The organism is Rhodococcus sp. 06-1474-1B, assembly GCF_002258885.1.
GTDB classification, from domain to species: Bacteria; Actinomycetota; Actinomycetes; order Mycobacteriales; family Mycobacteriaceae; genus Rhodococcoides; species Rhodococcoides fascians.
Map to the genome: position 1 here is coordinate 115,343 of NZ_NOYR01000028.1, position 56,104 is coordinate 171,446.

Genomic DNA, 56,104 nt, shown 5'->3' on the forward strand with positions numbered 1-56,104 from the left:
CAACCGTCGGCGAGGTCGGCAATGCCGAGCAGTCGAACATCAACTGGGGCAAGGCCGGCCGCATGCGCTGGAAGGGCAAGCGCCCGACCGTTCGTGGTGTCGTGATGAACCCGGTCGACCACCCGCACGGTGGCGGCGAGGGCAAGACCTCCGGTGGACGCCACCCGGTCAGCCCCTGGGGACAGCCTGAAGGCCGTACCCGCAAGAACAAGGCGAGCGACAAGCTCATCGTCCGTCGTCGTCGTACCGGCAAGAACAAGCGCTAGGAGGGAGTTCAGAATGCCACGCAGCCTGAAGAAAGGCCCGTTCGTAGACGATCACCTCCTCGCGAAGGTTGACGTCCAGAACGACAAGGGAACCAAGCAGGTCATCAAGACCTGGTCCCGTCGATCGACAATCCTCCCCGACTTCATCGGTCACACTTTCGCCGTCCACGACGGTCGCAAGCACGTACCGGTGTTCGTGTCCGACTCGATGGTCGGCCACAAGCTCGGAGAGTTCGCACCGACCCGCACGTTCAAGGGTCACATCAAGGACGACCGGAAGGCGAAGAGGCGATGACCAACTTCACCCCCACCGCCAATCCGACTGCCAAGGCCGTAGCGAAGCACGTTCGCGTCACGCCGATGAAGGCACGTCGCGTCGTGGATCTGGTTCGTGGGCGCTCCGTCGAGGACGCGCTCAACATCCTCAAGTTCGCGCCGCAGGCAGCGAGCGAGCCGGTCGCCAAGGTGATCGCGTCCGCAGCCGCCAACGCCGAGAACAACCTGGATCTCGATCCCAGCACGCTGATCGTCGCCACTGCATTCGTCGACGAGGGCACCACCCTCAAGCGATTCCAGCCGCGTGCTCAGGGCCGGGCATTCCGGATCCGCAAGCGCACCAGCCACATCACGGTGATCGTCGAAAGCCTGCCCAAGACCGGCGGAACGTCTCGTAACCGTCGTAAGGGCCAGGCGTCCAAGGAAGGGGCTCAGTAGTGGGTCAGAAAATCAACCCGCACGGCTTCCGCTTGGGTATCACCACTGACTGGAAGTCGCGTTGGTACGCAGACAAGCAGTACTCGGAGTACGTCAAGGAAGACGTCGAGATCCGCAAGCTCCTCGCCACCGGCATGGAGCGCGCGGGTATCGCCAAGGTCGAGATCGAGCGCACTCGTGACCGTGTTCGCGTGGACATCCACACGGCACGTCCGGGCATCGTCATCGGTCGCCGTGGTGCCGAGGCCGACCGCATCCGCGGAGCGCTCGAGAAGCTGACCGGCAAGCAGGTTCAGCTCAACATCCTCGAGGTCAAGAACGCCGAGTCCGAAGCTCAGCTCGTGGCCCAGGGTGTTGCCGAGCAGCTCAGCAACCGCGTCGCATTCCGTCGCGCGATGCGTAAGGCCATCCAGTCGGCCATGCGTCAGCCGAACGTCAAGGGCATTCGTGTTCAGTGCTCCGGCCGTCTCGGTGGCGCTGAAATGTCTCGCTCGGAGTTCTACCGCGAGGGACGCGTTCCCCTGCACACGCTTCGTGCCGACATCGACTACGGGCTGTACGAGGCCAAGACCACCTTCGGCCGCATCGGCGTCAAGGTCTGGATCTACAAGGGCGACATCGTCGGCGGACGGCGTGAACTCGCTGCCGCTGCGGCTCCGGCCGCCGGTGCAGACCGTCCCCGTCGTGAGCGTCCCACTCGTCCGCGTCGCAGCGGTGCCTCGGGCACCACGGCGACCAGCACCGAGGCCGGCCGCGCGGCATCCGCAACCGAGGCTCCGGCCTCGACCGAGCCCACTCAGGAGGGCTGACGCATGTTGATCCCCCGCCGGGTCAAGCACCGCAAGCAGCACCACCCGAAGCGTTCGGGTGCCGCCAAGGGCGGAACTCAGGTGACATTCGGTGACTACGGCATTCAGGCTCTCGAGCCCGCCTACATCACCAACCGTCAGATCGAGTCCGCTCGTATCGCGATCACTCGCCACATCAAGCGTGGCGGCAAGGTCTGGATCAACATCTTCCCGGACCGCCCGCTCACCAAGAAGCCTGCCGAGACCCGCATGGGTTCCGGTAAGGGTTCGCCCGAGTGGTGGATCGCGAACGTCAAGCCGGGTCGCGTGCTCTTCGAGCTGTCGTACCCCGACGAGACCATTGCGCGTGAGGCACTGACTCGCGCCATCCACAAGCTGCCCATCAAGGCACGCATCATCACCAGGGAGGAGCAGTTCTGATGGCTACCGGAACCCCAGCCGCAGAGCTCCGCGAGCTCACCGGTGAAGAGCTGGTCACCAAGCTGCGTGAGTCGAAGGAAGAGCTGTTCAACCTTCGTTTCCAGATGGCTACCGGCCAGTTGGACAACAACCGTCGACTGCGCACCGTCCGTCACGAGATCGCGCGCATCTACACCGTCCTGCGCGAGCGTGAGCTCGGCTTGGCATCTGGTCCTTCCGAGGACACTGCAGGTGACGCGGCATGAGCGAGGAAAAGACTGTGACTGAAGAGCGCAACAACCGCAAGACTCGGATCGGCTACGTCGTATCCGACAAGATGGAGAAGACGATCGTCGTCGAGCTCGAGGACAGGGTCAAGCACCCCCTCTACAGCAAGATCATTCGTCGCACCACCAAGGTCAAGGCACATGACGAGAAGGGCGACGCCGGCGTAGGCGATCGCGTTCAGCTCATGGAGACCCGTCCGCTGTCCGCCACGAAGCACTGGCGACTGGTCGAGGTTCTCGAAAAGGCCAAGTAGTACCTGCACAAAAATGCCCGCTCCCTTCCCGGGGGCGGGCATTTGTGCTTTCCGAAGCATGCGGCCTACCTGCCCAGCAAGCCGCCCAGCGCTCCGCCGACGCCTGCTTGCTCACCGCCACCGGTACCGCCGACCAGTCCACCCGGCGGCTGTTCCGACGGCTGCACCACCACGAACCCCTGGCCGGAAAATTCCAGCGTGAACCTCTCTCCGGTCGAGCGGCCGATCAACGTGCCGAGCCCGAACGAGTCGTTCTTCTTCACTCTCGTCTGCAGAGACGACGACCACGCAACTGCGGCCTGCGGGTCGGCGAACGTCGGCTGGTCGACGTTCAGGACGACCGGCACTCCGTCGGTGGTGATGGCGATACGGCCTCGACCGGTGAACACACAGTTGAAGAACCCCGCGTTTCCACCCGCAGCGGCACCCTGGACACGCTTGATGTCGTAACTCAGCGAGGAGTCGAACGCGAGAACGTTGGCCCCGTTGATGGTGAGCCCGTCCGTACCGTCGAGATCGATCAGATGAACGTCCTGTGCTGCGTTGGCGAGGAACAGGTCGCCCTGGCCCGTGACCTTCATCAGGGGGACGCCTTCGCCGGACAGGGCTTGTTTGAGGGCTCGACCTATACCCCCGGAGCCCTTGGCCTCGAACTGCAGAGTGCCCTGGTACGCGACCATCGAGCCGGCCCGAGCCATGATCTCGCCGTTCATGCCGACCCGGCACATCTTGCTGCCCTGTTTCTGAATCCCCGATCCGGGAACTTCGGCGTGGGCGGGCGCGAACAGTTCACTTCTCATGGCCAGGACTCCTTGTGGGACAGGTGAATTCACGATCGCATCGCTTCGGTGCGAGGGCGGTGCCGTCGGTGCCTCGGATGTGGGCGGATCGTCGTCCTCGACGCTGATACCGAACGCGGTGGCCAGGCCCGCCAACCCATCGGCGTACCCCTGGCCCACCGCGCGAATTTTCCATTGCTGGTTGCGGCGATAGAACTCCAGGATGACGAGAGCACTCTCGTCGCCGAGTGCGTCGGCGGTGAATCCGACAATCGCACCGCCCGACGCGTCGGAGACGGTCACCGATGTCGGGCGGGCGGCAGCGAACGTTGCCGGACCGGTACCGTCCAGCGATGCCGCGATGGCAACGGTCTCGATATCGGCTGGAATCGCGGAGGGATCGATCAGGACGAGATGGCCGGACGGCCCGCGCTGGTACTCGAGCCCCGCGCCCTCGGGTTGGTTGTAGAACACCAGATCCGCGTCCGAACGCACCCGTCCGTCCGGCCCCAACAGCAGCGCGGACACGTCGACCGACGTCGAGGCGGCAAGTGTCACCGTCAGCCGGCCGGTCGGAGCGGGGCAGTTCTCCCCGCGAGCGAGGTTTTTCATCGGATCAAGTGTGCCAGTGTCGACGCGTGCTGTCAGGAACGCGCGAGTTCGATGACTTCTTCCTCGGTCGGCGGGCTCTTCGGGTGGTAGGACAGGCACAGGGGAGTGGCGGTTCGCCGGAACTCTGCGCCCTCGACGGCAGCGTAGAACTGCCCCGCGGGCAAACGGCCGACATCGGGTACCGAGCCGCCTTTGACGCGGGCCATCTCCTTGGCCGCCTCGACCTGGGACGGGCTGTTGAGCAGTCCGTAGAACTGCGTCGACGCGTTTCCGGCGATGCGGTTGTGCAACCCCTTCGGTGCCTGCGTGGCAAACACGAGACCGAGACCGTACTTACGCGCCTGCGACGCCAGCGCAAGTGTGCTGTGTGTCGCTGCGGTCGTGCGATCGGAGGGGGCGAAGTTCTGCGCCTCGTCCATCACGAACAGTCCGCCGAGCGGCCGGTCACCCGCCGGGTTCTTCTTGATCCAGGAGAACAGGCCCATCTGCAGCTGATTGACGAAGCTCTGCTTCTGCTCGTCGGTGGTCAGGCCCGCCAGATTGATCACCGATACTCGAGCCTTCTTTCCGTCGGCCGGAGTCAGCAGCACTGCCGGGTCGACCGGGGTGCCCGCCCCTGCGAACATGGGGTCGTTGGCCACGGCAGCCTTCAGATTTTCGGCCAGTCCCTGCGCGATCCGTACGGCATCGCGCAGGTCGCTGGTGTCCTCGGGCAATTCTTCGAGCAGGTCGATGAAGTCCGCCAGCGTGCCGCCCTGTGGGCGTCGACCGAAGAGATCGAGCGCCGACTTCAGCACTGCGCGGCCGTGTTTCGCCTTCTGGGAAGTACCCAGGACGCCGGCGGCGGGCTCGAGCGACGCCAATGCGGATTCGACGGAGGAATCGAACTCGTCGGCATCACCGAGAACGCTGACGAAATCGGGCAGTGGCTGAAAGCTCAGCGGTCGGCCCGCCGACTTGCGGGGCGTCCACACCACGACGTCGGTGTCGCGTAGATACGCCGCCGCCTTGGCCTCGTCGCCCGGCGGCCACGTCCGTTCGTCCTCGGGCCACGCGGTGCCGAGGCGAGCCAGGTCGTTGTTGACGTCCAACACGATCGCCGAAACACCTTGCAGCGCACATTCTTCCACCAGTCGGCGAATCAGTACCGTCTTCCCTGATCCGGAACCCGCGAAGATCGCTGTGTGCTTACGGAGCGCCTCGAGTTGGATTGCGACGTCCGCACCGGTGCTCACTTCCGACCCGGCGACGATCGACGGCCGGCGGCTCGCAATCGGTTCGGCCGCGACGGTGTTCTCGGGTTCGATCAATGCGGTGTCGTCGTCGACGACGCTGACTGCAGGCAACACGGAGGAGAACAGTTCGACCTCGTGTGCGGGCTTGCGTGCGAGCAACCACGACGTGAGTGCGGGGGAGTTCTCGGCGAGCAGGACCGACAGAGCCGCCAAGGCCCTGCGGTCCTCGTCGCCGAACGGAACGACAATGCCGCCGGCACGTCGCAGAGCGGCGACGGTCTGCTCGGTCTTCGCGCCATTGGGCCACGGGTCGTTTCTGATGAGGATCAGTCGCCGTTTCGGCATGTCTGCCCTGAGGCCGGCCGTGGTCACTGCACGCTCCACACGGGCCAACGCGGCCCTGGCGTTGCCGGAGGTGACCGCGCGGAAGCACCAGTGCTCCTCGTCGTCCGTATCGGTGTCGACGGTATGTCGCAGCCTGGCATGCAGGGCAGGCTTGCCGCTCGGAGGTGGGTCCTGGGCAAGGCTGTCGTCCGAGGACTGATGCTCGTGTATCCACGCGGTCAGGCCCGCAGACAGGAGTGCGGGGACGATCGAGTCCTCACTGTCGGGCTTCAGCGGAATGGAGACGTCGACCTGTTTGCGCAGTTCTGCGTAGCGATCGTCGAGTATGTCGAGTTCGTCGACCCGTGCTTTGGGGAGGTCCTGCGCATCCGCGGGCCCGGACTTGTCCGTGAAACTCTCCAACTCCGACGCGACGCCGGTGTCGAGGCAGTGCCTGATGTGACGGTCGACCGCGATCAGCAGCTGCCGCGGAGTGAAGTCCGGGGCCTGCTCGAATGCGTCGGGTGCCACCGGCCACGTCGGATGCGGCGGGGTGAAGCCGGCCTCGAGAAAGCACGCCGCCAGACGTCGTCCCAGTAACAGGCGTCCGATGTCGGACGACGGAATCGGCTTGAGAGGCTGCGTCACTCGGAAGCGGTCGCGCATCGGTGCCACGCCGCGGGCAGCGATCAACTCCCACGCGCTCGACAGAGCCGAGAGTACCGACGCGGTGCGAGGAAGCGTTTCGCGCAGCGACATCAGACCGTGCGCCAGTTGCTCGACGACCTTGTCTTCCTGTGCGTCGGCGAACTCCTGATCCGATCCCGTTCGGGATTGCGCGACCAACGTGTCGATCTGGTCTATCGCAAGAATTGTCGGACCGGTGATGGCCAGCAGCCGTGAGATGTTCTCGGCAATGCCTTGGTGACCGAGCTCGGCCCGGCGGATACCCCAGGGCGAGAATTCTTCGGCATCGACGTCGTCGATCGACTGCAGGTATGCGTCACCGAGATCCTGGACGGCCGAATCGGGGGCGATGGACAGCACCAAGGCGCGCAGAGTGTGCTGCGAGGTGCGCCGATGTCGGGGGTGAACCTTGTATACGGCGGTGACGAAGTCGTTGAGCGTCTCGGCGTCGATCATGTTCTCGCCCATGATCTTTGCGCGTTGTTCGTCGGGAATGTCGCCGATCGTGCACAAGCGACGCAGCAGAAGTGCGAGTTGGCTGTCGGATCCTTGGCCGGAGGGCCGCATCAGGTCGTCGAGCATCCCCATGAGAGTCGACCGCCAGAAGCCCGCGGCGTCGAGCAGCCTGATCAGGAAGAAGTACCCGCCCTTCTGCTGCACCTCCTCGCGCACCTGCCCCAGCAGATGCGTCTTGCCGGATCCGGCAGGCCCGCGTACGACGACTCCGAGCGGACTGGCGTCATCCGACGTCTCCGCGTCGTCGTAGGCGTTCATCACCTCGAGGAACACCCGCTCGTGCATACCGGGAACGTGCACGTTGGACTGCGAACGCCACACGTCGTCGGGGGTCGGGGCCCAGCTCAGTCGTACCGATTCCAGAGCCCGGATCTGCTCGTTGTCCGTCATCGTGGAGTTCACGCCCATCATGATTCGATCGAGAGAAGGTGGTTCTGCTGATTACCGACGACGACGGCCGCAGCGCGTTCCTCGTCGGTCAGCGTCTTCTGGTTTTCCTCGGGTATCAGCGAGACGTCCGCGGCGCGGCGCAGCCGTGCGAGTGCATCGTCGAGATCGGCACGAGGTATGTCTCGCAACTCGTTTCGCAAGCGAGACAGCCGAACGGTGCTACCGGGTTCACGTGCGAGCGACGCGTACGCGGTGCGAATCGAGGCCTCGATGTCGACGGTCTTGTCGGCCTTCTCGGAGCTGTCGAGGGGGGCGGTCTCGTCCCCGCGGGGCGAGAACACATCGGCCGGACGGCTGTCGGTGCGATCCAGCCAGCGACGTAACCCTGCCAACACGGTGAACATGGCCTTGCCTGCGCCTGTCGACCGAGCCGGTGGTTCACCGCCCATGAGCTCACCGCAGGTGCGCCACCCTTTGTCGGTCAGCTCCAGGGTCATCGGGCGCACCGAAGAATCGACCTCGATCAATCCCGCATTCTTCAGTTTGTCGCGGGAAGCCTTAGGTAGTTCGGGGCCGAGTCCCTTGAGGACGCTGTTCTTCACCGGACTCGCTTCGGCCATCAGAACGAGCAGTACTGCTGCTTCGGTGCCGTTCAGGTCTTCGGTACTCATCGAGGATCCCCCTTCGATCGTCTTCTCGATACTGCCTCGCGGATGGTAGCCACAGCGCGGTGCGGGTCGTCGATCACCTGAGCGTTGGTGAACCGCAACACCATGTACCCGTGTGTCTGCAGCTGGTTGTCGCGCACGCGGTCCTCGGCGAAGCGCTGGGCGGCACGGTGCTCGTCGCCGTCGATTTCCACGATGACTCTCTCGGTGCGCCACAGTACGTCGACTGTGAACGGACGGCTGAGTTCGCCGAGCCGAATCGAGCGATTGTGCTCTCGACCGGTGGCCCATTCGTGCTGGTCCAGCGCTCTGTACAGGCGCTTCTCCGGATCGCTCGCCGGGTGTGGGTGTCCGGCGATCGGCGGATAGCTCAACGGCCGGAAGCGATCGAGGACAGTGCTGACGCCGGCAGGCACTTCGGGTGCGCGCACCGACACGGACGGGAATCTGTCCATCCTCGACGACCCACCGCCGGTGAGCCACACGCCCGCCCGTGCGTGAGCACACAGCCATTCCGCTGCGGTCGACACGAAGTCGGCGTCCACGGCGTCGGGTACGACCAGCACGAGAGCGACAACGTCGCGGCCGTGAGCTGCCGCGAGAGCTCGCGCCGAACCTGCCGCGCGGGTCTCGACGGTGAACACCGGCCGGCGTATCGGCCGCCCCGAGGAGGCCGACTCGGCCAGAGCCGCTATGTAGGGGCCGAAGTGTGCCGAGTCGGCAGCCAGGCGAACGGCGGACGTGCGAGCGGCACGCCGCTCCAACGTGGAGGTCCCTGCGTTGTGCTCGAACTCGGGGAGCCACAGCGCGGTCGAGTCGACCGCTGCGGTCTCCAGCGACGTGACCACCATCTCGACCAGGTCTGCCGAACGATGAGATGCCGACTCGTCGACAGTGAAGAAGACGATCGCAGGTGCATCGGCGGGGAGCGGGTTCGCGGATTCGGCGAGCTCGCGTTCGGACGCCCCGCGAAGTCGAGTCACTCGATCTGCGGGAAGACTCGACCACCAGCCTGCGGTCTCACCGTTCCCGGTCACAGCTGCTCCCCGCCCACCCCTGTTGCCCCATCTCCGAACCGTACCGACAAGGTCCGACACGTAGGGGCGAGCACGTCTCCGTGACGGCGATTTGGCTCTGGCATCGGCGTTCCCCTACACTTGACCGGTTGCCTGTGGCAGCGGTGTGTCTTCGTGCGCCCGCTCTCGGCAGCCGACCGCGCGTGTCGGGACGGAAATCCGGCACGTACGTACATCCAGGTCAAGGAGAAGTTAGTGATTCAGCAGGAGTCGCGAGTACGCGTCGCTGATAACACGGGCGCGAAGGAAATCCTTTGCATCCGCGTTCTCGGTGGTTCGTCACGTCGCTACGCCGGAATCGGCGACATCATCGTAGCTACGGTGAAAGACGCCATTCCCGGTGGAAACATCAAGAAGGGTGAGGTCGTCAAGGCCGTCATCGTCCGCACCGTCAAGGAGCGTCGCCGTCCGGATGGCTCGTACATCCGTTTCGACGAGAACGCTGCGGTGCTGATCAAGCCGGACCACGACCCCCGTGGAACCCGCATCTTCGGCCCGGTCGGCCGCGAGCTGCGTGAGAAAAAGTTCATGAAGATCGTCTCGCTCGCCCCGGAGGTGCTGTAAATGAAGGTGCACAAGGGCGACACCGTTCTCGTGATCGCAGGCAAGGACAAGGGTGCCAAGGGCAAGGTCATTCAGGCCTACCCCGCTGACTCCAAGGTTCTGGTCGAAGGCGTGAACCGCATCAAGAAGCACACCGCGGTCTCTGCCAACCAGCGCGGCGCATCCTCGGGTGGCATCGTCACTCAGGAAGCCCCGATCCACGTATCGAACGTCGCAGTTGTCGACTCGGACGGAAACCCCACTCGCGTGGGCTACCGGACCGACGAAGAATCCGGCAAGCGCGTTCGTGTTTCCCGCAAGAACGGGAAGGACATCTGAGATGACTACCACCGAGAACATCGCGGGCGAACAGCCCCGCCTCAAGGCGCGCTACCGCGCCGAGATCAAAGACGCCCTGAACACCGAGTTTGCATACGAGAACGTCATGCAGATCCCCGGCATCGTCAAGGTCGTCGTCAACATGGGTGTCGGCGACGCCGCCCGTGACGCCAAGCTGATCAACGGCGCAGTTGCAGACCTCGCTGCCATCACCGGCCAGAAGCCGGAGATCCGCAAGGCGCGCAAGTCCATCGCACAGTTCAAGCTGCGCGAAGGAATGCCCATCGGCGCACGCGTCACCCTCCGTGGCGACCGCATGTGGGAGTTCCTCGACCGTCTGGTCTCCATTGCCCTTCCCCGAATCAGGGACTTCCGCGGCCTCTCGGGCACGCAGTTCGACGGCAACGGAAACTACACGTTCGGCCTCAACGAGCAGTCGATGTTCCACGAGATCGACGTGGACAAGATCGACCGTCCGCGCGGCATGGACATCACCGTAGTAACCACCGCAACCAACAACGAAGAAGGCCGCGCGCTGCTCAAGCACCTCGGCTTCCCGTTCAAGGAGAACTGAGTCCATGGCGAAGAAGGCATTGGTCAACAAGGCCAACAAGAAGCCGAAGTTCGCGGTGCGTGCATACACTCGCTGCAACCGCTGCGGCCGTCCCCATTCCGTGTTCCGCAAGTTCGGCCTCTGCCGTATCTGCGTGCGCGAGATGGCACACGCCGGAGAGCTTCCCGGAGTTCGCAAGAGCTCCTGGTGATCTGAGGCCTCCGGGCTTCACCACACCACGCTGATGGGCGTGGGTTCCGAAAGGAACCCACGCCCATTTTGCGTTGCTCAGGTCCTGACTTTCACACCGACCACACGTCGTGTCGTAGATCCAGAGAGCGGACCAGATCCACCGCCGCATGATGATCCTGGCTGTCGACGATCAGCAGCAGGCCACGCTCGGACATCGCCGACGCGAGGGCATCGGTGGAGACGGTTCTACATCCAGGCGGCATGTCCGGGTCTCCGAGTTCCCGGTAGGTGTCGGCAATCGCCACTACGTCCTCGACTGGATCGAATCCCCAGACGGTCACGAAATGTCCTACGTTCCAGTCGAAGTCGGTCAACTCTGCAGTATGTACATTCGCCAACGATGCGAAGCGGAAAGGCCCGTCGGCAAGACGGTCGAGTAGCAGACGCAATCGCTCGACGGAGGGCCCCACGATGGGAACCACGGCGACGCGGTGATCGGTCGCGGTCTCGATGCCCTCCGTGAGACCTGCTGCCGTGGTCCCGGCTGCGTCGATCGATGCGGCTCTCGGCAGTAGATCCCACCCGTCGGTGATTCGGGGGGTTCCGGGAGGACGGGCCGAGTCGATTGCACCCGGCCAGATCGCGGACCTCGACGCGACCGCGAGTGCCGTCACGCCCGGTGCGTCGTCGCCCATGACGGCCGTCAGCGCAACCGATGCCGAGAACGGTCCGCAGAGTTGATCCGGTTGTGGCAGAGCATGATCGAGGGCCGAGAAGATGGTGGTTGCCCCGGCGAACCTGCGCAGCATCTCAGTAGATCCAACGCAACGATTCGAGCAGTTCGTCCTCGGTATGGCTCTCCGCCCACGTGGCATCGGCGTCCCGGCAGGCGACGAACGCGCCCAGAAGTTCCATGCCCAACACGTCTCGGACCAGTGCGGACCACAGGAGGTCTTCGCGCTGCTGCGCGTGGGTCGTTGCGAGAGGCGAGATCCCCGCGGCATCCCGACGAGCATCGTCCCAACCTCCTACGTCCTCCTGGACCGGAGACGGCAACTGCGCCGAATCCGCCACTCCCGCCAGACCGGCCGCGATCGTGACGGCCAGCGCCAGATACGGATTGGCGGACGCGTCGCACGCCTTCAATTCGACGTTGGTGTGTTCCGGGCCGAGAAGGGGCGTGGCCGGTACGAGTCGCACTGCAGCCTCGCGGTTCTCGACGCCCCAGAATCCGAAGGCACCTGCCCAGTACCCCGGTCGACGACGCAGCAGTGACCCCGAACTCGGTGCCGTGATGGCTGTGAGTCCCGGGAGTTCTCGAACGAGGCCCGCGATGTACGCCTGCCCGGTGTCGGACAGTCCGTACTCTCCGTCGCCGGTGAGAGCGTTGTGACCGTCGCGAACCAGTGATGTGTGTAGGTGCCATCCGTTACCCGCACTGCTCGACGAGGGCAGGGGAGCGAAGCTTGCCCTCAGGCCCTGGGCTTTGGCCGCTGAGTGGATGGTCTGCCGCGCGAGTACCTGCGCGTCGGCCGCAGCAAGCGGATCGAGTGGACTCAATGCGATCTCCAGCTGGGAGCCGCCGTACTCGGCATGAATCTGCCCGATGTCGAGGCCATTCGCAGACAGCGCCTCGAGCAGCAGTACTACGAATTGATCGACATCGCAGAGTGCGTTCGCCGAGTAGGCAGGTCCGCGATGAGCGGACAGTCCGTCCGACTCGCGAGTCAGGGCAAACTCGATCTCGAATCCGGCCCGTACCTCGAAACCGGCATCGGACGCCTTCTGCACCTGCCGCTCGAGAACTGAGCGCTGATCGTAGGGCCACGGTGTGCCGTCCGCCGAGACCTGTCGTCCGTGCGCCCAGGCCAGCCCCGGCTGTCCGGACAGGGCGACCACGCTCGACGCGCTCCCGATCACCGGAATCAACCGCACATCGCCGGACGGCGTCGACAGTCCTTCGTGGGCGAATGTGATCCCGTCATGCGAATCGAATACCGCGAACACCGCGGTGACTCCCACTCCACGCCGTGCGACTGCAGTCAATTCTGCGGTGGGCACGGTGCGTGATCGGACGATGCCGTTGTTGTCGACCCAGCCGATCGTCACCCCGGCGATGTTGCGGTCACGCAGAGTGTGGGTGAGGTGGTCGATGTCGACTGCCTTCGAGTCCGTCATGGTCCGACGTTAGCGAAGAAGTGCTCGTCGGGGTGTCCGACTGGACCCGAGCTGTCGCGCAATGGTAAGGCGATTTGGTCTTCGGGTGCGCGATGCCTACACTAGAGCGGTTGCCCGGGCTTCGTCGTGCCTGCACGCGAGTCCTTGCAATAGAAACGCAACCTCGAGTTCTCCGTACGTCAGCATTGAACATGCGGAAGCTCGTAACACCTGGCAGTGCAGCGATGCATTGCTTGGAGCGCAACCCCTGACCGGCAACAGTCGGTCAGGACATGTTCACTTCGCTGTAGGCCCACGATGTGACGAGCCAGGCCCGATGGGTTCTCCGGAACCGGAAGGCACCAGCCCGCGCGTGCTGCATGGGAACCGCTGCGAGAAAGGTGCACAGGTCACACCATGACGATGACCGATCCAATTGCAGACTTCTTGACCCGTCTGCGCAACGCCAACTCGGCGTACCACGACGAGGTGAAGCTTCCCCACTCGAAGCTCAAGGCGAACATCGCCGAGATCCTCAAGCGCGAGGGCTACATCTCCGATTACCGCACGGAAGACGCCGAGGTGGGCAAGACCCTCATCGTCGATCTGAAGTACGGCCCGAGCCGTGAGCGCAGCCTCGCCGGCGTGCGACGCGTCTCCAAGCCCGGTCTCCGGGTGTACGCAAAATCCACCAATCTGCCCAAGGTTCTCGGCGGCCTGGGCGTGGCGATCATCTCCACGTCCACCGGTCTGCTCACGGAGCGTCAGGCTGCCAAGCAGGGTGTGGGCGGAGAAGTCCTCGCCTACGTCTGGTAGGGGAGGCCACACCATGTCACGTATTGGAAAATTGCCGGTCGCAGTCCCCGCTGGCGTCGATATCACCATCGACGGCCAGGACGTTGCGGTCAAGGGCCCCAAGGGTGCCCTGAGCCTGACAGTCGCCGAGCCCATCAAGATCGCCCGCGCCGACGACGGCACCATCGCCGTCACTCGGCCCGACGACGAGCGTAAGAGCCGCTCGCTGCATGGTCTCTCGCGCACTCTCGTCGCGAACCTCATCACCGGTGTCACCAACGGTTACACCACCAAGATGGAGATTCACGGCGTCGGTTACCGCGTCGTACTCAAGGGCAAGGACCTCGAGTTCGCACTCGGTTACAGCCATCCCGTGCTGATCGAAGCACCCGAGGGCATCACGTTCACGGTCGAGTCGCCCACGCGATTCACCGTTGTCGGCATCGACAAGCAGAAGGTCGGTCAGATCTCTGCCAACATTCGTCGTCTGCGGCGTCCGGACCCGTACAAGGGCAAGGGCATCCGCTACGAGGGTGAAGTGATCCGCCGCAAGGTCGGAAAGACGGGTAAGTGATATGAGCCAGCAAACAGCAGACAAGGCGAACGTCGTCAAGCGCACACCGCGCGGCACCGACGTCTCGACGAAGCGTCGCCTGTCGAAGGCACGTCGTCACTTCCGCCTTCGCAAGAAGATCTCCGGAACGCCCGAGCGTCCGCGCTTGGTCGTCAACCGGTCCTCGCGTCACATCCACGTGCAGTTGATCGACGACCTGGCGGGCCACACGCTGGCCAGCGCGTCGAGCATCGAAGCCGATGTGCGCGCACTCGAGGGCGACAAGAAGGCCGTCAGCGCGAAGGTCGGCGAGCTCATCGCCAGCCGTGCGAAGGCAGCCGGCGTCGAGGCAGTCGTGTTCGACCGCGGCGGCAACAACTACAGCGGCCGCATCGCGGCACTCGCAGACGCTGCCCGCGAAGGCGGGTTGACGTTCTGATGATGACAATGACTGACAACGGAAGGACAGCCTGATGCCGGGACGTCAACGGCGTGACGGCGGAAGCGGCCCCGCCGGACAGAACAGTGGCCCCAACGCAGGTGGCGACAACAACCAGCGCGGCGACAACCGCGGTGGTGGCGGTCGCGATCGTCGTGACAACGGCCGTGGCGGCAACGCTGCGGACAAGTCGAACTTCATCGAGAAGGTCGTCACGATCAACCGCGTCTCCAAGGTGGTCAAGGGTGGTCGACGCTTCAGCTTCACCGCCCTCGTCATCGTCGGTGACGGCAACGGACTGGTCGGCGTCGGCTACGGCAAGGCCAAGGAAGTTCCCGCGGCCATCCAGAAGGGTGTCGAAGAGGCTCGCAAGAGCTTCTTCCGCGTCCCGATGATCGCCGGCACCATCACCCACCCCATCCAGGGCGAAGCCGCTGCCGGCGTCGTCATGTTGCGTCCGGCCAGCGCCGGTACCGGCGTCATCGCCGGTGGTGCTGTTCGCGCAGTGTTGGAGTGCGCCGGTGTCCACGACGTGCTGTCGAAGTCGCTCGGTAGCGACAACGCCATCAACGTCGTGCACGCGACCGTCGCAGCCCTCAAGGGTCTGCAGCGTCCCGAGGAAGTTGCGGCTCGCCGCGGCCTGACCCTCGAAGAGGTTGCACCCGCCGGAATGCTGCGCGCACGCGCACAGGCAGGAGCGGTGAAGTAATGGCTCAGCTGAAGGTCACTCAGATCAAGAGCACCATCGGCCAGAAGGCGAACCAGCGTGACAGCCTGCGTACTCTCGGGCTCAAGGGCATCCGCCAGACGGTCGTCCGCGAGGACAACCCGCAGAACCGCGGACTGGTCAACACGGTGCGCCACCTCGTAACTGTTGAGGAGGTCTAACCATGACCATCAAACTGCACCACCTGCGCCCCGCAGCCGGATCCAAGTCGACGAAGATTCGCGTCGGCCGTGGTGAAGGTGGCAAGCGCGGCAAGACCGCAGGTCGCGGTACCAAGGGAACCGGCGCACGCAAGAACGTGCCGGCACGCTTCGAGGGTGGCCAGATGCCCCTCCACATGCGGCTCCCGAAGCTCAAGGGCTTCACCAACCGCAACCGTGTCGTGTTCCAGGTCGTGAACCTGCGCGACATCGAGCGCCTGTTCCCCGAGGGTGGTCAGATCGGTATCCCCGAGCTGATCGCCAAGGGAGCTGTTCGCAAGAACGAGCTCGTCAAGGTTCTCGGAGACGGAAACCTCACCGTGAAGGTCGATATCTCGGCCAACAAGTTCACGGGCTCCGCCAAGGAAAAGATCGCCGCTGCCGGCGGTTCTGCAACCGAGGTATGAGCATTGCTTCGATGTGCTGAGTAGCAGCGCGTCGAGCAGCAGTTCGTGACGATGGCCGCAGCCACAGCTCTCGTAGCTGAGCTGCGGCCATCGTTGCCTACACGGAATGTCGTGTGTGTCGACCGATCGGCCAGGGTCCAACACTGACCGTCGGTCCGTTCGATGCGCACTGTTAGAGTTCTAGAGTTCAGAGAAGTTCGTATCGATGCGGTCGACGCATGTCGTCCGCAGTCCATGCTCGTGAGGCTCACGGGAGCATCAGTCGCTCCCGACGAAGCACTCGCGGCGTCAACGCAGTCGTGCCAGGAGGATCTTTGCTTTCCGCCTTCGTGTCGGCCCTCAGGACTCCTGACCTGAGACGGAAGATCCTCTTCACGCTCGGTCTGGTGGCCCTGTATCGCTTCGGTGCAACACTGCCGTCGCCGGGTGTCGACTACGCCAATGTCCGAGCATGCATCGACCAGGTCTCCGGTGGAGATTCGGCGGGCATCTACTCGTTGATCAACTTGTTCTCCGGTGGAGCGCTCCTCCAGCTCTCGGTGTTCGCGATCGGCATCATGCCGTACATCACCGCCAGCATCATCGTGCAGCTGCTCACCGTCGTCATCCCCAAGTTCGAGGAACTCCGCAAGGAGGGACAGTCGGGCCAGGCCAAGATGACGCAGTACACGCGTTACCTGTCGATCGCACTGGCCATCCTGCAGGCGACCGGCCTGGTGGCCCTCGCTTCGCGCGGCCAGTTGCTCCAGGGATGTCAGCAGGACATCATCGCCGACCAGTCCATCTTCGGGCTCGTCATCATCGTGCTGGTCATGACTGCAGGCGCAGCCGTCGTGATGTGGTTCGGCGAGGTCATCACCGAGCGCGGTGTCGGCAACGGAATGTCGCTGCTGATCTTCGCCGGAATTGCCTCGCGCATCCCGTCCGAGGGCAACTCGATTCTGGAGAGCCGCGGCGGGTTGGTCTTCGGGTTCGTCTGCTTCGCAGCGTTCCTCATCATCACCGGTGTGGTCTTCGTCGAGCAGGGTCAGCGCCGAATCCCGGTCCAGTACGCCAAGCGCATGGTCGGCCGGAAGATGTACGGCGGCTCGTCCACGTATCTGCCGCTCAAGGTCAACCAGGCCGGCGTCATCCCGGTGATCTTCGCGTCCTCGCTCCTCTACCTACCAAATCTCATCGCCCAGCTCACGTCCGCCAGCACCGCAACCGATCCGAGCTGGTGGCAGCGGATCATCAACGAGTATCTGGTGAACCCGGCGAACCCGGTGTACATCGCTATCTTCTTCGGGCTGATCGTCTTCTTCACGTACTTCTACGTGGCGATCACGTTCAACCCCGAAGAGCGGGCCGACGAGATGAAGAAGTTCGGTGGATTCATCCCGGGCATCCGACCGGGTAAGCCGACAGCCGATTACCTCAACTACGTTCTCAGTCGCATCACGCTGCCCGGTGCGGTGTACCTGGGCACCATTGCGGTGCTTCCCAACCTGTTCCTCGACATCGGCAGTTCGGGCGGAGCTCAAAACCTTCCGTTCGGTGGTACCGCCGTGTTGATCATGGTCAGCGTGGGCCTCGACACCGTCAAGCAGATCGAAAGCCAGCTGATGCAGCGTAACTACGAAGGGTTCCTCAAGTGAGACTTGTTCTGCTCGGTCCCCCCGGTGCCGGCAAAGGCACTCAGGCCGTCCTCCTCTCCGAGAAGCTGGGCGTGCCACACATTTCGACAGGCGATCTCTTTCGCGCCAACATCGGCGAGAAGACCCCGCTCGGATTGGAAGCGAAGAAGTACCTCGACGCGGGCGACCTCGTGCCGAGCGAACTCACCGTGGACATGGTGCGCAGTCGACTCGCCGAGCCCGACGCCGTCAACGGATTCCTGCTCGACGGTTTCCCGCGTTCGGTCGGCCAGGCCGAAGCTCTGGTCGACATCCTCTCCGACCTGAACGCGCATCTCGATGCGGTGCTGTCCTTTGTCGTCGACGAGGACGTCGTCGTGGACCGCATGCTGGCGCGCGGCCGTGAGGACGACAAAGAGGACGTCATCCGTAATCGGCTCAAGGTATACCGCGACGAGACGGCACCGCTGTTGGACTACTACTCCGACAAGCTGGTCACCGTCGATGCGATCGGTGAGGTGGACGAAGTCAACGCCCGCGCGCTGAAGTCCATCGAGGACCACGGCAAGTAATGGCGTTCGGCCGTAAACGAAAAGTTGTCCCGTTCAAGAGCGCCGGTGAGCTCGACGCGATGGCGGCAGCCGGTGCCGTGGTAGGTGCCGCTCTCGTCGCCGTACGAGATGCAGCCAAGCCCGGGGTCTCGACGCTCGAACTCGACCGAGTTGCCGAGGCGGTCATCCGTGATGCCGGTGCGGTGCCCTCTTTCCTGGGGTACCACGGTTTCACCGGCAGCATCTGCTCCTCGGTGAACGACCGCGTCGTGCACGGCATTCCGTCGGCGGACGAGTTGTTGGTCGCCGGTGATCTCGTGTCCATCGACTGCGGTGCCGTTCTGGACGGTTGGCACGGAGATTCGGCGTGGACGTTCGGCGTCGGCGACATCATCGAGGCCGATGCGTTGCTGAGCGACGCGACCAGGCTTTCCATGGAGGCCGGGATCGCTGCGATGATCCCCGGCAATCGTCTGACCGACATCTCCCACGCCATCGAGTCCGGTACGCACGCGGCCGAGGATGCTCACGGTCGCAAATACGGAATTGTCGACGGTTACGGCGGCCACGGAATCGGCCGCGAAATGCATATGGACCCGTTCCTCGCGAACGAGGGCGCGCCGGGCAAAGGACCGGAGCTCGTGGTGGGTTCCACGCTGGCCATCGAACCGATGTTGACGCTCGGTACCTACGAGACCGACATTCTCGACGACGGGTGGACCGTGGTGACCACCGATGGTTCTCGTGCGGCGCACTGGGAACACACGGTCGCGGTGACCGAGGACGGCCCGCGAATCCTGACGGTTCGGCCTCGTTAGAACTACCAGGTCAACGCTCACCAGGTGAGTGACGAGTACCGGCGGCCCCCTCGGATGAGTCCGAGGTGGGCGGCCGTCAGGCGTAGCCAGAGGCGAGTCGGCATCCGAGTCACTGCGGTCGGCAGCAATGGGTTTCGTACCGCGAGCGCGAGGAGCGCTACGGAAATTGTGCGGATTCGGAAGGGCGGGCATCCGGCAGCCCGATACATTCCGCGGACGTGGGCCGATCCGTATCCCAGTGCCCCGGCCTGCTTCCAATTGTCCCGGCGGCCGGTGCGCAAACGATATTCGACCAGCGGCTCGGCTATGAAGTGCAGGCGGGCACCCGATTGCTGTGCGCGCCAGGAGAATTCCATGTCCTCGCTGGCATGAACGAATTCGAGCATCCCGCCGAGATCTCGGTAGGTCGACGCGCGGCACGCCATACTCGCCCCGATGACGAACGGGCGAAAGGGCGACTTGCCCTGATTCGAAGGTGGGGCGAACGGAACTGCGGCGCGCGTCGCTTCGGAGTTCAGCGCCTCGGTGCTCAGGCCGGTTCCCACGAGGTCGTAGCTGTCCAGTTCGGCGGTGATGCGCCGCAGCCATGTCGGGTGTACGACGTCGTCGGCATCGCAGAAGGCCAGCAGCGGGCCCTCGGCTGCTTCCGCTCCGCGATTGCGGGCATGCGACGCGCCTGGGGTGCCGGACGAATCGACGTACTTCAGATTCAAGTGGGCCCGTAGTGCGTGGTCCTCCACGAACTCGCGCACTCCGTCGGTCGAGCCGTTGTCGCTGACGACGACCTCGAACGGGCCGTCGTAGTCCTGGTGTGCGAGCGCGCGTAGTTGCTCGTCGAGCACATCTCTGGCGTTGTGTACGGGAATGATCACGGAGACGGCTGGGCCGGACGGGTTGGAACTCAAGAGGGCACCTTGCGGGCTCGGTGGCTGAACGATGGCGGGCGGACGAAAGGTTAGCTCAGTTAATCTAACGTCGCCATCCGACGCGTTTCGTGCCCGCTTCGCGCGCATTTGGCCAGATCTGTCTTTGCCGGTAACATAGATCGACGGTGCGCCCTGCGTACCGGATGTTCGCATGCCTCGAGGGCTGTGCGGCCCTCCGGCGATACTCCGACTCGGTTCCGAGGAGTCGGTCAGTGGGCATCACGGTAACGGAAACAGATGCAATCAACCAGGTGTGAGAGCCAGGATCGCGGAGGATATGGCCAAGAAAGACGGTGCTATCGAGGTAGAGGGCCGAGTTGTCGAACCGCTGCCCAATGCGATGTTTCGCATTGAGCTCGAAAACGGCCACAAGGTACTCGCCCACATCAGCGGAAAGATGCGTCAGCACTACATCCGCATCCTTCCCGAGGATCGCGTCGTGGTAGAGCTTTCGCCCTACGACCTCACGCGTGGACGCATCGTTTACCGCTACAAGTAAGAGCTTCCTCGGCCATGTCCGGTCGGGGAGAACCATGCTCGGTCCGCTGCTCGCAGCGCGTCCGAGCTACACACAGGAGATCAACGACGTGAAGGTTCAGCCGAGCGTCAAGAAGATCTGCGAGAAGTGCAAGGTGATTCGTCGTAACGGACGCGTCATGGTGATCTGCGACAACCTGCGTCACAAGCAGCGTCAGGGATAACCACCGAGCATCACGCACGTCGGCTTGGCAACAGCTAGAAGATGACCTCCCAGCACCAACCGCAACACACGCGTTGCGGCAGACCCCCGGCACGGAGGCCGGGGCCCCACTGAGTTTGTTGAAAGACGCTTCCCACCCCAGCGGTGAGAAGGACACAGGGGACGGACTGGGAGCAGACCTCCGGACAAGAAAAGGAAATGCCACATGGCACGTCTCGCAGGTGTGGATCTGCCGCGCGAAAAGCGCATGGAGATCGCACTGACTTACATCTACGGCGTCGGCCGTACCCGCTCCAAGGAAATTCTCGCAGCAACGGGCGTCAGCCCCGACCTGCGCAGCAAGGATCTCGGCGACGACGATCTGCGCAAGCTCAGCGATTACATCAACGAGTCCCTCAAGGTCGAGGGCGATCTGCGCCGCGAGGTGCAGGCCGACATCCGACGCAAGATCGAAATCGGCTGCTACCAGGGTCTTCGCCACCGTCGTGGTCTGCCCGTCCGTGGACAGCGCACCAAGACCAATGCGCGTACCCGTAAGGGACCCAAGCGCACCATTGCCGGCAAGAAGAAGGCGAAGTAATGCCCCCCAAAGCACGCGGTACCGGTCCGAAGAAGGCGCAGAAGACGCGTCGCAGGGACAAGAAGAACGTCCCGCACGGATCTGCGCACATCAAGAGCACGTTCAACAACACGATCGTGTCGATCACCGACCCCGCCGGAAACGTCATCTCGTGGGCGTCCTCGGGACACGTGGGCTTCAAGGGCTCGCGCAAGTCGACTCCGTTCGCCGCACAGCTCGCAGCCGAGAACGCTGCGCGCAAGGCTCAGGAGCACGGCGTCAAGAAGGTCGACGTGTTCGTCAAGGGTCCCGGCTCCGGCCGTGAGACCGCGATCCGCTCACTTCAGGCCGCAGGCCTCGAGGTCGGCACCATCTCCGATGTCACCCCTCAGCCGCACAACGGCTGCCGTCCGCCCAAGCGGCGTCGGGTCTAGCGGGAAGGAAAGGTTTAGAAAATGGCACGTTATACCGGTCCTATCACCCGCAAGTCGCGTCGTCTGCGCGTCGACCTCGTCGGAGGCGACCAGGCGTTCGAGCGTCGTCCCTACCCGCCCGGCCAGCACGGCCGCGCGCGGATCAAGGAGAGCGAGTACCTGCTCCAGCTGCAGGAGAAGCAGAAGGCTCGCTTCACCTACGGCGTCATGGAGAAGCAGTTCCGTCTGTACTACAAGGAAGCCAACAGGGCCGCCGGCAAGACCGGTGAGAACCTGCTGACCATCCTCGAGACTCGCCTCGACAACGTCGTCTACCGTGCGGGTCTCGCACGTACGCGTCGTCAGGCACGCCAGCTGGTCACCCATGGCCACTTCCTCGTGAACAACAAGCGAGTGGACATCCCCAGCTACCGCGTCTCGCAGTACGACATCATCGATGTCCGCGAGAAGTCCGCGCAGACCCTGCCGATCCAGATCGCTCGTGAGAGCTACGGCGATCGTCCGGTGGCTCCGTGGCTGCAGGTCGTCCCCAACCGTCTTCGCATCCTGGTTCACCGGGTGCCGGAGCGCGCACAGATCGATGTGCCGCTCCAGGAGCAGCTCATCGTCGAGTACTACTCGAAGTAAGGCGCAGCACGCATGTGAGTCTCCCCGCGAGGCTCACATGCGTCTTCGCCTCCACACGTGGGCGTCAAATAGCGGACGCCCGTACAGGAGGAACACAGAATGCTCATTTCACAGCGCCCGACGCTGACCGAAGAGGTCATCGCCGACAACCGCTCGAAATTCGTCATCGAGCCGCTCGAGCCCGGCTTCGGTTACACACTCGGCAACTCGCTCCGCCGCACCCTGCTGTCGTCGATCCCCGGCGCTGCTGTCACCAGCATCCGTATCGACGGCGTCCTCCACGAATTCACCACCGTTCCCGGAGTCAAGGAAGATGTCACCGACATCATCCTGAACCTCAAGGGACTCGTTGTGAGCTCCGAAGAAGACGAGCCGGTCACCATGTACGTCCGCAAGCAGGGCCCCGGCGCTGTCACCGCAGGCGACATCGTGCCTCCGGCCGGCGTCACGGTGAACAATCCGGATCTGCACATCGCGACCCTGAACGACAAGGGCAAGTTGGAGATCGAGCTCGTCGTCGAGCGCGGTCGCGGCTACGTCCCCGCCGTTCAGAACAAGGCATCGGGTGCCGAGATCGGCCGTATTCCGGTCGACTCGATCTACTCGCCCGTGCTCAAGGTCACCTACAAGGTGGAGGCCACCCGCGTCGAACAGCGCACCGACTTCGATCGGCTCGTTCTCGACGTGGAGACCAAGAATTCCATCACCGCGCGGGACGCGCTCGCTTCGGCGGGCAAGACCCTGGTTGAGCTCTTCGGCCTCGCCCGTGAGCTGAACGTCGAAGCAGAAGGCATCGAGATCGGACCCTCGCCCGCCGAGGCCGATCACATCGCATCCTTCGGACTCCCCATCGAGGATCTGGACCTGACGGTTCGTTCCTACAACTGCCTCAAGCGCGAAGGTGTTCACACCGTCGGTGAGTTGGTTGGTCGTACCGAGTCCGATCTGCTCGACATCCGTAACTTCGGGCAGAAGTCCATCGACGAGGTGAAGGTCAAGCTGCACTCGCTCGGCCTTTCCCTCAAGGACAGCCCCGCGTCGTTCGATCCGAGCACCGTGCCTGGCTACGACGCCACCACCGGCACGTGGAGTGACACCGACGCAGGCTCCTTCGGCGATACCGAAGGCGCCGAGCAGGACTACGCCGAGACAGAACAGCTGTAATCAGCTCGCTGGAGCTCTTACTAGGAGATTCATCATGCCCAAGCCCACCAAGGGCCGCCGTCTCGGCGGGTCGGCGTCACACCAGAAGGCCATCCTGGCCAACCTGGCGACGTCACTCTTCGAGCACGGCCGCATCACCACCACCGAGTCGAAGGCCAAGCGCCTTCGTCCTCACGCCGAGAAGCTCGTCACCCATGCCAAGAAGGGTGATCTGGCCCATCGTCGTGAGGTTCTCAAGACGATCAACAACAAAGATGTCGTGCACAAGCTCTTCGCCGAGATCGGGCCTTTCTTCGCCGATCGCGACGGTGGCTACACGCGCATCATCAAGACCGTCCCCCGTAAGGGTGACAACTCGCCGATGGCCATCATCGAGCTCGTCAACGAGCAGACGGTGTCCAACGAAGCCGACCGCGCACGCCGCGTGAAGGCATCGAAGGCTGCTCCCGCCGCAACCGAGGCTCCGGCCGAAGACACGGCAGACGACAACGTCGTCGAGGCTGTCGAAGCCGACGCGACCGACGCCGAGGTGGCCAACGCCGACGCAGTCATCGAAGGCATCGAGGACAACGACGCTCACGCGTCGGACGCCCCCGAGGCCGAGGATGCGAAGAAGGACTAGTCCTTGTGAGCTCCGAGCACGACCGAAGCGGGCCCGCCATTTCCTCAGGAGATGGCGGGCCCGCTTTGTCGGTCCCCACCAGATACCGGCTCGACATCTCGTACGACGGCACGCACTTCTCCGGCTGGGCTCGGCAACCCGGTATCCGAACCGTGTGCGGCGTGCTCGAGGAGGCTTTCTCCACTGTGCTCCGTCAACCGGTCGAGCTGACGGTGGCCGGTCGAACCGACGCCGGAGTTCACGCGACCGGTCAGGTTGCACATTTCGACGCCGTGGGTGTGCCGGACGAGCACGACCGGTTGATTCGAAGAATGGCGCGCTTCCTTCCCGCCGACGTCCGGGTTCGTGCGATCACGGGGGTCTCGCCCGACTTCGACGCTCGGTTCTCGGCATATCGCCGTCACTACGAGTACCGATTCGGCACAGCGCTCTACGGCGTCGATCCTCTGGATGTCGCCGGAGTCGTGTCCTGGCCTCGGCCGATCGATCTGGACGCGGTACGCGAGGCGTCGCAGGCACTGATCGGACTGCACGATTTCGCAGCGTTCTGCAAGAGGCGAGACGGTGCCACGACGGTGCGAGAACTGCAGCGCTTCGACTGGGAACGCGAGGGGGATCGATTGACCGCGTACGTCAGCGCCGATGCGTTCTGCTGGTCGATGGTGCGCAGTCTGGTCGGGGCGATGCAGGCCGTCGGTGAAGGACGACGAACCCCCGACTGGGCACGTTCCCTGCTCGGTCGTCGAGAACGTGCGAGCGAGGTGGCAGTGGCCCCGGCCCACGGACTTGCCCTGGTGCGGGTCGACTATCCACCCGCCGACATGTTGGCCGCGCGCAATGCTGCCACCCGGGAGACTCGACCGGCAATAGTCGGCGACGAATGTTGTGGAGGAGAAGGATGAGCGACGATCGCGCCGGGTCCGGTGCCGACACGATGCAGCCGATTCGTCTCGCGGTGGTCACCGGCAGTGTTCGGGCGGGGCGGGTGGGCCCCACCGTCGCATCCTGGGTACGCAGCGTGGCGTCGGCGCGCGACTCTCTCACGGTTGTGGATGTCGATCTCGCGGACTTCGATCTCCCGAACAGCTTGACGTCGAGCGAGGGCTCCGAACGTTTCACCCGCATCGTGGGCGAGGCCGACGCGTTCGTCCTCGTCACTCCCGAATACAACCACGCTGTGCCCGGCTCGCTGAAGACCGCGCTCGACACGGTGAAGTACGAATGGCGTTCCAAGCCAGTGGGATTCGTTTCCTATGGCGGTCTGGCGGGTGGTGTGCGAGCGACCGAGCAACTGCGCCTCATCGCCGCAGAGCTACACATGGTGTCGGTACGGGATTCGGTATCACTCCATCGCGTGCGTCGGCGTTTCGACGAGGCCGGTGGCGTCGACGATCCCGCTGCTGTCGACTCCTTGGGGCGATTGCTCGACCAACTCGAGTGGTGGGCCGGCGCAGTGTCGAGCGCACGGGCGCGCGTCCCGTACCCCGGCTGACACTGTCAGTCTCGGACGGCGGGTCGAAGACTTCTCGGTCGACCGATGAACGCCGTTTCCTGCGGAATGGTGACCAGCGTCAGTTCGATGTCGATCGGACCCGAACGCACCCGAATACGGTCACCGGACGCACGCGGCTGAACGATCGACAGTGTCGCGGCGAATCTCTGTCGGGTCGGCCCGGGTGCCGCCGGATCATGCGGCGGTTCGTGCTCGGTCAGCGAGATCACAGTGACGCCGGGGACATATTGGTGATCGAGCGAGATGGAGCCGTCTGCGAAGTCGACCACGACGACGTCGTACGAGGGCCGCACCCGTGTGTGGTCGCTGTCGACCAGAAACCGCTCGGGCTCCCCGATGGCGTCGCGGAGGGCTCCCCAGGCGTGCGGTCTGTCCGTTCTGACGACAACTCGCGCTCCGATCGCCACGGCTCGGAACAGAAGCTGTTGGGCGAGGTAGAGCTCGCCCACGATGCTGACCCGCGGCAGGTTCGCCCCGAAGATCCGCACTGCCACACCGTTTCCGTTCGTATCCGATCCCAGTAGTTGGCCGCAACCACTCACCGGGAACGCCCAGGCCTGCAGTGCGGAGGTCGAGAGGGTTCCGACCGGCATCACTGCCGAGTGTGTTGCCACAGCCAGTGGCAATTGAGCGAGAATGCCGTCTCGTTGACGTCCGGCCATCGAGGTCAGTGAAGCAACATCGGGCCTCGAGATTGCCTCTCGCGCAGCGAATCTGCACGACGCACGAACGCGGACGCGGCTCGGCTCGTCGGTGGGGCGCAGGTGAACGGACATGGTCGTACCCAGCGACGGTGTCGCCCACAAGGCCGAAAGATCCTCGACAGTGATTGTGCTGCAATCGATTCCGTAACCCGTACTCGCGACGCCGGGCAATGGAGCGTAGGACCACACCTGAGTCAGGTCGTCGGTGTCGACACCCCGGCTCAGGTGCAATGCCGCGGCTCGGAGTTCTGTGGCCGTCGACAGCCGTGTGGACAGTCCATGAGACTCCAAGGCGCGTGCAATGCGGAGGGCTGCAACGACCGCGGTTCGGGCCGCCCCCGTCCGGCCCGTGCCCCTCGCTGCCATCGCCCGGGCGTTGGCTCGTACGTCCAGAGTGACGGACACCCACACCGTCCGCTGCGCGACGGCGGGCAACGGGCCGATGAGGCCCTCGTACACGTCGGTGGCCACCGAACCGTCGGCGGTTCGAAACCCGAGCGCGACGATGTCGATTGCGGCAACCTCGACGTCGTGTTGCCGTAAGCACGACGTCAACGCCTCGATGGGCAGCGTGTGTCGTGTGTCGGCTCGCGTTCGCGCCAGCACCGTCGTGTCGTGTTCCGGTGCAATGATCTCCACGGTGCACGTGACGGTATCGCGCTGCCAGTGCACACCGACGGGCCGGCCGTCGGGGTCGACATGTTCTGTTGTCACCCCGACGGCAGGGACTCGGCCGGATCCGAAGCGCAGAGCGACGACCAGCCAGCCGGCGATCGACGTTCGCCGAAAGGCGACGAACGGTACGAGCGACACCGTCGCTGCGGCGGTGAGCGTCCACTCGACGGGAACGTCGGCCGCGAGTAGGGCGAGAGTTGTTGTCAAAGTAGTTATTTCGGCCGCGAACAACCCTCGAACAGTTGGCACGGCGAACGACACGACCGACGTGCGCCGTCGTCTCCTCGAACGCGTCATCACATACCCTCCCCCCGAAGGTTGCAGCCCGATCGATCGTCGCCGACGCGGTCGCCGATGGGTGCGGACGAACTGTACTGTGTCGCGTGACCCGATGGGGGATCGGGTCGGCACAATCCTGGGGAGGAATCGTGGCATCTACTCCGACGACGAAATGGCAGGTCGGCGGATACCGCTTTCTCGTCCGACGAATGGAACATGCCCTCATCAGGCGCGACGCGCGGATGTTGCACGACCCGATGAAGTCGCAGTCGCGCGCGCTCATGGTGGGTGTCGTCGTCGCATGCGTGGGTCTGGCGGGCTGCGCTGCCCTGGCGCTGTTTCGGCCTCAGGACAAGATCGGCGACGCGTCGATCGTGGTCGGTAAGGAGTCGGCCGCCATGTTCGTCAGCGTCGACGGCGTGTTCCATCCGGTGCTGAACCTGGCTTCGGCGCGGTTGATCGTGGGAAGGCCCGACAACCCTGTGACGGTGAAGGAGTCGGAACTGGCGTCGCGACCTCGCGGTGCGCTGGTCGGAATTCCCGGTGCCCCGTCGGCGCTGCCGCACGACCCGGACGGCGAGGCCGAGTCGTGGACCGTGTGCGACACCGTCGATCCGATCGCCGGCGTCACGTCGACGACAGTGATCGTGGGGGAGCCCCGCTACGGCGAGAACGCGGCTGCGCTCGGCCCATCCGAGGCATTCCTGTGGACTTCGGGCGGTGCGGCGTATCTCGTCCACGACGGCACCAAGTCGCCGGTCGATCTGGCGGACAGAGCTGTCGTTCGCGCGCTGGGTCTCGAGGATGCGACGCCGACGCCGGTCAGTGCCGGTCTGCTCAACGCGGTACCGCAGGTGCCTGCGGTGACGGCTCCGTTCATAGCGCGAGCGGGTGAGATCCCCGCCTACCCGTTCGACAACCGGCCTATCGGCTCCGTGGTCAAGGTTGCCGGCCGCGACGTTCGGTACTACGTCGTGCTCGAGGACGGCATCCAAGCCATCAGCGAAACCGCAGCCCTACTCGTCAAGTTCGCCGACTCGCAGGGCAGCCCCGACATCGCGGCCGTCAATCCCGACGTCCTGGCCGACGCTCCCAAGACGATGTCCGGGCTCGACGTATCGACCTTCCCGCCGACGACTCCCGACATCGTCGACTCGGGCCGGCGGCCGGTCGGGTGTCTGACATGGTCACCACTCGATGTCGCCGACGGTGGGCCGACTGCGCAGCTGGTCGAATCCGCAGGACGGTCGTTGCCACTCGATACCACCGCTTCACCGGTGGAACTGGCTCAGGCGGACGGCGGCGGTGATTCGGTCGACCAGGTCCATCTGTCACCGGGTAGCGGCGGATTCGTTCGAAGCACCGGTATCTCGACTGCCAGTACCCGTCAGGACGGCGTCTTCTTCGTCGCCGACACGGGAGTTCGCTACGGAGTCGAGGGTGCGGATGCAGCGTCGGCATTGGGCTTCGGACTCCCGGCTCCTGCACCGTGGCAGATTCTGCAGTTGCTGGGCAGCGGGCCGACTCTGGGGCGTGGTCAGGCGCTGACCATGCACGACGGGGTCGCGGCGGACCCGCAGGCAGCCGCGCTTCCGTCCAAGTAGTCCCGGCGAGTGGGCGGGCCGATCACAGCCGTCGGCGCAGGGGAATGGAGACTGCCGTTCCGAGACCCAGAATCACCGCGACCACCACCGACCCGGTCACCGCCGCATCGCGTGGCCGATGATCGGCGGCGGGCGGTGGGAGCGGCGCACCGATCGCGACCGCATCTGCGGGGACGGTTCGCTGCGTCGGTGTCACGACGTCGGTCACCGCAGCGAGTGGATCGACGACGCCGTGGCCGACCGACGGATTCCATCCGTCGGCCGCCGCATGAGCTGTTCGCTCGATGCGGTCGATCACTTGGAGAGCGGACAGATCGGGCCTGTACGCCCGCACCAGTGCCGCTGTCGCAGCGACGAGCGGTGCGGCGAAACTGGTTCCGGTCATCGGTACTACGCCGTCGGTGCCCCGAATGCCGTTGGCCAGACCGTTGCCCGCCGGTGACAGCGACGTCATGTTGGAGCCCGGAGCAGCCACGTCCACCCATGGTCCGGCCAGGCTGAACGACGAGGGCGAACCGTCCAACTCGACCGAACCGACGGTCAACACGTCGTCGAACCAGGCAGGTGTCGCGATGGTCGCAAACCCTTCCCACGGGTCCGCCTCGGGCCGGACCGGGTCGGGCATGGGGTTCTGTGCCCTGCACGCGTCGCTTCCGAAGTTGCCCGCCGCGGCCACGACGACGACGTTTCTCTCGCGAACGGCGTACTGCACTGCTGCGCCGAGTGGGCCGTCGGCGACGCCTGCGCCGGCCGGTACGCACGCCACTTCGGAGATGTTGATGACCGATGCGCCTGCGTCGGCCGCCGTCCGGATTGCCATGGCCATCGTCCGTACGTTTCCGTACCCGGCAGCGTTCTCGGGTTCGGTCGACTTCTCCTGGTCGGTCCTGTTGTCCACGACTTGAAACACGTTGCTGGACTGACGGATCGACAGGATGCGGGCGTCCGGAGCGCCGCCGGCGAAACCGCTGCCCGAGGCCGTCTGCGCGGCGATGAGACCGGCCACCATCGTGCCGTGCGCGTCACAGTCGAACAATCCGTCGGCGGTGCCGACGTAGTCGCCCCCAGGAATCAGACCCGGCAGACGTGGGTGAGGCGTGACGCCCGTATCGATGACGGCAATCAGTTGCCCGGCTCCGCGAGTGATCGGCCACACGGACGCGAAGTCGAGTGCTTGCTGCGCCGTCGGAATTTCCTGGGCGTCGATCGTTTCGGAGGGGACGGCGCACGCGTTCTTCTGCTCGGTCGGTTCCAAAGGCGCGGGAGGGCTTGGCGGTGGCAGTTGCACCGGATCGATGAGCGGGCGTTCGGCGTGCGCGAAGGACGGTCCCATCAGGGCTTCGTAGGTGAGGGTCAGGACGGTGAGCGCGGCAACGGTGTGCGCTCGACGCCGGCGCGCGGTCACAGTCCGCGGACGACGCTGTACAGACCGCACACCCATACTGCGATCGGAATGACGAGGGCGATCGCGGCGTATTCCACCAGTTCGGCCGATCGCCGCATCACCGGCGAATAGTTGCGGGTCGGAACCAGGGCTCCGAACACGGATGCGACGACGGCGGCGGCCAACGCCGCGCCGAACAACTCGAGTGCACGGTCCGGAAATGTGATCACTGCCCCGACCGAGAGCGAGAACAGGACGACCGCACCACCACCGACGAGTGGGACGGCATGTGTCACAACGGCATACGTGCGTCCGCGCAGAAGTAGCACCAGCGCGCACAGTGCGGCGAGGGCGATGCCGGGCCACCCGGAACCGGTCGCGGTGTCGCTCGCCGCCGCAGCGAGTACTCCCATCACCACCACGATCGTGAACGCCGTGAGCAATCCCGTCAGGTAGCTCCGTGCGCGCGTGGCTGCCACCTGCAGATCTGCGAACGACATCGAATCGAGCTCTGCCTCCTGGGCGGTGTTCAGTGGGGCACCGGCGGTGGGAACCGGAGGCAACGGAAGCCGCGCCTGCATCATCGACAGTCGGGCCGACACGGCGATTCCGGTCAGACCTACCAGTGCTGCGACGGTACCGATGGCCGCCGGCGTCATCACGGTGAACAACGCGCAGACCGCCGCGGCGAACGCCGACACTGCCATTACGATCGACCCGGTGAACACGGCGAGCCCGGCACCGCCGATTCGCAGAGACAACAGCGCCATCGAGCCGGCCATGGCCGAACCCAACATCACGTGAGCTGCCCCGAACTGGCCGGGCACGAACAGAGTTCCACCGGTGAACATCAGCGCCGACGCGCATCCCCCGAAAAGCACCGCGACGGCCACCTGCTCGTACAGCCGGCCGAGGATCATCCCCGCAACGGCGAACAGGACCGCGGCCGTGACCGCGGCGACTGCCTCGACCGGGCTGCTCGTGTTCTCGGCACCGGATCGAACCGGGTCACTCAGAACGATTCCGCAGGCGAGCAGCACCGTCGAGCCCGTGATGATCGAACCGACCGTGCGTGCAGTACGCGCGGTCCACTGAGCAACGTCGTCGGTGCCGGAACGGGCCACGGCATCCATGAGATCGTCGAACAACGGAGTCGGTGCCGGACGCGCGGCGACACCCAACACGAGCAGGTCGCCGTCACGTACGCCCAGTTCCGACAGTGTGGACGTGGACGGTAGCGGCGGACGTCCGATACGGGACAGTGTCCAGGCCCCCGACAACCCGTCGGATCCGGAGTCCGCGGTCCGGCTCCCGACCGGACCCGGTCCTTCCGCAGGCTCCGCTCGTGACGCGATCATATCGACGATCCCCGGAATCAACAGCGACACCGGAACGTCCACGGGCAGTGCCATATCAACCTGGGTCGACCTCGCCGACACCGTCACCCGGCACACGTCCTGGGCGAAGACGGCACGCAGCCCCTGCGCACGTCGGGCCGGGTCCGATGCGATGGTCGGTTCGGCTGCGTCGGACGGTGTGTTCGTCGTTGCGGGACGGCTGTCGGCGCGTGTCATGGATATCCCCCCGGATGCGTGCAATGCACTGTCGATGCCCGCCCCCGGGCATCGTGCGTCCACACCCTACGACATCACGCCGACACTCGACCGCTCGTCGCCTCCGCCGAGACCTGCTCGCAGCAGTCAGGCAGGAACCAGCTCGCTCACCTGGGCCAGCAGCTCGAACGACCTGAGCCAGGATCGACGATCGGAGACGCCCGAGGCGACGATCAACTCGTCTGCTCCCGTGCGTTCGGCGAATCGGTCGAGGTACTCCCTGACCATGTCGGGTGTCCCGACGGCCGAGTACTTCGTCATCTTCGAGATCTGTTGCCCCGCAGGTGCTTCCAGCACCATGTCGGCTTCCTCGTCGGTGAAGGTGCGACCCCGTCCGAGCAGCAGGCTCACGCGGCTTCTCTTGGTTCGGAGGAACTGGGCCTGAGCCTCGGCGACGGTGTCCGCAGCGATCACGTTGACGCCCACGATGAGGTGAGGTTCGGACAGCTGCGCCGACGGACGGAAGTCGCGGCGATAGATCTCCACGGCCTGTTCGAGTGCGTCGGGTGCGAAATGCGACGCGAATGCATACGGCAGGCCGAGGGCTGCCGCGAGCTGTGCGCCGAAGAGAGACGATCCGAGGATGTACAGCGGCACCTCGGTGCCGGCACCCGGCGTGGCACTGACCCCGGGGACGAGGGACTGGTGAGACAGGTACCCCTGCAGCTCCTGGACGTCCTGAGGGAATCGGTCCGAGGACGCCGGGTCGCGGCGCATGGCGCGCATGGTCACCTGGTCGCTGCCGGGGGCGCGGCCCAGTCCGAGATCGATCCTGTCCGGGAACAACGTGGCCAACGTGCCGAACTGCTCGGCGATGGTGAGCGGCGCGTGGTTGGGAAGCATGATCCCGCCGGAGCCGAGTCGAATTCGCTTCGTGTGTGCGGCCACGTGCCCGATCAACACCGATGTCGCCGACGATGCGATCGTCTTCATGTTGTGATGTTCGGCGTACCAGATGCGCTGGTAACCCCAGTTCTCGGCATGCTGGGCGAGCGTCACGCTGGCGTCGAAACTGTCTCGGATTGTTTCGCCCTCGCCCACGTGTGCGAGATCGAGGATGGACAGGGGTACGGACACGGAAGCCGACCTTTCGTTCGTCGAACATGTGCGGCCTCGGAGCCGCATTCTTCGTTCAACCGAATGCGGTGCCGTTCTATTTCTGTATCCCGATGCTTCGACGCAACGGTGGACCCTCCGGTTGTGCATGCGTTAGCCTGTCGTCCACGCGGCCTCGGGGGGAGGTCGCCGCGAATGCAGTTGTGGGGGCGCGGCCGTGGGGGCTGATCGATGAGTACCGTGCGCTTCGTTCGCAGCGCGCGCCGGGAAGTACCTCGGTCACCGGGCGGCGAGGTCGTACTTCAACCGCCGCCTCCCGTGCCGCGCGCGGTACCCGGCAATCTCCTGATGAAGCTGATGCCGCTGGTGATGGTCGCCGCCATGGTCGGAATGGTTGCGCTCATGTTCACTTCCGGTGCGGCAGCGAACCCGATGATGTTGATGTTCCCAGCCATGATGCTGATGTCGATGGTGGGCATGTTGGCCGGCGGGGGCAAGTCCGGGGGAGCACGTACCGCCGAGGCGAACGAGGACCGTAAGGACTATCTGCGGTATCTCGACCAGCTTCGACGAGACGTCGCCGACACCGAGCGAGATCAGCGCAGGGCACTCGAGTGGAGCCATCCGGATCCGGGCACTCTGTGGTCGACGGCCGGAACGCAGCGTATGTGGGAACGTCGGCCTCAGGACGCCGACTTCGCGCACGTGCGGGTCGGGCTCGGCGATCAGCGTTTGGCGACCCGACTCGTGCCTCCCGAGACCGGACCTGTGGAAGAGCTGGAACCGGTGTCCGCGGTGTCGCTGCGCCGATTCGTGCGAGCACACTCGGTGGTGTCCGAATTGCCGATTGCCGTGTCGCTGAGGGGATTCGCCGCTCTGTCGATAGCCGGGGATCGCGATGCCGCTCGTGCGATGGTGCGCTCGATGGTCGCCTATCTCTGTACCTTCCACGGACCGGACCACCTCGCGGTTGCCGTCGTCTGCGGCCCCGACACCGTGGAGCAGTGGGAATGGACCAAGTGGCTGCCGCACACACAACACGACGTGTTGCGAGACGGTGCCGGTTCTGCGCGAATGATCTTCGGCAGTGTCCTCGAGCTCGAGAGCGCGCTGGGGGACGTCCTGTCGATGCGGAATCGCTTCGCACGTGGGGCGGTGAACAGTGGGGTCACGCAGTTGGTGATCGTGGTGGACGGCGGACTGGTCGCCAACCGTTCGACCGACCTCACCGACACCGGCCTCGATTCCGTCACCATCGTCGACCTGTCCGGGTTGTGTACGCGACTGGCGGCAAGTCGCGGGCTCCAGCTGGTGGTCGAGAACGGCTCGATCGGTGCGGTCAGCGGCACGGCGGTCGAGGTCTTCGCTGTGGCGGACGCGATGAGTACCACCGAGGCACACGCCGTTGCTCGACGCCTTTCTCCGTATCGCGCGCCGTCGTCGCCCTCCGCTGTCGATACCGTCACCGACGACGGGGCCGCAGTGTCAGGATGGAACAGCCTCGTCGGAATCGCCGACGTCGGTGCGCTCGATACGGATCGAGCGTGGACAGTGCGTCGCGGTCGAGACCGGTTGCGGGTACCCATCGGCGTCGCACCCGACGGCAGCGCGGTCGAGATCGATTTGAAGGAGTCTGCCGAGAACGGCATGGGTCCACACGGATTGTGCATCGGCGCAACGGGTTCGGGTAAGTCGGAGTTTCTGCGTACGCTCGTTCTCGGATTGGTGTCCACCCACGCCCCGCAGCAGTTGAACCTGGTACTGGTCGACTTCAAGGGCGGGGCGACCTTCGCGGGGCTCGAGGCCGCGCCGCACGTGGCGGCCGTGATCACCAACCTGTCCGAGGACCTGGCTCTGGTCGACCGGATGCGTGATGCCCTCGCCGGCGAGATGAACCGTCGGCAGGAGTTGCTGCGCTCGGCCGGAAACTTCGCCAATGTGTCCGACTACGAGAAGGCGCGCGCAGCGGGAGCTGCTCTGGTGCCGTTGCCCGCTCTGTTCGTGGTGGTCGACGAGTTCTCGGAATTGCTCAGTCAGCAACCGGAATTCGCGGAATTGTTCGTGGCGATCGGGCGGCTCGGACGTTCGTTGCACATGCATCTGTTGTTGGCCAGTCAGCGTCTGGAAGAAGGGAAGCTGCGCGGGCTCGACAGTCATCTGTCCTATCGAATCGGTCTGAAAACGTTCTCGGCCAACGAGTCACGTTCCGTTCTCGGTGTTCCCGACGCGTACCACCTGCCTGCTCAGCCCGGTGCCGGCTATCTCAAGTGCGATTCGGCCGAGATCGTCCGCTTCGCTGCGGCCTACGTGTCCGGACCGTACGTTCCGCCACGTTCGAGTGCGGGGGCACCCGCCGCGCAGGGCGTCGATATCCGTCCGAGGCCGTTCACCGCATATCCGGTCATGGTCGATCCCGTCGAGAACGACGTCCGTGTCGAGCCGGTGGTCGAACCGGATCCGGTCGAGAACGACGACACCGGCGCGACCGTTCTCGACGTCGTCGTCGGCCGAATCGCAGGCCGCGGTATGCCGGCCCACGAGGTATGGCTACCGCCGTTGGACAAGGCACCGACACTGACCCGCTTACTGCCTCGGTCGGTACTGAGCGGCGGCGTCGATTCGCTGAGCACACTTCGTGCTCCGATCGGCATCATCGACAGGCCGTTCGATCAGCGGCGGGATCTGCTGACCGTCGACCTGTCCGGTGCAGCCGGGCACGTGGCGATCGTGGGGGCTCCGCAGTCGGGGAAGTCGACGGCCCTTCGGTCGCTGATCATGGCTCTGGCGATGACGCACACACCCGCTCAGGTTCAGTTCTACTGCTTGGACTTCGGGGGTGGAACGCTGGCCGGGTTGGCCGAACTACCGCACGTCGGATCGGTGGCCAACAGATTGGACGTCGACCGAGTGCGCCGGACCGTGGCCGAGGTCGCGGCTGTCGTTCGTCAGCGGGAGAAGACTTTTCGAGATCGCGGCATCGATTCCATGGTCGAGTTCCGGCGGCTGCGGGCGATGCAACCGGTCGATGCGAACGACCGTTTCGGCGACGTCTTCCTGGTGATCGACGGATGGCAATCCATCAGATCGGACTTCGAGAGTCTCGAACAACAGATCGCGACGCTGACGACCCAGGGACTGGCATTCGGTCTGCACCTCGTTCTGACGGCCTCTCGCTGGGCAGAAGTGAGGCCCGCAACGAAGGATCTGATCGGGACCCGGCTCGAGCTGCGACTCGGAGATCCGTCGGACTCGGACATCGGCCGAACGAAAGCCGCCAGTGTGCCGCAGGGCCGACCGGGCCGGGGTATGACCAAGGACGGTCTCCACCTGCAGATCGCACTGCCTCGGGTCGACGACCGTCGATCGGTGGCCGACCTGTCCCGAGCTGTGGCAGAGTCCGTCACCGCGATCGCCGCAGCGTCCACGGGGCCGCCTGCCCCGCCGGTCCGCATGTTGCCGGAGATGCTCGAACGGTCGGAGGTGCTCGATCGACTCGGTGGCACCTGGCCTCGCGACCGCGGCACCGTTGCAGAACTGAGAGTTCCGATCGGCATCGACGAGGCCGAGCTGGCTCCGGTGACGGTCGACTTCGCCGAGAACCCACACTTCGTCGTCTTCGGCGACAGCGAATGCGGGAAGACGTCCCTGCTGCGGGGGATCTGTCGATCTTTGGTCGATGCGAACCCACCCGATCGGGTGAAACTGATCGTGGCGGACTACCGTCGAACTCTCTTGGGCACAGTCGATTCCGAGCATCTGGCCGGCTATGCGGCCGCGCAGGCGACGTTGACGGCGATGATCGTCGATCTCGCAGGCAGAATGAGCAGGCGCATGCCGGGATCGGACGTGACCCAGCAGCAGCTCCGAGAGCGGTCGTGGTGGGACGGGCCCGAGGTGTTCGTCGTCGTCGACGATTACGACCTGGTGGCCACCGCGTCCGGAAACCCGTTGTTTCCCTTGGTCGAGCATCTGCCACACGCCCGGGACATCGGACTGCACCTCATCGTGGCGCGTCGCTCGGGCGGGGCGGGGCGGGCACTGTTCGACCCGGTGATCGGGCGGCTACGCGACCTGGTGACTCCGGGATTGGTCATGAGCGGGAGCCGAGACGAGGGGAGCTTGATCGGCACCGTGCGTCCGAGCCCGATGCCGCCCGGACGTGGCGTGTTCGTCGATCGGTCCGGCCCCGCGCTCGTGCAGCTCGGACACTCGAGTTGACGAGGCCACAGTGGCGTTACGCGGCTGTGCATTTGAGTCATTCGGAGATTTCTGTCGTCGCGTCCGGTGCGACGCTGCAGGGTCCACGCGAACACGTCGGATCCGCATACGCGGTATCGGAGGGTGGTCGTCTCGTCTTCGGGCGGGCGGGCGCGGACACCGAGGTCCCTCCGCTGCTGTGTCTCGACGATCGATCGATCCTCGTGGGCGGCGCAGTGTGGGATCGCGGCGAAGTCCTGCACGGGATCGTGTGGTCGGCGCTGCAGGGAGCCGGGATACACGACCGACTCGATATGCTCGAGATCGCGTATCCCTCGACGTGGGGCGACGAGCGTCGAGAGCTCCTCCGAGGCGTGTTCGCCACGTCGGCGAGCGAGGTCGTCGTCGTGGAGACGGCGATCGCCGCGGTCGCGTCGGCGGGAGAACGCGCACCGGCTGCTGCGGTGGTGATCGAAGTGGGCACCCTCGACACGACGGTCGTCCTGGTGGACGAGGCAGGAACTCACGGCGGCGACATCGGTGCAGTACTTGCTGTCGGAGAACGAGACGACAGCTGGCGACGACGAGCCGACGACTACCTTCGATCGTCGGTGTCGCAATGTCCCGAGGACATTTTCATCGTGACGGAGTCGGGTTCGAGCTCGAGCCCCGCTGCGGAAGATCCGGCACGATGGCTGACCGGACTCGACGTCGCCAGGTCTCTGTATCGACGTGCGGGAGCGGAGGTGGAGACTGCCCCGCCAGGGCGAGCCGCGGCAGGGCGCTCGGCGGCATGGCTCGACGAAGTGACCGTCGCGGTGCCACCTCCCCGAAGAAGCGGATTGCCGGTTCGAGTGTTCGGTGCGGTGGCCGCATCGGTCATCGTTGCCGGTGGTGTCGTTGCACTGACGTTCGTCCTTCGGTCTCCGCAAGAGGTGGCCGTCGCGACCTCGCCGCCGTTCGAGGTGCCTGCCACCCTGGCGGCATCGGCGACCGAAGCCACCCCCGCGACCGAAACGACCCCCGCGACCGAAACGGCCTCGGCGACAGCAGTATCGGCGACGAGCGAGTCACCGTCGGTGATCCCGTCGGCGACGTTCGTCTCGGGCCGGGCGTCGCTGCGACTACCGGCGACCTGGACCAGGATGGAGGACCCGGCCCGGATGGTGTTGATTCCGCCGACAGCACCCGAGCGTCGCATCGTCGTCACAGTGCAGGAACTGGTGCCCGGCTCGACGCTCGAACAGGTTGCGTCCGAGCTCGGTGCGGCAGTCGACGCGCGTGGACCCGACTCCCCGATCGGATCGCTGGAGCCTGCCCGGGATTTCGGAGGTCGGGTGGGGATCTCGTACGTCGAGCGGCCGGCCGATGCGTCCACAGTGTTGTGGCGTGTGCTCGTCGAATCGGATGTGCAGGTGAGCATCGGCTGTCAGTTCGAGGGACCGGACTCGTCCGCGATCGACACCGAATGTGATTTGGCCACCCAGACTCTGGAGGTCGTGCCGATGCGTTGAGGCCGCCGCGCAGATTTTCGCCGTATGCCGGAACCGAACCGAGGGGTGGCTGCGTCCAAGGAGATGTAGGGGAGTGAGCGGGCCGCACGCGGTCCCTCGGTCGAGCGTCATGTGCGCCGCGGGCGTACGTGGATACGAAAATCGAAGCAGAGGAGTCGAAGTGGGATATCCAGGGGGACCGGAATCTATGGGTTCGTCGAACGGCGTCACCGTCACACCGCAGGAGCTCGTTGCTGCCGGGGCGACGATCGAGGGCCTGAGCGTGTCGATCGATGCGTCGAACTCGGCCGTGCGTTCCATCGTCGAGCAGACCGCCGAGGCATGGGTGGGCAAGGCCGGCAAGTCGTTTCAGGATGTCATGTCGCAGTGGGACACCAGTGCCCAGAAGATGCGCAGCGCGCTCGAGCAGATCTCGGCGGACATCAAGACCAACGGCCACGGCTACTCCGATGCGGACGACGACAACGTGGCGGCTGTGAACCAGGTGGCGGGATCGCTCGGTTCGGGACTGACCACGTTCAACTGACGGCACGACCGGCCACCGAACGGCCGACCACACGACCGAGCTCTATTTAGGAGACTGATTCGACATGAAGTACGACTTCGCTCAGATCGCGGCGTTGACCGAGGCGATGAACAAGCAGGCGAACGTGACCAAAGACCTTCTCGCCGACGTGGACGGCACTGCGAAGAGACTTTACGAATCGTGGGAGGGCGACGCGATGACGTCCTACTACGAACTCCAGCGTCAGTGGAACTCCGCATCCGACGAGCTCAATCTCATTCTGTCGAGCCTCGTCGCGGCCGCCCGCACCGGCGGCGAGGCCATGCACGGGGTGGAGATGGCGAACAAGGCGCGCATGGCGCGCTGACCGTCGACCACGAGCGTCGTATGCCCCGATCGGCACTTGTCGGTCGGGGCATACGACTGTCGAGGGGCGCGGCACCTGGCGCGGGTTGTGGTGGCGGTGTGTACTGGACGGATGACGGATTTCGGGACGGCGATCGATGCCGAGCGTTCTCGCGCCGAACACCGCCTGCACTCCCTTCGCGACGAGCTCGCGTCGGTCATCGAAGGCAGCCGGTGGACCACCGACGACGACGAACACGACCCGGAGGGTTCCACCATCGCCTTCGAGCGTGCCAAGATCGCGGCCCTGATCTCCGACACCGAGTCCGAGATGCGCGAGCTCGACGCCGCGTCCACGCGGTGGGATCTCGGGACGTACGGCACGTGCGAGCGGTGCGGAGAGTCGATACCGGCGATCAGGCTCGAGGCATTGCCTGCGGCCCGCCGCTGTGTGCGGTGCGTTCGCCTGTCCTGAGCCGGTCTTCCGCGTCGGAGGCGTTTTGACCTGGGTGCCGGCTCCCGGTATCGTTCCCCGTTGGCGTGTATGGGCTCGCCGCATTTCTTCGATGCGCAGAGCTCTTGTCCTCGGGTCTCAACTGGCCGCCGAGGGCATCCACACGTCTTGGCCAGCAGCGACATCATGAAGACAGGAATTTTCTGTGTCTACTTACGCCCCGAAGGCCGGGGACACCACCCGGACGTGGCATGTGATCGACGCCACGGACGTCGTGCTCGGACGCCTCGCCGTCCAGGCCGCGACACTGCTCCGCGGTAAGCACAAGCCCACCTACGCACCCAACGTCGACGGTGGCGACTTCGTCGTCATCATCAACGCCGAGAAAGTTGCCATCAGTGGCAACAAGCTCGATGGCAAGTTCCACCACCACCACTCCGGCCATCCGGGCGGTCTGAAGTCGCGCTCGACGCGTCAGGTGCTCGAGAACAACCCCGACCGTCTCGTGGAGAAGGCCGTTGTCGGCATGATCCCGAAGAACAAGCTCGGAAATGCCATCGCGAGCAAGCTGAAGGTCTACGCGGGACCGAACCACCCGCATGCCGCTCAGCAGCCCGTTCCGTTCGAGATCAAGCAGGTGTCCCAGTGACGGCGCCGGAGGGAAATGACGTGACGTCGCAGGAGAACATCGAAGAGATCGCCGCCGACGAGTTCGTGGCAGTGGAAGATCCCGAGGTGGCCACGGAAATCGAAGCTGCTGCAGCTCCGGCCCCCATCGTGTTCGATCGCCCGATCCAGACCGTCGGCCGCCGCAAGGAAGCCGTCGCTCGTGTTCGGTTGTCCTCGGGCACCGGTGTATTCAAGCTCAACGGCCGCACCCTCGAGGATTACTTCCCGAACAAGGTGCACCAGCAGCTGATCAAGGCTCCTCTGGTGCTGGTCGACCGCGCAGATTCCTTCGACATCGTGGCACTGCTGCACGGTGGCGGACCGTCGGGACAGGCAGGCGCGCTGCGTCTGGCGATCTCGCGTGCGCTGATCGAGCTCACCCCGGACGATCGCCCGGCTCTCAAGGCCGCCGGCTACCTCACGCGTGACGCGCGTGCGGTCGAGCGCAAGAAGTACGGCCTGAAGAAGGCCCGTAAGGCGTCGCAGTACTCCAAGCGCTGACGCGTCTTACCCGTTCCATCCTCGAGGGCAGGCTCCAGCAAGATCGGATGCCTGCCCTCGAGGCATTTTCCGACGATGTTCTCTCTGTTCGAAGGGGTCTTCATTCATGGCGCGATTGTTCGGCACCGACGGAGTGAGGGGACTCGCAGGCGGGGTCCTGACGGCAGAGCTCGCCATGACCATCGCCCGGGCTGCCGCCGCCGTGCTGGCGCCGGATGTCGACGGTGGTCGACGGACAGCGGTCGTCGGCCGTGACCCCAGAATCAGCGGTTCGATGCTCGGTGCCGCAGTGTCGGCCGGGCTCACTGCCTCGGGTGTCGACGTGATCGACGTGGGCGTGCTGCCGACCCCCGCGGTCGCCTACCTCACCGGCGAATACGGCGCGGCGCTGGGCGTGATGATCTCCGCCTCGCACAATGCGATGCCCGACAACGGAATCAAGATCTTCGCCGCAGGCGGGCACAAGCTCGACGACGACATGGAAGATCGCATCGAGGCGTTGCTCGGGGTGGACGGCCGCACCGAGAAGCCGGTCGATGTGACCGGCGCTGCCATCGGTCGCATCGACGTCGCTCCCGACGCTGCCGAGCTCTATGCCGAGCACCTCGTCGCACCGCTCTCGCACCGACTCGACGGTGTCACCGTCGTGGTGGACTGCTCGCACGGTGCAGCCTCGACGGTCGGACCGGAGATCTACCGCCGGGCCGGTGCGACGGTCGTGGCGATCAACGCCGAGCCCGACGGGCTGAACATCAACGACGGGTGTGGTTCGACGCACCTGGAAGGGCTGCAGAAGGCTGTCGTCGAGCACGGGGCCGACCTCGGGATCGCGCACGACGGCGACGCCGACCGCTGCCTCGCCGTCGATGCCTCCGGTGCGGTGGTGGACGGGGACGCGATCATGGCTGTGCTGGCCATCGCGATGAGTGAGAACGGCACGCTGACCGACAACACGTTGGTCGCCACCGTCATGAGCAACCTCGGGCTCCACATCGCGATGCGCGAAGCGGGAATCACGTTGCGCACCACCGCAGTCGGTGATCGATACGTCCTCGAGGAGTTGCGCCGCGGAGGGTACGCGCTCGGCGGTGAGCAGAGCGGGCACGTCGTACTGCCCGCGATCGGGACGACCGGCGACGGGATCGCGACCGCGCTGCGTGTGATGGAGCGGATGGCCCGGACCGGACGCACCCTGGCGGATCTGGCGTCGCCGATGCGCACGCTGCCCCAGGTGTTGATCAACGTACGTGTCTCGGACAAAGCTGCGGTGGCGTCGGCACCGTCGGTGTCGGACGCCGTGGCCGTCGCCGAGCTCGAGCTCGGCCAATCGGGGCGAGTTCTGTTGCGTCCCAGCGGGACCGAACAGCTCGTGCGAGTGATGGTGGAAGCGTCGGAACTCGACGTAGCGACCCGGCTCGCCGAGGAGTTGGCGGGCCGGGTCGCGGCGGTCTGATCGTCAGGCAGTGTCCGATCGTCAGGCGGTGAGTTCTCGCAAGGCGGTGAGCTGCGCGACGCGTCCTGCGGTGTCCTCGGCCAACGGTGCGACGTTGAGTGTCGTCACGCCGGCTTCGGCGAAGGCTGCCACGCGCTCCTTGACGTAGCTCTCCGGTCCGATGAGATTCACCGAACGCGCGAGCTCGTCCGGAACCGCCGCTGCTGCTTCCTCTTTCTTGCCGGCGAGGTACAGGTCCTGAATTTTCTCGGCCTCGGCTTCGTAGCCGTAGCGCTGAGCGAGGGAGTTGTAGAAGTTCTTTCCCTTGGCTCCCATGCCGCCGATGTAGAGCGCCAGGTGCGGCTTGACCCAGGGGAGGTACTTGTCGGCGTCATCGCCGATGGCGAGGGTGGGACTGGCGAACACCTCGAGTTCGCCGAGTGACGGATCGCGTTTGGCCTTGCCTGCGGCCAGCGATTCGCCCCACACGTCGGCTGCCTTCTCCGGGAAGTAGAAGATGGGCTGCCAGCCCTCTGCGATCTCCGCGGTGAGCTCGACGTTCTTCGGTCCGAGAGCGGCGATGACGACCGGAATGCGTTCGCGCACAGGGTGATTGATCAGCTTCAGTGGCTTGCCCAAGCCGGTTCCCTTGTCCGCCGGCAACGGGATCTGGTAGTGCTTGCCCTGATACTGCACTTTCTCTCGACGCCACACCTGGCGGCAGATCTCGATGACCTCACGGGTTCTGGCGATGGGTGCGTCGTACTTGACGCCGTGGAAACCCTCGACGACCTGTGGCCCGGATGCGCCGAGTCCGAGAACGAAGCGCCCGTCGGAAACGTAGTCGAGGCCGGCGGCCGTCATGGCCGTCAGCGACGGCGTTCTCGTGTAGATCTGGAAGATGCCCGACGCGATCTTGATCGTGCTCGTCTTGGCCGCAAGGAACCCGAGTTGACTGACGGCGTCGAAAGAATAGGCCTCGGGCACGAAGATGATGTCGAGGCCCGCCTTCTCGAGTTCGGCTACCTCGGCAACGGTCTCGGTGAAACCACCGCTGTAGTTCAGCATCGTTCCGATGTGCATGGGACTCCTCGTTCTCGAGTAGCTGGTGGAGCTGCTCGGTTGTCTGTTACCGACGTTTCGTATCGGGACGTTACCGCTCGCCGGGGAACCGATGGGAGTCGGCGCACGTCATAGTGGGAAAGGGGCACTTCGAGCGGGAACGGGCGGGCGATGAGCGACGGATTCTGGGTGGACGCGGTCCGCGTGCGCGAGGTGGCGGACTCGATGACGGCGTCGGCGGAGGCCCTGGGTGCGGCAGCCGATTCGATCGCATCACCGGGATTCGGTACCGCCGCCGCAGGACGGAACTACGGAGACCTGGGCGCGGCCTATCTCGACGCCCACTCCGGGCTCGGGCGGGCCGTCGGGGTGTGGCGATCGTCGGTCGACGACATCGCGGATGCCCTCGTCGCCGCGATGAACGCGTACGACATACAGGACGACGCCGGTGCGCACGCGATCGACTCGTTGCGGTGACTGTTTCTTCCACCTCACCCGCCGAGGCAGCATCGGTCGACGAGATTCTCGACGCCAATGCCGTCGGGCTGCTGTATTTCGAGCGTTTCCTGCCGTTGGCCGAGCGCGTTCCCGGCAGCGAAGTCCCGCGCTACGACGAGGTGTGTGCACGGTACGACGAGCAGCGCGGCCTGAACCTGGAGGCTCTGGCGTCCGACGCAGATGCGGTCGGGGCTATGGCTGCGGCGCTGGGTGAACAATTGGACGAGCAGACGCAGCTCCTGATCGTTCTTCGACTGCGGTGGCACGGTGACGCCGGTGAGACGGCCCAGCGATATGTGGCCACCGAGCAGGAGAGAGCAGGAGTGCTTCTCGACTCGGTCGAGGATGCGCTGCAAACGATGTACGCGGCTGTGGACGTACTGCGTGAGGCTGTGACCGACAAGGCCGAGCTCGTCGGAAGCCTCGATACCGACGCCGTGGAAGGACACGATCCCGACCGAATCGATGCGCTTCTGCTGGCCTCGGGCATCGAGTGCGTCCCGGTCGACCGGGCAACCGTGTTCGCCCGCCTGGCACCGGCGTTTCCGGAATGGGCCGAGCGATTCGCGCGAGCAGACGTATCGGACGAGTTCGCGGCCGAGGTCGCCGACCGGTCTCGAGAATGGATCGAGGGCGAGTTCGTGCCACATGTGCAACGCACGTGTGCCGCAATGTCGTCTGCCTGCACGGCCACGGACACGGCCGTTCGAGAGTGCCTGGCCCTGGTGGTGAAGGTCATCGAGGAAGTCGTCCACCCCGTGTTCGACGAGCTCGACGAGCGCAGTTGGGTGCCACTGGCTGTTGCTGAGAAATCTAGTGAGCGGTCGTCGCCCGAGAACTGCCCAGCGGCGGTCACGGCCGGAGCCGGGGGAGAGGCAGCCGTCACCGGACCCACATCGACAGCCCAACCTCCGTCCGAGGTGCCGGCCTCGGCTCCGCCGGCGCAACCGGCACCTGCTCCGGATGCACGTGCCACCGGTCCCAAAGCGTGGGGCGAAACCGAGAACGACACTGGTCGTGAAGACAGTCGGGTCGATGCAGTCGCCGGACTCGTCGACGGCATCGTGGACGGCATTGTGGACGACATCGTGGACCGGGTTGTCGAGGCGCTCGGTGACACGACCGGCGACGGGAGTGTCAGCGACGAGACCGATGCCGACCCCACCGCAGAATCCGGCCCCACCGCAGAACCCAACCCCGCCTCAGAACCCGACCCCACCGCAGAACCCAATCCGACTGCAACGCTCGATGATCCGCCCGCTTCGATCCCGTCGCCGGAATTCGGTGATGCATCGAAGGTCGTCGGCGAGCGCGGCCATCTCAAGGCCGAACTCGACGGCCATCGTGCCCGTATCGCGCTCGAACACGATGGGGCCGTATCGCTTCGACTCGAAACACCGGGCCTCGGGGTGCGCACGTTCGAGTTGCGCGTCGGTCCCTTCGGGTTGCCCGAGATCGTCGAAGTTCCCGGGACCGTCGATCCGAGCGGTGTCGGGGTGTCGAACCGGTCTTCGGCGACCGTGGAACCGCCGGAGCCCGCCGCGGGGGATCGAACCACACCCGATGCAGAACCCGAGATCGAACCGGCACCTCCTTCTGCCGAGTCCGGTGCTCCCGAGCCGAACACAGCGACCTCACCGCCGGTGGATGTCGCACCGGCCGACGAGCCGCAGGTGGGTAGTGCACCGACGGACTTGCAACCCGCATCGACCGCGGATACCCCGGAGGTATGTGTTCCTGAAACTTCGGACGAGGAGCACTCCGTCCGGCAGGGCCCGAACGAGGCTCATGAGGTGAGCGAGGTGCCTCCCGCTCCCGTGGCCCCTCCGGTCACCGAACCTCAGCCCAGCTCGGCGGGGTCCGGCGCGGGCTTGAGCGAGGCGGGTGCACTGTGAATCCGGACCCCGCGTGGCGTCGTGAACTGCACCGTATTCGCGACGCGCATCGGTCGGCGATGGCGGATGCCGTCGAACGGCTACGAAATCCAAGAGAACCGGCGAGAACCGATGTGGGGCAGGGGGTTTCGGACCCGTTGAGCGGAAGCGACACTTGGTCGGCAGCGGGCTCGGTCTTGCGCCCGGCTCACCTGGATCGGCGGCACGGCGCACCACACGTCGAACCGGACCCCGACGAGCAACCCCGATCGTGGCTGGTGTGACGACGCCGAGCCCGGTGGGTCAGCCGCGACCCAGTAATGCCTTGATCGAGGCGGTCGCCTTCGGCTTGGGCTGCTCGGTCAGCGGCGCGTGAGGGTCGACAGCACGGGTGCCGGCGATGTCGCCGTTCGTTCCGGCCAATTCCTCGTAGTCGGAGTCGCCGGTCAGGTGGTAGAGCAGAAATGCGGTTAGTACAGCGCGGGTGCGTTGCTGGGTCTTGCGGTCGGAGCTGTTGACTCCCAGTGCGCGGAGCATTCGCCGGCCTTCGACGAATCCGTCTGCCGTCGAGCCGTCGATCCGTCGGAGGACGGATGGTCCGTGCCAGGCCTGGGCGAGAGCCAGTGAATTGTCGTTGAGCGAATCTGCGTTCGAGCTGTCACCGACGACCAGTCCGGGCACGTCGAGGCCTGCGGCGGCGTCCTCGGACGACGGTGCCGTCGGTGCCGGAAACAGGGCGGCGACCGCTTTGACATCCGGTCGTCGGGAGGCAGCGAGTACGGCGGTCCCGGCGCCCATCGCGTGACCGACTGTGGCCAGATTCTCGGGATGCACGCTGATGTTGCCCGAGCCCAGGCGAACGCCGGTCATGATGTCGAGCACAGTGCCCAGGTCGGTGGCGAGTCCGCGGTGCGAGGGCACGAGGCCACGCTCGGTGTCGGGTGCTGCCACGACGAACCCCCACGACGCCAGGTGCTTCAGGGTGTCGGTGTAACTGCCGGGGCGCAGCATCCAACCGTGCGCGAACGCCACACCGGGCAGGCCGAAGCCTTCGGCCGGGGTGTAGACGACGCCAGGTTGCCCGGCCAGGGCCAGGTTCCCTCTGAGTACCTTGTGCGGGCCACGCTTGGAGAGAGCAGATGCCAGCTTCTTCGGTTTCGCCACGAGAGATGACGCTACCGAATGTGCTCGGGTATGGGGACGCCGGACACGGCGACCTGAGCGAATGGGTCGTGCGCGTCGTGCCGAGTACCCTGATGCACCATGTGCGGAATCGTTGGATATGTCGGCCACCGCCCAGCTTTGGGTGTGGTGGTCGAGGCGCTTCGGCGTATGGAATATCGGGGCTACGACTCCGCAGGAATCGCGATACTGGACGGCGCGGGCTCTACCGCGGTCGAGCGCAAGGCCGGGCGTCTGGCAAACCTCGAGGCCGAACTGGACGACATCGGCACCGATACGTTCGTCGGGACCACCGGCATGGGACACACGCGGTGGGCGACGCACGGGCGTCCGACCGACCGCAACGCTCACCCACATCGCGACGCGTCCGGAACGGTGGCGGTGGTGCACAACGGCATCATCGAGAACTTCGGTCCGCTGCGTGCCGAACTCGAAACGGCGGGTGTGGAGTTCCTGTCCGACACCGATACCGAGGTCGCTGTCCACCTCGTCGCTCGGGCATACGCGGACGGGCCCACCGCGGGCGATTTCGTCGCCAGTGCGAAGGCGGTGCTGCGTCGCCTCGAAGGTGCGTTCACGCTGGTCTTCACTCATTCCGATCACGCGGACACGATCGTCGCTGCGCGTAGGTCCACCCCTCTGGTGCTCGGAGTCGGCGAGGGCGAGATGTTCCTCGGGTCCGATGTCGCAGCATTCATCGAGCACACGCGCGACGCCGTCGAACTCGGGCAGGACCAGGTCGTCGTCATCACGGCCGATGGCTACGACATCAGCGATTTCGACGGCAACGAGGCGCAGGGGCGTCCGTTCCGGATCGATTGGGACCTCGCGGCCGCCGAGAAGGGCGGCCACGACTACTTCATGCTGAAGGAAATCCAGGAGCAGCCCGCCGCCGTGGCCGACACGTTGCTCGGCCACTTCGACAAGGGCCGGATCGTGCTCGACGAGCAGCGTCTTTCCGATCAGGAACTGCGTGACGTCGACAAGGTGTTCGTCGTCGCATGTGGCAGTGCCTACCATTCGGGTCTGCTCGCCAAGTACGCCATCGAGCACTGGACCCGGCTGCCGGTGGAAGTGGAACTGGCCAGCGAGTTCCGCTATCGCGACCCGGTACTGGATCGGTCGACCCTGGTCGTGGCCATCTCGCAGTCCGGCGAGACCGCCGACACCCTCGAAGCAGTGCGGCACGCCAAGGACCAGAAGGCGCGCGTTCTTGCGGTGTGCAACACCAACGGCTCGCAGATTCCCCGCGAGGCCGACGCAGTTCTGTACACGCGTGCAGGTCCGGAGATCGGCGTCGCGTCGACCAAGGCGTTTCTCGCCCAGGTGACCGCGAACTACCTCGTCGGCTTGGCTCTCGCTCAGGCGCGCGGCACCAAGTACCCGGACGAGGTGGCGCGCGAGTTCGCCGAGCTCGAAGCGATGCCGGAGTTGGTGCAGCGGGTGCTGGAGACGGTCGAGCCGGTGCGTGCGCTGGCGCGCGAGCTGTCGACGTCGTCGACGATCCTGTTCCTCGGTCGACACGTCGGTTACCCCGTCGCTCTCGAAGGCGCGCTCAAGCTCAAGGAGCTCGCCTACATGCATGCGGAGGGCTTCGCCGCCGGTGAGCTCAAGCACGGTCCGATCGCGCTGATCGAGGACGGCGTTCCGGTCATCATCGTCATGCCGTCGCCCAAGGGCCGTGCGGTGCTGCACTCGAAGATGCTCAGCAACATCCGCGAGATCCAGGCCCGCGGCGCTCGAACGGTCGTCATCGCGGAGGAGGGCGACGAAGCGGTCCGGCCTTTCGCGGACAGCCTCATCGAGATCCCGGCGGCGTCGACACTGCTGCAGCCTTTGCTCTCGACGATTCCGCTGCAGGTCTTCGCAGCCGAGGTCGCTCAGGCGCGCGGCTACGACGTGGACAAGCCGCGAAATCTGGCCAAGTCCGTCACGGTCGAGTAGTAGGACCGGCGGGGCTCGACACACACGACGGCACGAGCGGGAGGACCTCGGCATGCGCGGCTACTACACACCCGAGCAGATCAGGAACGCCGAGGCCCCGCTGCTGCGATCGTTGCCCGACGGCACGTTGATGCGCCGCGCTGCGTACGGCTTGGCCTCGGTGGTGGCGCGCGAGCTCTTCTCGCGAACCGGCGGCGTCGCGGGGCGACGAGTACTGATTCTGGTCGGATCGGGAGACAACGGCGGAGACGGCCTGTGGGGAGGTGCGTTCCTGCGCAGGCGCGGCGTCGCGGTGTCCGCGCTGCTGCTCGATCCGGACCGTGTGCACGCCGAAGGTCTTGCGGCCCTGCGAGCCTCGGGGGGACGGGTCGTCACGGAGCCGGACGATCCGGACCTCGTCATCGACGCCATCGTCGGGATATCCGGGAAGGGTCCGCTGCGTCCCCACGCTGCCGGGATGGTCGATCGGATCACCGCGCCCGTTGTCTCCGTGGACATTCCCAGTGGCGTCGATGCAGAAACCAGTGAGGTGTCGGGACCGGCGGTGACCGCCGATGTCACCGTCACGTTCGGCGCTCGCAAACCGGTGCACGTGTTGGCCGTACCTCGTTGTGGCCGAATCGACGTGGTCGACATCGGGCTGACCCTGCCATCGCCCGAGATCGAGTCCTTCGAGCCGGCCGACGTAGGCCGAATCTGGCCGATTCCCACCGCGTCGGACGACAAGTACTCGCAGGGAGTCGTCGGCGTGTTGGCCGGCAGCGCCACGTATCCTGGGGCCGCGTTGCTGTGTGTCGGCGCAGCCGTCGCCGCCACGTCCGGGATGGTTCGGTACGTGGGAAGTGCCGGCACAGAAGTGGTCTCGCACCACCCGGAGGTCGTCGTCGCACCGGATCTGGATGCAGCGGGGAGGGTGCAGTCGTGGGTTGTCGGCCCCGGCTTCGGCACGGACGAATCCTCGGCGGACATCGTGCGTCGAGTTCTCGAATCGAATCTGCCGGTGGTCGTCGACGCCGATGCATTGACGATCCTCGCGGACAACGAGCAGTGGGTCGTCGATCGCACAGCAGCGACGCTGTTGACCCCGCACGCCGGGGAGTTCGCCCGCCTGACCGGATCGGAACCCGGTCCCGACCGCGTCGCGGCCGTACGAGGCCTCGCCGCTCGGTGGGGCGTCACCGTGCTGCTCAAGGGCCGCGCGACGGTCGTCGCCGACTCGGACGGCACCGCGTTCGTCAGTGACGCGGGCGGATCCGCCGCGTCCACCGCCGGATCCGGGGACGTGCTGTCCGGCGTCCTCGGTGCCCTGCTCGCAACCGGAATGGCACCGTCGACGGCGGCCGCGTGCGGGGCCAAGGTGCACGCACTGGCCGCAGCCCATGCCGCGCACGGAGCCGATGGCGAATTCGCCGCCCCGATCTCGGCGACACCGTTGTCGAACAGCCTGCGAGAAGCCATCCGGACGGTCCGCTCGGTCGCTGTCTGAGCTGCACCGGGCTCGCCGGCCGACCTAACGGTGTGTCATGAGTTGTGCCACCTGATCCGTGGTGTGTGGGGCAGGGATGGCACTATCGAATGTTGTGACTATCGGTAACGGCGACGTGGAGACCGATCCGCGGACGGATTCGGGTGCTCTGGCAACCGTCGATCTCGATGCCGTGGCCCACAATGTCCGGGTTCTGCAGGAAGTCGCAGGCGACGCCGCCGTGATGGCCGTCCTGAAATCCGACGCCTACAACCATGGGGCAGGCCCCGTGGCACACGCTGCCGTCGCGGCCGGCGTGCACGAATTCGGGGTCACGACGATCGGCGAGGCCCTGGAACTGCGCGCAGCCGGAGTCACCGTGCCGGTGCTGGCGTGGCTGCACCGGGCCGATTCGGACTTCGGTGCTGCGATCGCCGAGAACATCGGAGTCGGGGTGTCCACGGCCGGCCAGCTGAACTCGGTGATCGCCGCAGCCAGGCGGACCGGTCTCACCGCCGACCTCTCGCTCAAGATCGATACCGGCCTCAATCGCAATGGCGTTGCGCGGGCGGACCTCGACGTCGTCCTGGATGCCACCGCGTCGGCGGTCGCCGAGGGGTCCGTGCGATTGACGGGGATGTTCTCGCATCTCGCCTGTGCCGACGAACCGAATCACCCGGCCAACGACGCCCAGGCAGAGCGGCTCCGCGACGCTGTTGCCCGCGCCGGCCGGCGCGGTATCTCGCCGCCCGTCGTGCATCTGTCCAACTCGGCGGCAACGCTGACCAGGCCGGACCTCGGTTTCGACATGGTGCGTCCGGGTATTGCGCTGTACGGCCTGTCGCCGGTGCCCGATATGGGAGATTTCGGCTTGCGTCCGGTCATGACATTGTCCGCGCAGGTGGCCCACATCAAGAAGGTGAACCGAGGTGAATCGGTGTCGTACGGATACACCTGGACAGCTCCGACCGACACGGTGGTCGCACTGGTGGCGCTGGGTTACGCCGACGGGGTCGTACGCCGACTCAGCGGTCGTTTCGAGGTGACCATCGACGGTCGTCGCTACCCGTCGGTGGGGCGCGTGTGCATGGACCAATTCGTCGTCGATCTCGGCGGCGACAGCTCGGGTGTCGCCATCGGCGACGAGGCGATACTGTTCGGGCCGGGGGACAGTGGAGAGCCGCACGCTCAGGATTGGGCGGATGCGCTCGACACCATCGGCTACGAGGTCGTCACCGGCGTTCGTGGACGTGTTCGACGTCGTTTCGTCGGCACGCGCTCAGGGGAGGCGACGAAGTAGGCCATGCTGGGATTGCTGGAGAGTATTGCGATAGTGGTGCGGGAGACAGCGTTTCGATCCAACAAGGATCCGCTGGCAACCGAGAATCTCGACCTGATGGACGCCGATCGAGGCAGTATCGTCACGGCGGACGACGGCGTTCCGCTGGCCGTCCGTGAGGTGGGGCCGGCGGATGCACAACTGACCGTCGTGTTCGTGCACGGATACTGCCTGCGCATGTCGTCGTGGCATTTCCAACGACGTGCGCTCGAACAGCAGTGGGGTTCGAGCGTGCGCATGGTGTTCTACGACCAGCGCGGTCACGGCCGCTCCGGGGTGCCCAGTGCAAGCAGTTGCACCATCGGTCAGCTCGGCCTCGACCTCGACGCGGTCATCCGTTCGGTCGTGCCCAAGGGACGCATCGTCCTGGTCGGGCATTCGATGGGCGGCATGTCGATTCTTTCCATGGCGCGCCAGCGGTCGTCCGTCGTCCGGCAGCGAGTGATCGGTGCCGTGCTGATCTCCACTACGGCTGCCGGCCTCGCACAGACGGGAGTCGGCCGCAGCCTGCAGAATCCGGCGGTCGATGCTTTTCGACTGGCTGTACGCACGTCACCCGGCCTGGTGCAATTCGGACGAGGAGCGGTGCGCGCCATCATTTCACCAGTGCTGCGCGCGGCCTCGTACGGAACGCGGGTGTCTCCTCGGCTGGTGGCATTCTCGCAGTCGATGATCGACGACACCTCCGTTGTCACCATCGTGAATTTTCTCGAGACGCTCGAACTGCACGACGAGTCGGCGGCTCTGGCGGAATTCGAGAACATTCCGGTGTCGGTGGTGTGCGGCGACGAGGACTGGATCATTCCCTTCGCGAGTTCGGAGGCACTCACCGACGCTCTGCCGAAATCGGAGATGGTGCGGGTGCGTCAAGGTGGGCACCTGGTGCAGTTGGAGTTCCCCGAACAGGTCAACGGTGCGATCCTTCGCCTGGTGGCGCGAGCATCGGAGCCCAAGAAGAAGCGGTGGGGCGTTGTCTGATTCCGAGAGTCCACCGAACTCCCGGCTCTACCTGCCCGTCGAGGCCGAACTGGCGACGGCGACGGACACGGCCGAGTTCGGTGCTCGGCTCGCGGACATTCTGGTCGCCGGCGATCTCGTCGTACTCGACGGTCCGCTCGGTGCGGGGAAGACCGCGATGACCAAGGGGATCGCGGCGGGTCTCGGGGTGCACGGTCGCGTCACCTCACCGACGTTCGTCATCGCCCGCGAGCATCGACCAGGATTGCGCCCCAACGGTTTACCGCCTGTCGCCCTCGTGCATGTCGACGCCTACCGTCTGGGTATGACGGGGCAGTCCGCGTTCGACGAGCTGGACGCGTTGGACCTCGATACCGATCTCGAGCACGCCGTCGTCGTCGTCGAGTGGGGCGAGGGCGTGGTGGAGACCCTGACGGATCAGCATGTCTCCGTGCGCTTGTCACGCGATCCGGAATCGGACGTCCGAAGGGTGAGTGCTTGCCGGGTGAATGGCGATGCGCTCGGCCGCCCACCCGAGTGAGCACCGAAACCCGGCGCGCCCGTATCGGCACTCCACGAAGCGTGCGATGCGGGTATCCCGGGTTCCTGGTGCCGCGGCTACGGGAGTGCTGGGTGCGGCCACCGGGCGGGTAGCCTTGATCCTCGTGCTCGTACTTGCCGTGGACACCTCGACCCCTGCCGTCACCGCAGGTGTGGTGCGGTTGTCCGACTCCGCTGCCGACGGGGCCGATGTCACCACCGTCGCCACCCGCATCAAGGTCGACGCGCGATCGCACGCCGAGGTTCTGACTCCCCACATCCTCGAGTGCCTGGCCGAGGCCGGCATCGTGGCTGCCGATCTGGCGGCCGTCGTCGTGGGAGTGGGCCCCGGTCCGTACACCGGCCTGCGGGTGGGGATGGCGACCGCGGCCGCATTCGGTGATGCGCTCGGACTGCCGGTCCACGGTGTCTGCAGTCTCGACGCGATCGCGGCTGACGTCGACGAATCCGGATCGCTGTTGGTGGTCACGGACGCACGTCGTCGTGAAATCTATTGGGCACGTTACGAAGCCGGGGTTCGGGTAGCGGGCCCCGACGTGATCGCTCCGGCCGAACTGGAGCACGGAGGCGTCGACGCTGTCGCCGGTTCCGCGCCGCATGCCGCACTGTTCGGGTTGCCGGTGCGTGACGTGCAGGCCCCGTCGCCGGCAGGGTTGGTTCGGGTCGCTGCCACCGACATCGGCAGCGGGGTGCCACCGGGACCGCTCGTTCCGCTCTATCTGCGGCGCCCGGACGCGAAGACACTCGCCGAACGGGCTGCGGAGAAGGCCGCTCGATGACGGTGACGATCGAACCGATGACGGTGCACGACTGCGCACGATGCGCGTATCTCGAGACGGTGCTCTTCGAGGGTGACGACCCGTGGTCGGCAGACGCGTTCGTCGCGGAACTGGCTGCGCCGCACAATCATTACGTCACGGCGAAGGAGGCCGGCGAGATCGTCGGTTATGCGGGAATCTCTCTGCTGGGGCAACCGAGCCGCGGCGCATTCGTCGTCGGTGAGGCCGAGGTGCACACCATCGGTGTCGATCCCGCGCACCATCGCCGGGGGATCGGCGGACGACTGTTGAGCGAATTGTTGCGCGTCGCCGACGATCACGGTGGGCCGGTGTTTCTCGAGGTGCGCACCGACAACGATCCGGCCATCGAGTTGTACCGACGTGAGGGCTTCGAGATCGTGAGTACCAGGGCGAAGTACTACCAGCCCAGCGGAGCCGATGCGTTCACCATGCGTCGGCCGGAGAGGACCGAGGCTGCCCGATGATCGTCATGGGTATCGAAAGCTCGTGCGACGAAACAGGAGTCGGCATCGTCCGCTGGCGCGACTCGGGTGTGTGCGAGTTGATGGCCGACGAGGTGGCGTCCAGTGTCGACGAGCACGCCCGGTACGGCGGCGTGGTGCCCGAGGTGGCGTCGAGGGCCCACCTCGAGGCCATGGTTCCTACGATGCGCCGCGCTCTCGCCGCCGCCGACATCGATCGTCCCGACGCGGTCGCAGTGACCATCGGACCGGGACTGGCCGGTGCTTTGCTGGTCGGTGTTGCCGCTGCCAAGGCCTACGCAGCGGCATGGGATGTTCCCTTCTACGCCGTCAATCATCTGGGCGGCCACGTCGCGGTCGACACCCTCGAGCACGGTCCGATGCCGTCGTGCGTGGCACTTCTGGTCTCCGGTGGCCATACTCATCTGTTGCACGTCGACGATCTCTCCAGGCCCATCGCGGAACTGGGTACCACTGTCGACGACGCGGCCGGTGAGGCGTTCGACAAGGTGGCCCGCCTGCTCGGTCTGGGCTACCCGGGCGGTCCGGCGCTCGACGATGCGGCGCGCGAAGGCGATCCGACTGCAATTGCTTTTCCCCGCGGAATGACCGGCCCACGGGACGCTCGCTACGACTTCTCGTTCTCGGGGGTCAAGACGGCCGTCGCCCGCTTCGTCGAGGCCCGTCAGCGGGCCGGAGATCCGATTCCGGTCGCCGACATCGCGGCGTCGTTCCAGGAGTCCGTTGCGGATGTGTTGACGATGAAGGCGGTTCGCGCCGCGACCGACGTGAACGTCGATACCGTCGTTCTCGGTGGAGGTGCAACGGCCAACTCGCGGATCCGCTCGTTGATCGAATCACGGTGCGCCGACAACGGTTTGACGCTGAGAATTCCGAAGCCGCGGCTGTGTACCGACAACGGTGTCATGATTGCCGCCCTCGGTGCTCACCTGGTTGCCGGGGGCGCGGCACCGTCGGCTCTGACAGCGGTGACGGACCCCGGCCTGTCGGTCGCGACCAGTCAGGTTCCCGGCTGAGCGTCCTGAGGGGGCTCGGAGGTTCGCGGCGCTGCCGTGTCCGGTGACGTCCGGGGTTCGACGCTCTGACCGGACACAGCAGGTGGTGGTGACCAGACCGTCGGCGGAGCGGTCAATTCCGGGGTGGGATCCGAGCCACGGACGACCGTCGTGGGAACGGTGATCGATCCGGTCGGGACTTCCGAGCTTTCCGGAACCGACCCTGCCGAGGGCCGAGGTGTCGGTCCTGGACTGAGCTCGATCGGGCCGGACGGCGTGGTGGGTTCGGAAGTCTCACCCGGGGCCGGGGTCGGCTCGACAGGCGAGCTGGTGGTCGGCGCGGGCGTCGTCGTGGGCTCGGGCGAGACCGGCGTCGACGGCTCGACGGTGACGCTGGTGCCCGCGTCGGGCGACGACGACTCCGGTGCCGGATCCATGGGCCAGTCGATCCGCGGGAGGTCGGGAGCAGGCCGCAACGTCGGCGTGGTGGTCGGTGTGGAGGATGCGGGGAGTCGGGACGGCGGACGCGAGGAATCGGCTGTGGTCGCTGCGGGGCCGATCG

At 65.4% G+C, this 56,104-nt stretch carries 62 protein-coding genes (2 of these 62 cut by a window edge); 48 read left to right on the forward strand and 14 right to left on the reverse strand.

The features are described 5' to 3' along the window. The 7 genes in view from rplB to rpsQ are tightly spaced (at most 13 nt apart) and all read left to right on the forward strand, a layout consistent with a single transcriptional unit that may run on beyond the window. Positions 1-266, forward strand: partial view of a 50S ribosomal protein L2 gene (rplB, locus tag CH266_RS17470; RefSeq protein WP_008718311.1) — the 3' end only. Its footprint begins 571 nt before the window's first position; 266 of the gene's 837 nt are visible here — the last part of the coding sequence; its start codon lies off the left edge, out of view; its stop codon occupies positions 264-266. Positions 267-279: 13 nt separating this feature from the next. Next, the gene (rpsS, locus tag CH266_RS17475) at positions 280-561 is read left to right on the forward strand and encodes a 30S ribosomal protein S19 (protein WP_008718309.1); all 282 of its coding nucleotides are present in this window, start codon (positions 280-282) and stop codon (positions 559-561) included. Further along, entirely contained in the window at positions 558-980 is a 423-nt protein-coding gene (gene rplV / locus CH266_RS17480) for a 50S ribosomal protein L22 (RefSeq protein WP_027496311.1), read from the forward strand. Before rpsS ends, rplV begins: the two co-directional genes overlap by 4 nt. Beyond that, positions 980-1,789, forward strand: a complete 810-nt coding sequence (gene rpsC / locus CH266_RS17485) for a 30S ribosomal protein S3 (RefSeq protein WP_027496312.1) — start codon at positions 980-982, stop codon at positions 1,787-1,789. The genes rplV and rpsC overlap by 1 nt, the downstream gene beginning before the upstream one ends. A 3-nt stretch (positions 1,790-1,792) precedes the next feature. Then, complete coding sequence (gene rplP, locus CH266_RS17490; protein WP_027496313.1) at positions 1,793-2,209, forward strand: 50S ribosomal protein L16; 417 nt, start codon at positions 1,793-1,795, stop codon at positions 2,207-2,209. Continuing rightward, positions 2,209-2,454: a 50S ribosomal protein L29 gene (gene rpmC, locus CH266_RS17495; protein ID WP_027496314.1), complete on the forward strand. Its 246-nt coding sequence runs from the start codon at positions 2,209-2,211 to the stop codon at positions 2,452-2,454. The genes rplP and rpmC overlap by 1 nt, the downstream gene beginning before the upstream one ends. Further along, positions 2,451-2,729: a 30S ribosomal protein S17 gene (rpsQ, locus tag CH266_RS17500; RefSeq protein ID WP_027496315.1), complete on the forward strand. Its 279-nt coding sequence runs from the start codon at positions 2,451-2,453 to the stop codon at positions 2,727-2,729. Before rpmC ends, rpsQ begins: the two co-directional genes overlap by 4 nt. Positions 2,730-2,794: 65 nt before the next feature. Here rpsQ and CH266_RS17505 read toward each other — a convergent pair whose 3' ends face one another. The 4 genes from CH266_RS17505 to CH266_RS17520 are packed head-to-tail and all read right to left on the reverse strand — an operon-like array spanning position 2,795 to position 8,977. Beyond that, the gene (locus CH266_RS17505; protein ID WP_094715837.1) at positions 2,795-4,120 is read right to left on the reverse strand and encodes an AIM24 family protein; all 1,326 of its coding nucleotides are present in this window, start codon (positions 4,118-4,120) and stop codon (positions 2,795-2,797) included. Positions 4,121-4,152: 32 nt separating this feature from the next. Then, positions 4,153-7,272, reverse strand: a complete 3,120-nt coding sequence (locus tag CH266_RS17510) for a helicase HerA domain-containing protein (RefSeq protein ID WP_094715858.1) — start codon at positions 7,270-7,272, stop codon at positions 4,153-4,155. Positions 7,273-7,289: 17 nt separating this feature from the next. Then, positions 7,290-7,943, reverse strand: coding sequence for a hypothetical protein (locus CH266_RS17515; protein ID WP_032365634.1), 654 nt, complete (start codon positions 7,941-7,943; stop codon positions 7,290-7,292). After that, a complete protein-coding gene (locus tag CH266_RS17520; protein ID WP_094715838.1) occupies positions 7,940-8,977 on the reverse strand; it encodes an endonuclease domain-containing protein in 1,038 nt (345 codons plus the stop codon). The genes CH266_RS17515 and CH266_RS17520 overlap by 4 nt, the downstream gene beginning before the upstream one ends. Before the next feature lie 234 nt (positions 8,978-9,211). Here CH266_RS17520 and rplN point away from each other — a divergent pair, with 234 nt between their 5' ends. Genes rplN through CH266_RS17540 form a run of 4 tightly spaced genes read left to right on the forward strand, consistent with a single transcriptional unit; the run spans position 9,212 to position 10,662 of the window. Then, a complete protein-coding gene (gene rplN, locus CH266_RS17525) occupies positions 9,212-9,580 on the forward strand; it encodes a 50S ribosomal protein L14 (protein ID WP_027496320.1) in 369 nt (122 codons plus the stop codon). Next, positions 9,581-9,898, forward strand: a complete 318-nt coding sequence (gene rplX / locus CH266_RS17530; protein WP_008718278.1) for a 50S ribosomal protein L24 — start codon at positions 9,581-9,583, stop codon at positions 9,896-9,898. It begins immediately after the preceding gene. A gap of 1 nt (position 9,899) precedes the next feature. Continuing rightward, on the forward strand, positions 9,900-10,472 hold the full coding sequence (gene rplE, locus CH266_RS17535) for a 50S ribosomal protein L5 (RefSeq protein ID WP_008718275.1): 573 nt from the start codon (positions 9,900-9,902) through the stop codon (positions 10,470-10,472). Positions 10,473-10,476: 4 nt separating this feature from the next. Continuing rightward, positions 10,477-10,662: a type Z 30S ribosomal protein S14 gene (locus tag CH266_RS17540; RefSeq protein WP_008718273.1), complete on the forward strand. Its 186-nt coding sequence runs from the start codon at positions 10,477-10,479 to the stop codon at positions 10,660-10,662. Between the two features lie 91 nt (positions 10,663-10,753). Here the strand turns inward: CH266_RS17540 and CH266_RS17545 are convergent, their stop codons facing one another. Next, positions 10,754-11,452, reverse strand: coding sequence for a DUF6885 family protein (locus CH266_RS17545; protein ID WP_094715839.1), 699 nt, complete (start codon positions 11,450-11,452; stop codon positions 10,754-10,756). Position 11,453: 1 nt separating this feature from the next. After that, positions 11,454-12,821 (reverse strand): glutamine synthetase family protein, encoded by a 1,368-nt coding sequence (locus CH266_RS17550; RefSeq protein ID WP_052055029.1) that lies wholly within the window; start codon positions 12,819-12,821, stop codon positions 11,454-11,456. Positions 12,822-13,217: 396 nt separating this feature from the next. Between CH266_RS17550 and rpsH the strand changes: the two genes are divergently transcribed. The 9 genes from rpsH to map all read left to right on the forward strand — a co-directional run bounded on the left by rpsH (position 13,218) and on the right by map (position 18,906). After that, positions 13,218-13,616, forward strand: a complete 399-nt coding sequence (rpsH, locus tag CH266_RS17555; protein WP_008718266.1) for a 30S ribosomal protein S8 — start codon at positions 13,218-13,220, stop codon at positions 13,614-13,616. A 13-nt stretch (positions 13,617-13,629) separates the two neighbouring features. Further along, on the forward strand, positions 13,630-14,169 hold the full coding sequence (gene rplF, locus CH266_RS17560; protein ID WP_027496323.1) for a 50S ribosomal protein L6: 540 nt from the start codon (positions 13,630-13,632) through the stop codon (positions 14,167-14,169). A gap of 1 nt (position 14,170) precedes the next feature. Continuing rightward, positions 14,171-14,587 carry a 50S ribosomal protein L18 gene (gene rplR / locus CH266_RS17565; RefSeq protein WP_032365631.1) on the forward strand — a complete coding sequence of 139 codons (417 nt, stop codon included), beginning with the start codon at positions 14,171-14,173 and terminating at the stop codon, positions 14,585-14,587. Positions 14,588-14,621: 34 nt separating this feature from the next. Beyond that, the gene (gene rpsE, locus CH266_RS17570) at positions 14,622-15,296 is read left to right on the forward strand and encodes a 30S ribosomal protein S5 (protein WP_032365630.1); all 675 of its coding nucleotides are present in this window, start codon (positions 14,622-14,624) and stop codon (positions 15,294-15,296) included. Continuing rightward, positions 15,296-15,475, forward strand: a complete 180-nt coding sequence (rpmD, locus tag CH266_RS17575; protein WP_008718256.1) for a 50S ribosomal protein L30 — start codon at positions 15,296-15,298, stop codon at positions 15,473-15,475. The genes rpsE and rpmD overlap by 1 nt, the downstream gene beginning before the upstream one ends. 2 nt (positions 15,476-15,477) lie before the next feature. After that, on the forward strand, positions 15,478-15,921 hold the full coding sequence (gene rplO / locus CH266_RS17580; RefSeq protein ID WP_027496326.1) for a 50S ribosomal protein L15: 444 nt from the start codon (positions 15,478-15,480) through the stop codon (positions 15,919-15,921). Between the two features lie 314 nt (positions 15,922-16,235). Beyond that, positions 16,236-17,558 carry a preprotein translocase subunit SecY gene (gene secY, locus CH266_RS17585; RefSeq protein ID WP_027496327.1) on the forward strand — a complete coding sequence of 441 codons (1,323 nt, stop codon included), beginning with the start codon at positions 16,236-16,238 and terminating at the stop codon, positions 17,556-17,558. Continuing rightward, positions 17,555-18,109 (forward strand): adenylate kinase, encoded by a 555-nt coding sequence (locus CH266_RS17590; RefSeq protein ID WP_027496328.1) that lies wholly within the window; start codon positions 17,555-17,557, stop codon positions 18,107-18,109. Before secY ends, CH266_RS17590 begins: the two co-directional genes overlap by 4 nt. After that, positions 18,109-18,906 (forward strand): type I methionyl aminopeptidase, encoded by a 798-nt coding sequence (gene map / locus CH266_RS17595; RefSeq protein ID WP_027496329.1) that lies wholly within the window; start codon positions 18,109-18,111, stop codon positions 18,904-18,906. Before CH266_RS17590 ends, map begins: the two co-directional genes overlap by 1 nt. A gap of 17 nt (positions 18,907-18,923) precedes the next feature. Here the strand turns inward: map and CH266_RS17600 are convergent, their stop codons facing one another. Beyond that, on the reverse strand, positions 18,924-19,811 hold the full coding sequence (locus tag CH266_RS17600; RefSeq protein WP_176457134.1) for a glycosyltransferase: 888 nt from the start codon (positions 19,809-19,811) through the stop codon (positions 18,924-18,926). A 298-nt stretch (positions 19,812-20,109) separates the two neighbouring features. Between CH266_RS17600 and infA the strand changes: the two genes are divergently transcribed. The 9 genes from infA (at position 20,110) to CH266_RS17645 (ending at position 25,430) form a co-directional block, all read left to right on the forward strand. Next, positions 20,110-20,331, forward strand: coding sequence for a translation initiation factor IF-1 (infA, locus tag CH266_RS17605; RefSeq protein WP_005140011.1), 222 nt, complete (start codon positions 20,110-20,112; stop codon positions 20,329-20,331). An 88-nt stretch (positions 20,332-20,419) separates the two neighbouring features. Further along, positions 20,420-20,533, forward strand: a complete 114-nt coding sequence (rpmJ, locus tag CH266_RS17610) for a 50S ribosomal protein L36 (RefSeq protein WP_025347279.1) — start codon at positions 20,420-20,422, stop codon at positions 20,531-20,533. 204 nt (positions 20,534-20,737) lie between these two features. Next, positions 20,738-21,112 carry a 30S ribosomal protein S13 gene (gene rpsM, locus CH266_RS17615; protein WP_027496330.1) on the forward strand — a complete coding sequence of 125 codons (375 nt, stop codon included), beginning with the start codon at positions 20,738-20,740 and terminating at the stop codon, positions 21,110-21,112. Next, positions 21,112-21,525 (forward strand): 30S ribosomal protein S11, encoded by a 414-nt coding sequence (rpsK, locus tag CH266_RS17620; RefSeq protein WP_027496331.1) that lies wholly within the window; start codon positions 21,112-21,114, stop codon positions 21,523-21,525. Before rpsM ends, rpsK begins: the two co-directional genes overlap by 1 nt. A 21-nt stretch (positions 21,526-21,546) precedes the next feature. Continuing rightward, a complete protein-coding gene (rpsD, locus tag CH266_RS17625) occupies positions 21,547-22,152 on the forward strand; it encodes a 30S ribosomal protein S4 (protein ID WP_008718223.1) in 606 nt (201 codons plus the stop codon). Positions 22,153-22,251: 99 nt separating this feature from the next. Beyond that, positions 22,252-23,316 (forward strand): DNA-directed RNA polymerase subunit alpha, encoded by a 1,065-nt coding sequence (locus CH266_RS17630; RefSeq protein WP_027496332.1) that lies wholly within the window; start codon positions 22,252-22,254, stop codon positions 23,314-23,316. A 34-nt stretch (positions 23,317-23,350) separates the two neighbouring features. Further along, complete coding sequence (gene rplQ, locus CH266_RS17635) at positions 23,351-23,938, forward strand: 50S ribosomal protein L17 (protein WP_027496333.1); 588 nt, start codon at positions 23,351-23,353, stop codon at positions 23,936-23,938. A gap of 5 nt (positions 23,939-23,943) precedes the next feature. Next, a complete protein-coding gene (gene truA, locus CH266_RS17640) occupies positions 23,944-24,840 on the forward strand; it encodes a tRNA pseudouridine(38-40) synthase TruA (protein WP_032400137.1) in 897 nt (298 codons plus the stop codon). Further along, positions 24,837-25,430, forward strand: coding sequence for an NADPH-dependent FMN reductase (locus CH266_RS17645; protein WP_230591651.1), 594 nt, complete (start codon positions 24,837-24,839; stop codon positions 25,428-25,430). The genes truA and CH266_RS17645 overlap by 4 nt, the downstream gene beginning before the upstream one ends. A 5-nt stretch (positions 25,431-25,435) precedes the next feature. Here the strand turns inward: CH266_RS17645 and eccE are convergent, their stop codons facing one another. Beyond that, on the reverse strand, positions 25,436-27,265 hold the full coding sequence (eccE, locus tag CH266_RS17650; protein ID WP_094715841.1) for a type VII secretion protein EccE: 1,830 nt from the start codon (positions 27,263-27,265) through the stop codon (positions 25,436-25,438). Here eccE and eccB point away from each other — a divergent pair. Continuing rightward, positions 27,259-28,713: a type VII secretion protein EccB gene (gene eccB / locus CH266_RS17655; RefSeq protein WP_032383663.1), complete on the forward strand. Its 1,455-nt coding sequence runs from the start codon at positions 27,259-27,261 to the stop codon at positions 28,711-28,713. The genes eccE and eccB overlap by 7 nt on opposite strands. Before the next feature lie 22 nt (positions 28,714-28,735). On the opposite strand, the gene mycP is transcribed toward eccB, so the two are convergent. The 3 genes from mycP to CH266_RS17670 form a co-directional block, all read right to left on the reverse strand. Then, on the reverse strand, positions 28,736-30,154 hold the full coding sequence (mycP, locus tag CH266_RS17660; RefSeq protein ID WP_176457135.1) for a type VII secretion-associated serine protease mycosin: 1,419 nt from the start codon (positions 30,152-30,154) through the stop codon (positions 28,736-28,738). Further along, entirely contained in the window at positions 30,115-31,671 is a 1,557-nt protein-coding gene (gene eccD / locus CH266_RS17665) for a type VII secretion integral membrane protein EccD (protein WP_094715842.1), read from the reverse strand. The genes mycP and eccD overlap by 40 nt, the downstream gene beginning before the upstream one ends. A gap of 126 nt (positions 31,672-31,797) precedes the next feature. Next, the gene (locus CH266_RS17670) at positions 31,798-32,787 is read right to left on the reverse strand and encodes an LLM class flavin-dependent oxidoreductase (protein WP_032388205.1); all 990 of its coding nucleotides are present in this window, start codon (positions 32,785-32,787) and stop codon (positions 31,798-31,800) included. Positions 32,788-32,997: 210 nt separating this feature from the next. Between CH266_RS17670 and eccCa the strand changes: the two genes are divergently transcribed. From eccCa to glmM, 8 genes are all read left to right on the forward strand, one after another. After that, positions 32,998-36,984, forward strand: a complete 3,987-nt coding sequence (gene eccCa / locus CH266_RS17675; RefSeq protein WP_094715843.1) for a type VII secretion protein EccCa — start codon at positions 32,998-33,000, stop codon at positions 36,982-36,984. After that, the gene (locus CH266_RS17680; RefSeq protein WP_141214546.1) at positions 36,981-38,477 is read left to right on the forward strand and encodes a type VII secretion-associated protein; all 1,497 of its coding nucleotides are present in this window, start codon (positions 36,981-36,983) and stop codon (positions 38,475-38,477) included. Before eccCa ends, CH266_RS17680 begins: the two co-directional genes overlap by 4 nt. Positions 38,478-38,664: 187 nt before the next feature. Beyond that, entirely contained in the window at positions 38,665-39,003 is a 339-nt protein-coding gene (locus CH266_RS17685; protein WP_032365623.1) for a WXG100 family type VII secretion target, read from the forward strand. Positions 39,004-39,067: 64 nt separating this feature from the next. After that, positions 39,068-39,349: a WXG100 family type VII secretion target gene (locus tag CH266_RS17690; RefSeq protein ID WP_032365622.1), complete on the forward strand. Its 282-nt coding sequence runs from the start codon at positions 39,068-39,070 to the stop codon at positions 39,347-39,349. A gap of 111 nt (positions 39,350-39,460) precedes the next feature. Then, a complete protein-coding gene (locus tag CH266_RS17695; RefSeq protein WP_027496343.1) occupies positions 39,461-39,802 on the forward strand; it encodes a TraR/DksA family transcriptional regulator in 342 nt (113 codons plus the stop codon). 184 nt (positions 39,803-39,986) lie between these two features. Further along, positions 39,987-40,430, forward strand: coding sequence for a 50S ribosomal protein L13 (gene rplM, locus CH266_RS17700; RefSeq protein WP_027496344.1), 444 nt, complete (start codon positions 39,987-39,989; stop codon positions 40,428-40,430). Next, entirely contained in the window at positions 40,427-40,951 is a 525-nt protein-coding gene (gene rpsI / locus CH266_RS17705) for a 30S ribosomal protein S9 (RefSeq protein WP_094715845.1), read from the forward strand. Before rplM ends, rpsI begins: the two co-directional genes overlap by 4 nt. 106 nt (positions 40,952-41,057) lie before the next feature. Next, a complete protein-coding gene (glmM, locus tag CH266_RS17710) occupies positions 41,058-42,404 on the forward strand; it encodes a phosphoglucosamine mutase (RefSeq protein WP_057474242.1) in 1,347 nt (448 codons plus the stop codon). A 21-nt stretch (positions 42,405-42,425) separates the two neighbouring features. Here the strand turns inward: glmM and CH266_RS17715 are convergent, their stop codons facing one another. Beyond that, positions 42,426-43,466: an LLM class F420-dependent oxidoreductase gene (locus CH266_RS17715; RefSeq protein ID WP_094715846.1), complete on the reverse strand. Its 1,041-nt coding sequence runs from the start codon at positions 43,464-43,466 to the stop codon at positions 42,426-42,428. Positions 43,467-43,616: 150 nt separating this feature from the next. Here CH266_RS17715 and CH266_RS17720 point away from each other — a divergent pair, with 150 nt between their 5' ends. After that, complete coding sequence (locus CH266_RS17720) at positions 43,617-43,922, forward strand: type VII secretion target (RefSeq protein WP_032387011.1); 306 nt, start codon at positions 43,617-43,619, stop codon at positions 43,920-43,922. Beyond that, a complete protein-coding gene (locus tag CH266_RS25525; RefSeq protein WP_094715847.1) occupies positions 43,919-45,838 on the forward strand; it encodes a hypothetical protein in 1,920 nt (639 codons plus the stop codon). Before CH266_RS17720 ends, CH266_RS25525 begins: the two co-directional genes overlap by 4 nt. Before the next feature lie 282 nt (positions 45,839-46,120). Here the strand turns inward: CH266_RS25525 and CH266_RS17730 are convergent, their stop codons facing one another. Beyond that, positions 46,121-46,981 carry a dienelactone hydrolase family protein gene (locus tag CH266_RS17730; protein WP_027496351.1) on the reverse strand — a complete coding sequence of 287 codons (861 nt, stop codon included), beginning with the start codon at positions 46,979-46,981 and terminating at the stop codon, positions 46,121-46,123. A 99-nt stretch (positions 46,982-47,080) separates the two neighbouring features. On the opposite strand from CH266_RS17730, the gene glmS reads away from it, so the two are divergent. From glmS to tsaD, 8 genes are all read left to right on the forward strand, one after another. Beyond that, the gene (gene glmS / locus CH266_RS17735) at positions 47,081-48,943 is read left to right on the forward strand and encodes a glutamine--fructose-6-phosphate transaminase (isomerizing) (protein ID WP_032388213.1); all 1,863 of its coding nucleotides are present in this window, start codon (positions 47,081-47,083) and stop codon (positions 48,941-48,943) included. 52 nt (positions 48,944-48,995) lie between these two features. Then, complete coding sequence (locus tag CH266_RS17740) at positions 48,996-50,429, forward strand: NAD(P)H-hydrate dehydratase (protein WP_094715848.1); 1,434 nt, start codon at positions 48,996-48,998, stop codon at positions 50,427-50,429. Between the two features lie 94 nt (positions 50,430-50,523). Next, on the forward strand, positions 50,524-51,708 hold the full coding sequence (gene alr / locus CH266_RS17745; RefSeq protein WP_255175947.1) for an alanine racemase: 1,185 nt from the start codon (positions 50,524-50,526) through the stop codon (positions 51,706-51,708). 3 nt (positions 51,709-51,711) lie between these two features. Continuing rightward, a complete protein-coding gene (locus CH266_RS17750) occupies positions 51,712-52,725 on the forward strand; it encodes an alpha/beta fold hydrolase (RefSeq protein WP_094715850.1) in 1,014 nt (337 codons plus the stop codon). Continuing rightward, on the forward strand, positions 52,718-53,245 hold the full coding sequence (gene tsaE, locus CH266_RS17755; protein ID WP_441347061.1) for a tRNA (adenosine(37)-N6)-threonylcarbamoyltransferase complex ATPase subunit type 1 TsaE: 528 nt from the start codon (positions 52,718-52,720) through the stop codon (positions 53,243-53,245). Before CH266_RS17750 ends, tsaE begins: the two co-directional genes overlap by 8 nt. A gap of 124 nt (positions 53,246-53,369) precedes the next feature. Next, positions 53,370-54,044: a tRNA (adenosine(37)-N6)-threonylcarbamoyltransferase complex dimerization subunit type 1 TsaB gene (gene tsaB, locus CH266_RS17760; protein WP_032365683.1), complete on the forward strand. Its 675-nt coding sequence runs from the start codon at positions 53,370-53,372 to the stop codon at positions 54,042-54,044. Further along, on the forward strand, positions 54,041-54,529 hold the full coding sequence (gene rimI, locus CH266_RS17765; protein ID WP_094715851.1) for a ribosomal protein S18-alanine N-acetyltransferase: 489 nt from the start codon (positions 54,041-54,043) through the stop codon (positions 54,527-54,529). The genes tsaB and rimI overlap by 4 nt, the downstream gene beginning before the upstream one ends. Then, positions 54,526-55,563 (forward strand): tRNA (adenosine(37)-N6)-threonylcarbamoyltransferase complex transferase subunit TsaD, encoded by a 1,038-nt coding sequence (gene tsaD, locus CH266_RS17770; protein ID WP_094715852.1) that lies wholly within the window; start codon positions 54,526-54,528, stop codon positions 55,561-55,563. Before rimI ends, tsaD begins: the two co-directional genes overlap by 4 nt. On the opposite strand, the gene CH266_RS17775 is transcribed toward tsaD, so the two are convergent. Next, on the reverse strand, positions 55,548-56,104 hold the 3' portion of the coding sequence (locus CH266_RS17775; protein WP_094715853.1) for an Hsp70 family protein. 1,129 nt of this gene lie beyond the right edge of the window; 557 of the gene's 1,686 nt are visible here — the last part of the coding sequence; the start codon falls outside the window, past its right edge — the gene reads right to left on this strand; the stop codon is at positions 55,548-55,550. The two genes, tsaD and CH266_RS17775, sit on opposite strands and share 16 nt — an antisense overlap.

Bases quoted from the DNA above. Each gene is read 5' to 3' on its own strand.
- rpsS (WP_008718309.1), top strand. From the start codon at position 280: ATGCCACGCAGCCTGAAGAAAGGCCCGTTCGTAGACGATCACCTCCTC.
- rplV (WP_027496311.1), top strand. From the start codon at position 558: ATGACCAACTTCACCCCCACCGCCAATCCGACTGCCAAGGCCGTAGCG.
- rplP (WP_027496313.1), top strand. From the start codon at position 1,793: ATGTTGATCCCCCGCCGGGTCAAGCACCGCAAGCAGCACCACCCGAAG.
- rpmC (WP_027496314.1), top strand. From the start codon at position 2,209: ATGGCTACCGGAACCCCAGCCGCAGAGCTCCGCGAGCTCACCGGTGAA.
- rpsQ (WP_027496315.1), top strand. From the start codon at position 2,451: ATGAGCGAGGAAAAGACTGTGACTGAAGAGCGCAACAACCGCAAGACT.
- CH266_RS17505 (WP_094715837.1), bottom strand. From the start codon at position 4,120: ATGAAAAACCTCGCTCGCGGGGAGAACTGCCCCGCTCCGACCGGCCGG.
- CH266_RS17510 (WP_094715858.1), bottom strand. From the start codon at position 7,272: ATGACGGACAACGAGCAGATCCGGGCTCTGGAATCGGTACGACTGAGC.
- CH266_RS17515 (WP_032365634.1), bottom strand. From the start codon at position 7,943: ATGAGTACCGAAGACCTGAACGGCACCGAAGCAGCAGTACTGCTCGTT.
- rplX (WP_008718278.1), top strand. From the start codon at position 9,581: ATGAAGGTGCACAAGGGCGACACCGTTCTCGTGATCGCAGGCAAGGAC.
- rplE (WP_008718275.1), top strand. From the start codon at position 9,900: ATGACTACCACCGAGAACATCGCGGGCGAACAGCCCCGCCTCAAGGCG.
- CH266_RS17540 (WP_008718273.1), top strand. From the start codon at position 10,477: ATGGCGAAGAAGGCATTGGTCAACAAGGCCAACAAGAAGCCGAAGTTC.
- CH266_RS17545 (WP_094715839.1), bottom strand. From the start codon at position 11,452: ATGCTGCGCAGGTTCGCCGGGGCAACCACCATCTTCTCGGCCCTCGAT.
- CH266_RS17550 (WP_052055029.1), bottom strand. From the start codon at position 12,821: ATGACGGACTCGAAGGCAGTCGACATCGACCACCTCACCCACACTCTG.
- rpsH (WP_008718266.1), top strand. From the start codon at position 13,218: ATGACGATGACCGATCCAATTGCAGACTTCTTGACCCGTCTGCGCAAC.
- rplF (WP_027496323.1), top strand. From the start codon at position 13,630: ATGTCACGTATTGGAAAATTGCCGGTCGCAGTCCCCGCTGGCGTCGAT.
- rplR (WP_032365631.1), top strand. From the start codon at position 14,171: ATGAGCCAGCAAACAGCAGACAAGGCGAACGTCGTCAAGCGCACACCG.
- rpsE (WP_032365630.1), top strand. From the start codon at position 14,622: ATGCCGGGACGTCAACGGCGTGACGGCGGAAGCGGCCCCGCCGGACAG.
- rpmD (WP_008718256.1), top strand. From the start codon at position 15,296: ATGGCTCAGCTGAAGGTCACTCAGATCAAGAGCACCATCGGCCAGAAG.
- rplO (WP_027496326.1), top strand. From the start codon at position 15,478: ATGACCATCAAACTGCACCACCTGCGCCCCGCAGCCGGATCCAAGTCG.
- map (WP_027496329.1), top strand. From the start codon at position 18,109: ATGGCGTTCGGCCGTAAACGAAAAGTTGTCCCGTTCAAGAGCGCCGGT.
- infA (WP_005140011.1), top strand. From the start codon at position 20,110: ATGGCCAAGAAAGACGGTGCTATCGAGGTAGAGGGCCGAGTTGTCGAA.
- rpsM (WP_027496330.1), top strand. From the start codon at position 20,738: ATGGCACGTCTCGCAGGTGTGGATCTGCCGCGCGAAAAGCGCATGGAG.
- rpsK (WP_027496331.1), top strand. From the start codon at position 21,112: ATGCCCCCCAAAGCACGCGGTACCGGTCCGAAGAAGGCGCAGAAGACG.
- rpsD (WP_008718223.1), top strand. From the start codon at position 21,547: ATGGCACGTTATACCGGTCCTATCACCCGCAAGTCGCGTCGTCTGCGC.
- CH266_RS17630 (WP_027496332.1), top strand. From the start codon at position 22,252: ATGCTCATTTCACAGCGCCCGACGCTGACCGAAGAGGTCATCGCCGAC.
- rplQ (WP_027496333.1), top strand. From the start codon at position 23,351: ATGCCCAAGCCCACCAAGGGCCGCCGTCTCGGCGGGTCGGCGTCACAC.
- CH266_RS17645 (WP_230591651.1), top strand. From the start codon at position 24,837: ATGAGCGACGATCGCGCCGGGTCCGGTGCCGACACGATGCAGCCGATT.
- eccE (WP_094715841.1), bottom strand. From the start codon at position 27,265: ATGCCACGATTCCTCCCCAGGATTGTGCCGACCCGATCCCCCATCGGG.
- mycP (WP_176457135.1), bottom strand. From the start codon at position 30,154: ATGGGTGTGCGGTCTGTACAGCGTCGTCCGCGGACTGTGACCGCGCGC.
- eccD (WP_094715842.1), bottom strand. From the start codon at position 31,671: ATGACACGCGCCGACAGCCGTCCCGCAACGACGAACACACCGTCCGAC.
- eccCa (WP_094715843.1), top strand. From the start codon at position 32,998: ATGAGTACCGTGCGCTTCGTTCGCAGCGCGCGCCGGGAAGTACCTCGG.
- CH266_RS17685 (WP_032365623.1), top strand. From the start codon at position 38,665: ATGGGTTCGTCGAACGGCGTCACCGTCACACCGCAGGAGCTCGTTGCT.
- CH266_RS17690 (WP_032365622.1), top strand. From the start codon at position 39,068: ATGAAGTACGACTTCGCTCAGATCGCGGCGTTGACCGAGGCGATGAAC.
- CH266_RS17695 (WP_027496343.1), top strand. From the start codon at position 39,461: ATGACGGATTTCGGGACGGCGATCGATGCCGAGCGTTCTCGCGCCGAA.
- glmM (WP_057474242.1), top strand. From the start codon at position 41,058: ATGGCGCGATTGTTCGGCACCGACGGAGTGAGGGGACTCGCAGGCGGG.
- CH266_RS17715 (WP_094715846.1), bottom strand. From the start codon at position 43,466: ATGCACATCGGAACGATGCTGAACTACAGCGGTGGTTTCACCGAGACC.
- CH266_RS17720 (WP_032387011.1), top strand. From the start codon at position 43,617: ATGAGCGACGGATTCTGGGTGGACGCGGTCCGCGTGCGCGAGGTGGCG.
- glmS (WP_032388213.1), top strand. From the start codon at position 47,081: ATGTGCGGAATCGTTGGATATGTCGGCCACCGCCCAGCTTTGGGTGTG.
- CH266_RS17740 (WP_094715848.1), top strand. From the start codon at position 48,996: ATGCGCGGCTACTACACACCCGAGCAGATCAGGAACGCCGAGGCCCCG.
- CH266_RS17750 (WP_094715850.1), top strand. From the start codon at position 51,712: ATGCTGGGATTGCTGGAGAGTATTGCGATAGTGGTGCGGGAGACAGCG.
- rimI (WP_094715851.1), top strand. From the start codon at position 54,041: ATGACGGTGACGATCGAACCGATGACGGTGCACGACTGCGCACGATGC.
- tsaD (WP_094715852.1), top strand. From the start codon at position 54,526: ATGATCGTCATGGGTATCGAAAGCTCGTGCGACGAAACAGGAGTCGGC.